General features: G+C 65.4%; 54 protein-coding genes (1 of these 54 cut by a window edge). 19 read left to right on the top strand and 35 right to left on the bottom strand.

The features are described from left to right. The 9 genes from ACWGRX_RS18480 to ACWGRX_RS18440 form a co-directional block, all read right to left on the bottom strand. A protein-coding gene (locus ACWGRX_RS18480) for an aldehyde dehydrogenase family protein (protein ID WP_452118732.1) crosses the window boundary here: on the bottom strand, positions 1 to 843 show its 5' portion. Its footprint begins 600 nt before the window's first position; only the first 843 of its 1,443 coding nucleotides appear in the window; it begins with the start codon at positions 841 to 843; its stop codon lies off the left edge, out of view. A gap of 165 nt (positions 844 to 1,008) precedes the next feature. Beyond that, on the bottom strand, positions 1,009 to 2,067 hold the full coding sequence (locus ACWGRX_RS18475) for a glycerol dehydrogenase (RefSeq protein ID WP_452118731.1): 1,059 nt from the start codon (positions 2,065 to 2,067) through the stop codon (positions 1,009 to 1,011). A gap of 17 nt (positions 2,068 to 2,084) precedes the next feature. After that, the gene (locus tag ACWGRX_RS18470; RefSeq protein ID WP_452118730.1) at positions 2,085 to 2,912 is read right to left on the bottom strand and encodes a carbohydrate ABC transporter permease; all 828 of its coding nucleotides are present in this window, start codon (positions 2,910 to 2,912) and stop codon (positions 2,085 to 2,087) included. Beyond that, on the bottom strand, positions 2,912 to 3,781 hold the full coding sequence (locus tag ACWGRX_RS18465; protein ID WP_291638174.1) for a carbohydrate ABC transporter permease: 870 nt from the start codon (positions 3,779 to 3,781) through the stop codon (positions 2,912 to 2,914). Before ACWGRX_RS18465 ends, ACWGRX_RS18470 begins: the two co-directional genes overlap by 1 nt. Before the next feature lie 53 nt (positions 3,782 to 3,834). Further along, positions 3,835 to 5,157 (bottom strand): ABC transporter substrate-binding protein, encoded by a 1,323-nt coding sequence (locus ACWGRX_RS18460; RefSeq protein WP_452118729.1) that lies wholly within the window; start codon positions 5,155 to 5,157, stop codon positions 3,835 to 3,837. A gap of 49 nt (positions 5,158 to 5,206) precedes the next feature. Further along, positions 5,207 to 6,262, bottom strand: coding sequence for an ABC transporter ATP-binding protein (locus ACWGRX_RS18455; RefSeq protein WP_452118728.1), 1,056 nt, complete (start codon positions 6,260 to 6,262; stop codon positions 5,207 to 5,209). Between the two features lie 2 nt (positions 6,263 to 6,264). Further along, positions 6,265 to 7,785 carry a xylulokinase gene (locus tag ACWGRX_RS18450; protein WP_452118727.1) on the bottom strand — a complete coding sequence of 507 codons (1,521 nt, stop codon included), beginning with the start codon at positions 7,783 to 7,785 and terminating at the stop codon, positions 6,265 to 6,267. A gap of 29 nt (positions 7,786 to 7,814) precedes the next feature. Further along, positions 7,815 to 9,278: an FAD-binding oxidoreductase gene (locus ACWGRX_RS18445; RefSeq protein ID WP_452118726.1), complete on the bottom strand. Its 1,464-nt coding sequence runs from the start codon at positions 9,276 to 9,278 to the stop codon at positions 7,815 to 7,817. Between the two features lie 93 nt (positions 9,279 to 9,371). Then, positions 9,372 to 10,403 carry a LacI family DNA-binding transcriptional regulator gene (locus ACWGRX_RS18440; RefSeq protein ID WP_452118725.1) on the bottom strand — a complete coding sequence of 344 codons (1,032 nt, stop codon included), beginning with the start codon at positions 10,401 to 10,403 and terminating at the stop codon, positions 9,372 to 9,374. Positions 10,404 to 11,222: 819 nt separating this feature from the next. On the opposite strand from ACWGRX_RS18440, the gene ACWGRX_RS18435 reads away from it, so the two are divergent. The 3 genes from ACWGRX_RS18435 to ACWGRX_RS18425 all read left to right on the top strand — a co-directional run bounded on the left by ACWGRX_RS18435 (position 11,223) and on the right by ACWGRX_RS18425 (position 13,981). Next, a complete protein-coding gene (locus tag ACWGRX_RS18435; RefSeq protein ID WP_452118724.1) occupies positions 11,223 to 12,086 on the top strand; it encodes a mechanosensitive ion channel family protein in 864 nt (287 codons plus the stop codon). A 230-nt stretch (positions 12,087 to 12,316) separates the two neighbouring features. After that, on the top strand, positions 12,317 to 13,360 hold the full coding sequence (locus tag ACWGRX_RS18430) for a transporter substrate-binding domain-containing protein (RefSeq protein WP_291647570.1): 1,044 nt from the start codon (positions 12,317 to 12,319) through the stop codon (positions 13,358 to 13,360). A 102-nt stretch (positions 13,361 to 13,462) separates the two neighbouring features. After that, on the top strand, positions 13,463 to 13,981 hold the full coding sequence (locus tag ACWGRX_RS18425) for a protein-tyrosine phosphatase family protein (protein ID WP_452118723.1): 519 nt from the start codon (positions 13,463 to 13,465) through the stop codon (positions 13,979 to 13,981). Here the strand turns inward: ACWGRX_RS18425 and ACWGRX_RS18420 are convergent. From ACWGRX_RS18420 to ACWGRX_RS18410, 3 genes are read right to left on the bottom strand one after another with little or no spacing between them, the layout of a single operon-like run. After that, positions 13,957 to 14,640 carry a GntR family transcriptional regulator gene (locus ACWGRX_RS18420; protein WP_452118722.1) on the bottom strand — a complete coding sequence of 228 codons (684 nt, stop codon included), beginning with the start codon at positions 14,638 to 14,640 and terminating at the stop codon, positions 13,957 to 13,959. The two genes, ACWGRX_RS18425 and ACWGRX_RS18420, sit on opposite strands and share 25 nt — an antisense overlap. A 28-nt stretch (positions 14,641 to 14,668) precedes the next feature. Beyond that, the gene (locus ACWGRX_RS18415) at positions 14,669 to 15,769 is read right to left on the bottom strand and encodes an amino acid ABC transporter permease (RefSeq protein ID WP_452118721.1); all 1,101 of its coding nucleotides are present in this window, start codon (positions 15,767 to 15,769) and stop codon (positions 14,669 to 14,671) included. A 2-nt stretch (positions 15,770 to 15,771) separates the two neighbouring features. Beyond that, the gene (locus tag ACWGRX_RS18410) at positions 15,772 to 16,869 is read right to left on the bottom strand and encodes an amino acid ABC transporter permease (RefSeq protein WP_452118720.1); all 1,098 of its coding nucleotides are present in this window, start codon (positions 16,867 to 16,869) and stop codon (positions 15,772 to 15,774) included. Between the two features lie 222 nt (positions 16,870 to 17,091). Here ACWGRX_RS18410 and ACWGRX_RS18405 point away from each other — a divergent pair, with 222 nt between their 5' ends. Then, entirely contained in the window at positions 17,092 to 17,634 is a 543-nt protein-coding gene (locus tag ACWGRX_RS18405; protein ID WP_452118719.1) for a phosphatase domain-containing putative toxin, read from the top strand. A gap of 152 nt (positions 17,635 to 17,786) precedes the next feature. Here ACWGRX_RS18405 and ACWGRX_RS18400 read toward each other — a convergent pair whose 3' ends face one another. The 16 genes from ACWGRX_RS18400 to ACWGRX_RS18325 form a co-directional block, all read right to left on the bottom strand. Beyond that, positions 17,787 to 18,899, bottom strand: a complete 1,113-nt coding sequence (locus ACWGRX_RS18400; RefSeq protein WP_452118718.1) for a Gfo/Idh/MocA family protein — start codon at positions 18,897 to 18,899, stop codon at positions 17,787 to 17,789. A gap of 275 nt (positions 18,900 to 19,174) precedes the next feature. Then, positions 19,175 to 19,999, bottom strand: coding sequence for a sugar phosphate isomerase/epimerase family protein (locus tag ACWGRX_RS18395; protein ID WP_452118717.1), 825 nt, complete (start codon positions 19,997 to 19,999; stop codon positions 19,175 to 19,177). Positions 20,000 to 20,112: 113 nt separating this feature from the next. Beyond that, entirely contained in the window at positions 20,113 to 20,904 is a 792-nt protein-coding gene (locus tag ACWGRX_RS18390; protein ID WP_452118716.1) for an SDR family oxidoreductase, read from the bottom strand. Positions 20,905 to 20,979: 75 nt separating this feature from the next. Then, complete coding sequence (locus ACWGRX_RS18385) at positions 20,980 to 21,849, bottom strand: NAD(P)-dependent oxidoreductase (RefSeq protein ID WP_452118715.1); 870 nt, start codon at positions 21,847 to 21,849, stop codon at positions 20,980 to 20,982. Continuing rightward, positions 21,846 to 22,697, bottom strand: coding sequence for a sugar phosphate isomerase/epimerase family protein (locus tag ACWGRX_RS18380; protein WP_452118714.1), 852 nt, complete (start codon positions 22,695 to 22,697; stop codon positions 21,846 to 21,848). Before ACWGRX_RS18380 ends, ACWGRX_RS18385 begins: the two co-directional genes overlap by 4 nt. A gap of 51 nt (positions 22,698 to 22,748) precedes the next feature. After that, a complete protein-coding gene (locus ACWGRX_RS18375; protein WP_291638929.1) occupies positions 22,749 to 23,048 on the bottom strand; it encodes a putative quinol monooxygenase in 300 nt (99 codons plus the stop codon). An 8-nt stretch (positions 23,049 to 23,056) separates the two neighbouring features. Beyond that, positions 23,057 to 24,493 (bottom strand): aldehyde dehydrogenase family protein, encoded by a 1,437-nt coding sequence (locus tag ACWGRX_RS18370; RefSeq protein ID WP_452118713.1) that lies wholly within the window; start codon positions 24,491 to 24,493, stop codon positions 23,057 to 23,059. Between the two features lie 14 nt (positions 24,494 to 24,507). Continuing rightward, positions 24,508 to 25,584 (bottom strand): SDR family oxidoreductase, encoded by a 1,077-nt coding sequence (locus ACWGRX_RS18365; RefSeq protein ID WP_452118712.1) that lies wholly within the window; start codon positions 25,582 to 25,584, stop codon positions 24,508 to 24,510. Beyond that, positions 25,581 to 26,408, bottom strand: a complete 828-nt coding sequence (locus tag ACWGRX_RS18360) for a sugar phosphate isomerase/epimerase family protein (protein ID WP_452118711.1) — start codon at positions 26,406 to 26,408, stop codon at positions 25,581 to 25,583. The genes ACWGRX_RS18365 and ACWGRX_RS18360 overlap by 4 nt, the downstream gene beginning before the upstream one ends. Before the next feature lie 33 nt (positions 26,409 to 26,441). After that, positions 26,442 to 27,296 carry an NAD-dependent epimerase/dehydratase family protein gene (locus ACWGRX_RS18355; protein ID WP_452118710.1) on the bottom strand — a complete coding sequence of 285 codons (855 nt, stop codon included), beginning with the start codon at positions 27,294 to 27,296 and terminating at the stop codon, positions 26,442 to 26,444. Positions 27,297 to 27,318: 22 nt separating this feature from the next. Next, positions 27,319 to 28,341, bottom strand: coding sequence for a Gfo/Idh/MocA family protein (locus ACWGRX_RS18350; protein ID WP_452118709.1), 1,023 nt, complete (start codon positions 28,339 to 28,341; stop codon positions 27,319 to 27,321). 42 nt (positions 28,342 to 28,383) lie between these two features. Further along, positions 28,384 to 29,040, bottom strand: coding sequence for a hypothetical protein (locus ACWGRX_RS18345; RefSeq protein ID WP_452118708.1), 657 nt, complete (start codon positions 29,038 to 29,040; stop codon positions 28,384 to 28,386). A 77-nt stretch (positions 29,041 to 29,117) separates the two neighbouring features. Further along, the gene (locus ACWGRX_RS18340) at positions 29,118 to 29,939 is read right to left on the bottom strand and encodes an IclR family transcriptional regulator (protein WP_452118707.1); all 822 of its coding nucleotides are present in this window, start codon (positions 29,937 to 29,939) and stop codon (positions 29,118 to 29,120) included. Positions 29,940 to 30,113: 174 nt separating this feature from the next. After that, complete coding sequence (locus ACWGRX_RS18335) at positions 30,114 to 31,031, bottom strand: NAD-dependent epimerase/dehydratase family protein (protein ID WP_291638937.1); 918 nt, start codon at positions 31,029 to 31,031, stop codon at positions 30,114 to 30,116. Beyond that, on the bottom strand, positions 31,028 to 32,014 hold the full coding sequence (locus ACWGRX_RS18330) for an NAD-dependent epimerase/dehydratase family protein (RefSeq protein ID WP_452118706.1): 987 nt from the start codon (positions 32,012 to 32,014) through the stop codon (positions 31,028 to 31,030). The genes ACWGRX_RS18335 and ACWGRX_RS18330 overlap by 4 nt, the downstream gene beginning before the upstream one ends. A gap of 3 nt (positions 32,015 to 32,017) precedes the next feature. Further along, positions 32,018 to 32,383, bottom strand: a complete 366-nt coding sequence (locus ACWGRX_RS18325) for a cupin domain-containing protein (protein ID WP_291647538.1) — start codon at positions 32,381 to 32,383, stop codon at positions 32,018 to 32,020. Positions 32,384 to 32,504: 121 nt separating this feature from the next. Here ACWGRX_RS18325 and ACWGRX_RS18320 point away from each other — a divergent pair, with 121 nt between their 5' ends. Continuing rightward, entirely contained in the window at positions 32,505 to 32,972 is a 468-nt protein-coding gene (locus ACWGRX_RS18320; RefSeq protein ID WP_452118705.1) for a type II 3-dehydroquinate dehydratase, read from the top strand. Between the two features lie 4 nt (positions 32,973 to 32,976). On the opposite strand, the gene ACWGRX_RS18315 is transcribed toward ACWGRX_RS18320, so the two are convergent. The 6 genes from ACWGRX_RS18315 to ACWGRX_RS18290 form a co-directional block, all read right to left on the bottom strand. After that, on the bottom strand, positions 32,977 to 34,653 hold the full coding sequence (locus ACWGRX_RS18315; RefSeq protein WP_452118704.1) for an FAD-dependent oxidoreductase: 1,677 nt from the start codon (positions 34,651 to 34,653) through the stop codon (positions 32,977 to 32,979). Between the two features lies 1 nt (position 34,654). After that, positions 34,655 to 35,593: an NAD-dependent epimerase/dehydratase family protein gene (locus ACWGRX_RS18310; RefSeq protein WP_291638942.1), complete on the bottom strand. Its 939-nt coding sequence runs from the start codon at positions 35,591 to 35,593 to the stop codon at positions 34,655 to 34,657. Between the two features lie 16 nt (positions 35,594 to 35,609). Next, on the bottom strand, positions 35,610 to 37,397 hold the full coding sequence (locus ACWGRX_RS18305; protein ID WP_452118703.1) for a thiamine pyrophosphate-binding protein: 1,788 nt from the start codon (positions 37,395 to 37,397) through the stop codon (positions 35,610 to 35,612). 138 nt (positions 37,398 to 37,535) lie between these two features. Beyond that, positions 37,536 to 39,059: a tripartite tricarboxylate transporter permease gene (locus ACWGRX_RS18300; RefSeq protein WP_291638944.1), complete on the bottom strand. Its 1,524-nt coding sequence runs from the start codon at positions 39,057 to 39,059 to the stop codon at positions 37,536 to 37,538. A gap of 10 nt (positions 39,060 to 39,069) precedes the next feature. Then, a complete protein-coding gene (locus tag ACWGRX_RS18295; RefSeq protein ID WP_452118702.1) occupies positions 39,070 to 39,609 on the bottom strand; it encodes a tripartite tricarboxylate transporter TctB family protein in 540 nt (179 codons plus the stop codon). Positions 39,610 to 39,664: 55 nt separating this feature from the next. Then, entirely contained in the window at positions 39,665 to 40,672 is a 1,008-nt protein-coding gene (locus tag ACWGRX_RS18290) for a Bug family tripartite tricarboxylate transporter substrate binding protein (protein ID WP_452118701.1), read from the bottom strand. Between the two features lie 411 nt (positions 40,673 to 41,083). On the opposite strand from ACWGRX_RS18290, the gene ACWGRX_RS18285 reads away from it, so the two are divergent. Beyond that, positions 41,084 to 41,941: an oxidoreductase gene (locus ACWGRX_RS18285; protein WP_452118700.1), complete on the top strand. Its 858-nt coding sequence runs from the start codon at positions 41,084 to 41,086 to the stop codon at positions 41,939 to 41,941. An 11-nt stretch (positions 41,942 to 41,952) separates the two neighbouring features. Here ACWGRX_RS18285 and ACWGRX_RS18280 read toward each other — a convergent pair whose 3' ends face one another. Then, a complete protein-coding gene (locus ACWGRX_RS18280) occupies positions 41,953 to 42,624 on the bottom strand; it encodes a GntR family transcriptional regulator (RefSeq protein WP_452118699.1) in 672 nt (223 codons plus the stop codon). 183 nt (positions 42,625 to 42,807) lie between these two features. Here ACWGRX_RS18280 and tcuA point away from each other — a divergent pair, with 183 nt between their 5' ends. From tcuA to arsH, 13 genes are all read left to right on the top strand, one after another. Next, positions 42,808 to 44,199 (top strand): FAD-dependent tricarballylate dehydrogenase TcuA, encoded by a 1,392-nt coding sequence (gene tcuA, locus ACWGRX_RS18275; RefSeq protein WP_452118698.1) that lies wholly within the window; start codon positions 42,808 to 42,810, stop codon positions 44,197 to 44,199. A 23-nt stretch (positions 44,200 to 44,222) separates the two neighbouring features. Continuing rightward, positions 44,223 to 45,380: a tricarballylate utilization 4Fe-4S protein TcuB gene (gene tcuB / locus ACWGRX_RS18270; RefSeq protein WP_452118821.1), complete on the top strand. Its 1,158-nt coding sequence runs from the start codon at positions 44,223 to 44,225 to the stop codon at positions 45,378 to 45,380. Between the two features lie 418 nt (positions 45,381 to 45,798). After that, the gene (locus ACWGRX_RS18265; RefSeq protein ID WP_452118697.1) at positions 45,799 to 47,007 is read left to right on the top strand and encodes a tyrosine-type recombinase/integrase; all 1,209 of its coding nucleotides are present in this window, start codon (positions 45,799 to 45,801) and stop codon (positions 47,005 to 47,007) included. Further along, complete coding sequence (locus tag ACWGRX_RS18260) at positions 46,988 to 47,725, top strand: hypothetical protein (protein ID WP_452118696.1); 738 nt, start codon at positions 46,988 to 46,990, stop codon at positions 47,723 to 47,725. Before ACWGRX_RS18265 ends, ACWGRX_RS18260 begins: the two co-directional genes overlap by 20 nt. A 53-nt stretch (positions 47,726 to 47,778) precedes the next feature. Continuing rightward, complete coding sequence (locus ACWGRX_RS18255; protein ID WP_452118695.1) at positions 47,779 to 48,012, top strand: helix-turn-helix domain-containing protein; 234 nt, start codon at positions 47,779 to 47,781, stop codon at positions 48,010 to 48,012. A gap of 121 nt (positions 48,013 to 48,133) precedes the next feature. Further along, entirely contained in the window at positions 48,134 to 48,826 is a 693-nt protein-coding gene (locus ACWGRX_RS18250) for a hypothetical protein (protein WP_452118694.1), read from the top strand. Between the two features lie 139 nt (positions 48,827 to 48,965). Next, a complete protein-coding gene (locus tag ACWGRX_RS18245) occupies positions 48,966 to 50,942 on the top strand; it encodes a DUF927 domain-containing protein (RefSeq protein WP_452118693.1) in 1,977 nt (658 codons plus the stop codon). Positions 50,943 to 51,124: 182 nt separating this feature from the next. Further along, the gene (locus ACWGRX_RS18240) at positions 51,125 to 51,481 is read left to right on the top strand and encodes an ArsR/SmtB family transcription factor (RefSeq protein ID WP_452118692.1); all 357 of its coding nucleotides are present in this window, start codon (positions 51,125 to 51,127) and stop codon (positions 51,479 to 51,481) included. After that, positions 51,474 to 52,001: an arsenate reductase ArsC gene (locus tag ACWGRX_RS18235; RefSeq protein ID WP_452118691.1), complete on the top strand. Its 528-nt coding sequence runs from the start codon at positions 51,474 to 51,476 to the stop codon at positions 51,999 to 52,001. The genes ACWGRX_RS18240 and ACWGRX_RS18235 overlap by 8 nt, the downstream gene beginning before the upstream one ends. Then, entirely contained in the window at positions 52,001 to 52,825 is an 825-nt protein-coding gene (arsC, locus tag ACWGRX_RS18230; protein ID WP_452118690.1) for an arsenate reductase (glutaredoxin), read from the top strand. Before ACWGRX_RS18235 ends, arsC begins: the two co-directional genes overlap by 1 nt. A 1-nt stretch (position 52,826) precedes the next feature. After that, entirely contained in the window at positions 52,827 to 53,870 is a 1,044-nt protein-coding gene (gene arsB, locus ACWGRX_RS18225) for an ACR3 family arsenite efflux transporter (protein ID WP_452118689.1), read from the top strand. Next, a complete protein-coding gene (locus tag ACWGRX_RS18220) occupies positions 53,863 to 55,044 on the top strand; it encodes an MFS transporter (RefSeq protein WP_452118688.1) in 1,182 nt (393 codons plus the stop codon). Before arsB ends, ACWGRX_RS18220 begins: the two co-directional genes overlap by 8 nt. After that, positions 55,041 to 55,736, top strand: a complete 696-nt coding sequence (arsH, locus tag ACWGRX_RS18215; protein WP_452118687.1) for an arsenical resistance protein ArsH — start codon at positions 55,041 to 55,043, stop codon at positions 55,734 to 55,736. The genes ACWGRX_RS18220 and arsH overlap by 4 nt, the downstream gene beginning before the upstream one ends. Positions 55,737 to 55,873 lie beyond the last annotated feature (137 nt).

The following is a 55,873-nucleotide window of genomic DNA, read 5'->3' as shown; positions in this document are numbered from 1 at the left end:
GCTCTGCCCGGTATTGTTGAAGCAGTGCAGCACGCCGCGCTTGACCGCGCTCGGATCGGCATCGGCGAAGACGATGTTGGCGCCCTTGCCGCCGAGCTCGAGCACAACGCGCTTCAGGCTTTCGGCCGCGACCATGGAGATCGCGACGCCGGCCCGGGTCGAGCCGGTGAAGCTGATCATCTCGATATCGGGATGCGACGACAAATGCGTGCCGACGCCGGCGCCATCGCCATTGACGAGGTTGAACACGCCCTTGGGGAAGCCGGCCTCGTCGATGTACTCGGCGAACAGCATCGAGGAGAGCGGGGCGACCTCGGAGGGCTTGAGCACCATGGTGCAGCCGGCCAGCAAAGCGGGCACGACCTTCAGCGTCACCTGATTCATCGGCCAGTTCCACGGCGTGATCAGGCCGACGACGCCGATCGCGTCCATCTGGATCCGATCATTCGGCGCGTGCGGGCCGAGCGGCCGCAAGAACTGGAAATCCTTGAAGGCCGTGATGAAATTGGCGATGTGGTAGGCGCCGGCGCCGACCTGGCTGGCGAGCGCCATGTCGATCGGAGCCCCCATCTCCTGGCTGATCGCCTTGGCCATCTCCGGAGTCCGGCGCTTGTAGATCTCCAGCAGGCGCTCGACATATTCCAGCCGCGAAGCCGGCTCGGTCCTCGACCAGGCCGGAAAGGCCCGCTTCGCCGCAGCGACCGCAGCATTCGCATCCGCCTCGTCGCCGAGCAGGATCACGGCGCAAGCCTCCTCGGTCGAGGGGTCGATCACCGCAAGCTCTTGCCCGCCAGATGGCGTGACCCATTCACCGTCAATGTAGAAGCGCTTCTTCTCGAGCATGCCGTTCCTCCGGGAGTTCGATCGTTCTCACTCCCCAGACTATCAGCTCGATCGGCAAGCGGGCCTGCAGCTTCCGACCCCGGCGCATGAGCCGGGCGCATCGCTGGTCTCGATTCAGTTCTCGGCTTGATCGAGCGCCCTTCTTCTGCGGACAGGATGCTACGCTTAGCTTCGACCCGCCTCGACCTGGCGCATGGCCTCGACCAGGGACTGAACTGTCGCGGGACGGGCCAGATGCTTCATGTGCGGCGCCGCCAAGGTCGGGCCGGCAATGGTGCGGTAGTCGTCGTCGCCGGGGTTCTCGATGCCGAGATCCTTGAGACTGACGGGCAGGCCGCAATCACGCGCGAAACCGGCGACGTCTTCGCAGAACTCCGCGCCACGGCCCTCATAGACGATCTGCAACATGGTGCCGTAGGCGACGAGTTCGCCATGCAAGGCGCCGGCGAGCGCCGGATGGGCCGTCAGCCCACGCGTCAGCGAATGGGCGAGCGACAGGCCACCGGATTCAAAGCCCAGGCCGGACATCAGGACGCAGGCCTCGACCACGTCCTCCAGGGCCGCGTCCGGCACCTGGCGATCGACGGCCGCAAGGGCCGCCTCGCCATGGCGCCTTATCGTGGCGTAGCAGGCATCGGCGAGCGCGAGCGCCGCGCGCGGCGGGGTGGCGCCGTAGAAGTTCCGGCCCTGCGCCGCGAAACAGGCATTGGCCTCGAAGGTCTTCGAGAGTGCATCACCGATCCCGGCTGCGAGCAGGCGGCGCGGCGCGCGCGCGATGATCGCGGTATCGACGACGACGATGTCGGGATTGGACGGCAGGAATTGGACTTCGGCGATGGCGTGCTTTTCGTCATAGATGACGATCAATCGGCTCGTCGGGGCGTCGTTCGAGGCCACCGTCGGCACGACAGCGAGGGGCACGCCAAGGCGCCGCGCCACGCCCTTGCCGGTGTCGATCGCCTTGCCGCCGCCCATGGCGACAATCACATCGGCACCCGCGTGGCGTGCGGCATCCGCCTGCCGCTCGATTTCGGCATGGGTGATCTCGCCGCCGAAGACGAGCGCCGGCGCGCCCGGCAGAGGCGAGCCCTCGCGCTCGAGCGCGATCGGGTCCGCGAGGAGAACTGGCCGTTGCCCGAGCGGGCCGACATGCTCGCCAAGAGAGGCGGCCACGCCGGGGCCCTGGATGTAGCGGCGCGGCGCGCCGAGGATGCGTAAGCTCATCTTCGCCTCGGTTCGGGTTAGCCCTTGGTCGCGCCGGCCGCCAGGCCCTGGATGAAGTAGCGCGAGAGCAGGGTGAACATCAGGAACAGGGGAAGCGCGATCAAGGTCGCGCCGGCCATCACCTCGCCCCAGCGCAACTCGAACGAGCCGACCATCGAGGCCAGACCGACAGGCAGCGTCTTCTGCGTATCCGACGAGATCATCACCAGCGCATAGGTGTAGTCGGTCCAGGAGAGCAGGAAGGCGAAGATCGCGACGGTGACGATGCCCGGCAGCGAGAGCGGCAGCACGACCCGCACGAAGCTGCCGAGCCTCGTGCAGCCATCGACCATGGCCGCCTCCTCGAGCTCGAAGGGCATGGATTTGAAGAAGCCCCAGAGCAGCCAGACGCCGAGCGGCAAGGTCAGCGTGCAATGCGCAATGACCAGAGCGAAAAGGCTGTCGGCGATGCCGAGCGAGACGAAGATGCCGTAGAGCGGGATCGCGAGCAGCATCGGCGGGAACATGTAGGCGTAGAGCATCGAGCCGACGATCATCAGCTTGAAGGGCACGCGGAAGCGCGTCACCGCATAGGCGATGATGATCGAGGCGACGAGCGTGATCGCCACCACGGCGAGTGCGACGACGATCGAATTGCGGAATTGCTGCGGATAGTCCGTGACCTCCAGCAGCTGCTGGTAGCTCTCAAGGGAGAACGAGCTCGGCAGCAGGGTCGGCCGGGTGAACAGCTCCTGCTGCGAGCGCAGGCTGGAGACGATCATCCAGTAGATCGGGAAGAACGACCAGGCGGAAATGGCGAAGGCCGCGAAGCCGATACCGATCCGGGCAGAGGCGGAGCGACGCATCAGCGCTTCTCCTCGAGCGGGAAGAGCCTGAGATAGATCGTGACGACGATCGACAGCATCAGGAAGGAGAGCGTCGCCACGGCGGCGCCGCCGCCGACGTCGAACAGCGAGAAGGCGCGCTTATAGGCCATGATCGGCAGATGCTCGGTGGCGCCGAGGGGACCGCCCTTGGTGAGCAGCCAGATGATGTCGAACTTGTTGAACATCCAGATCCCACGCAGCAGGACCACGACGGTCAGGACCGGTTTGAGCTGCGGCAGCGTGACATGCCAGAACAGCGCGACCGGCCCGGCTCCGTCGACACGCGCCGCTTCGTACAATGCCGGCGGGATCGTCTGCAGCCCGGCGAGCACGCAGATCGTGACGAAGGGCGTCCAGAGCCAGACGGAGGCGAGGACCACCGACATGCGGGCGGTCCAGGGCTGCTCGAACCAGGGAATGGTGCCGAAACCGAGATCGCGCATCAACACCGTGACGAGCCCGACCGAGCCATCCGACAGCCACTGGAAGGTCAGTGCCACGACGACGGTCGGCAGGAGATAGGGCAATGTCGCCAGTCCGCGCACGAGCCGCTGCGCCGGGAAGGTCTGGTTCAGCACGAGCGCGAAGGCGATGCCGAGCACGACCTGCAGCCCGATCGAGGTCAGCGCATAGAACAGCCCGTTGCCCATAGCCCGCCAGAACTCCGGGTCGACGACGACGCGCCCGTAATTGGCGAGGCCGACGAAGCGGGGCTCGGCGATGAAGGATGAGGCCTGGTGCAGGGACAGCCAGAGCGCGTCGAGCACGGGGCCGCCGACGAACAGCGCCGTCAGCGCGAGCCCGCTCCAGAAGACGGTCCAGATCACCCAGTCATAGCGTGAAGGCATGGGCGGTGGCAGGCCCCGAAGGGCCCGCCCTCCTTTGCGTTGTGGTGCGCGGCTCAGCCGGCGATGACGCGGTTCATCTTCTCGACGGCCTGCGAGACGCAGTCCTGCGAGGACAGGTTCTTCAGCACCTTGTTCTGGAGCATCTCCGGGAACACCCAGGATTCGAAGATCTTGGCAGGACGCAGATCCGGCGCCGGTCCCTCGGTGTCGACCGAACGGATGACGATGTTGGGGTCATCGAGGAAGCCCTGCATCGTCTTCACGGCACCGGCATGCTTCTCGATCAACGGATGCGCCCGCCAGCGGGCATCGTCGTAGATGTCGAGGCGCGGCGGCTGGAAATGCAGCGGCGCCGAGTGCAGGAAGTTGATGTAATGCGCGTCCGAGAACCATTCGAGGAAGCGCACCGCCTCCTCGGCCATCGGCGTCTTGCCGACGACCCAGCCGTCATAGCCATGGTTGACCGCTGCCTGTTTGCCGGCGCTGTCGGGGTACGGCATCATGCCGTACTTGTCCGCGAGCTGGGGCGCGCGCTGTTCGAGGATTTCGATCAGGCGCCCGGCATAGGGTGCGTGCGCTGCCTGTCCCGAGGAATACGCGGCGGTGATGGTGCCGAAGCCGGCCTGCGTCATGCCGGGCGGCATCGTCTTGTACATCTCGCCGAAGAAATCGAGATAGGCGGCCGCGCGCTTGCGGTTCTCCTCGCTGGCGAAGGTATTCGTCCATTTGTCGTCGAACAGCGAGATGCCGTCGGCCCACATATAGGCCAGGCTCATCCAGTTGGTCGCGTCGTTGTTGCCGATCGGCGTCGCCATGCCGAAGCGCTGGCTGCCGCCCTCGGTGCCGGAGGTCTTGCGGCAATTCTCGAGCAGCTGCGCCCAGGTCTTGGGCGGTTCGAGCTTGGCGGAGTCGTAGAGGTCCTTGCGGTAGAACAGCCAGCACAGATTGTAGTCGTACATGTACCAGTAGTGCTGACCGTTCACCGGGAACAGGATCCGTTTGCCCCATTTGTGTCGGTTCACGAGCTCGGTGATCGGGGTGAGCTGGCCTTCATTGGCCAGCGTCAGTACGTGGGCGACGAAGATCAGCGTCGAGATGTCATAGGGCCGGCCGCCTTTGATGGCGGCGACGGTGCGGGTGTAGGCGTCGCCGGAGGGCACGGTGTCGATCGTGACCTTGATCCGGCGCTCCTTCTCGTACTGCGCGGCTGCGACGCGCAGGGCGCGCACCGAGTCGACGGCGGGCTCGCCGTTGAGAAAGCGCAGCTCATGCACCTGCGAGTGCACGGCCGGCATGTAGATCGTGGCTGCGGCAGCCCCGGCGCCCGCAGTCAGCAGCGAGCGGCGGGAGAGCCCGCCGGTCTTCCTGGTCGTCATCGCGTCTCCTCCTCGTTTCGTTGTCGGTTGAACCGGTCTTGCGCCGGTTTCAGCTCCGCAGGGTCTTTCCTTCCTTGTCGAACAGGTGCAGTCGGCGCGGCGGTGCCGAAAAGCGCAGCGTATCGCCCTCGGCGACGGCGTCGTCGCGATCGATCAGGACGCGCAGCGCCACACCGGCATCGAGCGTCAGCACGCTTTCGTCGCCCATGCGCTCGATGTGGATGACTTGGGCGGCGAAGCCCGCGGGATCGCGCTCGAGATGCTCCGGCCTGATGCCGAGCGTGACCTTGCCGGCACCGGCCACCGCCGGATCGAGCGGCAATGTGAAGTCTCCGGCCGCGAAGACGGGACGCCCCTCGCGCTGCTCGATCGCACCTTCGACGAAGTTCATCTCGGGCGAGCCGATGAAGCCGGCGACAAAGCGGTTGGCGGGACGGTCATAGACCTCGAGCGGGCGGCCGACCTGCTGCACGACACCGTCGCGCATCACGCAGATCCGGTCGCCGAGCGTCATCGCCTCGACCTGATCGTGGGTGACATAGATCATCGCTGTGCCGACGGCCCGGTGCAGGCGGGCGATCTCGTCGCGCATATGGACGCGCATCTTGGCGTCGAGGTTGGAGAGTGGCTCGTCGAACAGGAAGACGTCGGGCTCGCGCACCAGCGCCCGGCCGAGGGCGACGCGCTGCATCTGGCCGCCGGAGAGCTGGCGCGGCTTGCGCGCCAGCAGATTCTCGATCTTCAGCATCTGCGCGGCGCGGGTGACGCGCTGTTCGATTTCGGCCTTGCCGGTACCGCGCATCTTCAGGCCGAAGGCGAGGTTCTCGCGTACGCTCTTGTGCGGGTAGAGCGCATAGTTCTGGAAGACCATGGCGATGTTCCGTTCGCGTGGCTCCAGCCGCGTCACGTCGCGCCCCCCGATGCGGATGGTGCCGCCGGTGCTCTCCTCGAGCCCCGCGATCATGCGCAGCGTCGTCGACTTGCCGCAGCCCGAGGGGCCGACGAGCACCATGAACTCGCCCTCGTCGATCGACAGGTCGACCGCATCGACGACCGCCATGCTGCCGAACGACTTGCTGACGCCTTGGAGCGTGACGGAGGCCATGATCAGCTCGCTCCGTACTGGGCGCGGATGCGGTGATTGAGCGGGGCGAGCGCCGCCTGGATGTCCCGGTAGAGCGCAAATCCGTGCTCATAGAGCTCGACCCGGCTCGGATCGGGCTCGTGGGTGGCGACGACGCGGATCGCCTGTTCGGCGGCTGTCGCACTGGAATAGGCCCCGATCCCGACGCCTGCCAGCAGCGCCGCGCCGAAGCTGGCATCGGCGACGGCCGGCAACTCCACTTTGACGGCCAGCACATCGGCGAGGATCTGGCGCCAGAGCGGGCTGCGTGCCCCGCCGCCGGTCAGGCGCGCGGTCTCGAAGCCGAGCCCGTTCGCGCGCAGCACTTCGAGGCAGTCGCGCAGCGAGTAGGAAATACCTTCGTAGAGCGCGCGCACGAAATGCCCCGGCCCATGGTTGAAGCCGATGCCGACGAAATCGGCGCGCAACATCGGGTCCCAATAGGGGCTGCGTTCGCCGTTCAGATAGGGATGGAAGAACAACCCTTCGCTGCCGGCGCCGACGCTGTTGGCGGCACGCTCCATCGCATCGAACGCAGCCTGCCCGTCTTCGCCTTCGCGACGGAAGAAGGTGTCGCGCAGCCATTTGTGAGCGGAGGCGCAGGAGTTCGTCGCGGTGATGACATACCAGTGGTCGGGTATGACATGCGGATAGTTGATCAGCTCCTTGTGCGGCACGGCGTGCGGGGATAGCACGCTGACCGTCGCGGCCGTGGCAAGCTTGGCCACGCCGAGGCCCGGGCGCATCATTCCGGCGCCGTAAGTCTCGACCGCCGTATCTGAAGTGCCGCAGATCACGGGCGTGCCAGCGAGGAGCCCCGTCTGGCGCGCGGCTTCCGCGGTCACGCTGCCGCAGCGGCTGGTCGCGGCGACGATTGGTGGCAGGGTTGCCATGTTCCAGCCGATCAGGTCGCAGAGCTCCCGCGACCACTGCAGCGTGCGCGCATCGGCCATCAGGGCGCCGACGGCGTCGATCGTGTCGGTCTCGAAGCCGCCGGTGAAGCGGCTGCGCAGCCAGTCCTTGGCGAGATAGAGCCGGTGCACGCGCTGGAAGGCTTCCGGCTCATGCTCCTTCAGCCAGAGCATCTGCGGCAGCGTCCAGGTCGGGTTCGCCCGGTTGAAACCGAGCTCCAGGATGCGGTCGTCGGCGCGCTCGCGCAGGGCCCGGGTCTGCGGGCCCGAGCGCTGGTCGTTCCAGAGGATCGCCGGGCGGATGATGCGCCCATCGCGATCTTCGAGCACCTGCGTATGGGCTCCGGCCGAGAAGGAGAGCGCAGCGATGCTGGCCGGGCTGCGGCCGGTCTTCGCCAGTGCGGCCGGCACAGCCGCACAGACCGCGCGCCACCACTCGGCCGGCTCCTGCTCGCTCCAGCCCGGTTGCGGGGCAAGCGTCGAGACCGGGTGGCTGGCCTCTCCCTCGAGCGACCCGTCCAGGCGGATGAGGCTCGCCTTCAGCGAGCCGGCACCGAGGTCGATGCCGAGCAACAGCGTATCGGCCGCGCTCATGTCAGGCTCCACCGCATCAGGGGCATCCCTCAGCCATGGCCGACGGCAACGGCGCCGGGCGCCGGACGCAGGCCGAGCTTGCCGGGGTTGAGGCGGTTGTCCGGGTCGAGCGCGTCCTTGATCGCCTGGAGCACGTCGAGGCCGGCTCCCAGTTCATCGCGCATCCAGGGATTGCGGAAGACGCCGGCGCCGTGATGGTGCGCGATGCTGCCGCCGCAGGCGAGCGTGACCGACTGGATTGCGTCCCAGAGCTTGCCATGCAGGACGAGCCCTTCGGCGTCGGGCATCGGTGGCAGGCGGATGGTCATGTACTGGCAGGCACCCTCGGCATAGACATGGGACCAGTGCGCGCCGAAATGCATGTCGGCCCGGACGGCGAGCGCGGCAGCGCGGGCCTTCTCGTAGAGGTCGGACAGGGTACTCCACGGACAGCACACCTCGATCGTGTCCATGAAATAGCCGGCGGCCTGCCATTTGGCCGAGTAGGATTCGTAGCGGACCTCGCGCCAGTGCCGCAGGGGGGCGTCATCGGCGACGCTACCGCCTTCCTCTTCGGCGATGGCGAGCGCATCGCGCTCTTCGGCCTGCGCGGTGTTCCTGCTGCCGCTGAAGACGAGTATCGCGAGGATCGGCTTCTCGCTGAACAGGGCGATGCCCTTGGTGCGATCGCGGCTTTCGATCTCGTCATAGATGCGCACGACCTGTGGGCGCAGTTCCGCCTGCATGACCCTTCGCGCCATGCTCAGGGCTGCCTCGACCGTCGGGAAGGCGAGCACGACACCCTGCTCGACCTCGGGCTTGCGGAAAATCCGCAGCGTCAGCTCGGTGATCACGCCGAGCGTGCCTTCCGAGCCGACGAAGAGGTCGATGAGGGACGGGCCGACCGAGCGGCGTGCGACCGGGCGCACTGCGAGCTTGCGCCCGTCGGGCAGCACGGCCTTGAGGCCGACGACGATGTCCTCGATCTTGCCATAGCGGGAGCTGGCCTGGCCGCCGCCGCGGCAGGCGGCCCAGCCGCCGACGGTCGAGATCTTGATCGACTGGGGCAGGTGCCCGCTGGTCCATCCCGCTGCATTGAGCGCGGTTTCGAAGTCCCAGCCGTTCATGCCGGCCTGGACGGTGGCGAGGCCGTTGACCTCGTCGATCGAGACGAGCTTGTCGAGGCGCGTCAGGTCGAGCATCACCTCGCCGCCGAGCGGGATCGTGCCGCCGAGCACGCCCGAGCCCAGGCCGAAGGGAATGACCCGGAAACCTTCGGCCGCGGAGGCTTCGAGCAATGCGGCGACTTCATCTTCGCTGGCGGGGCGCGCGACGGCGACAGGCGTGGTTCCCGGCAGGCTGCCGGACCGGTGCTTGAAGATGCCGAAAGGAAGCCGGTCGCGCGCATACTGGCGCAGGGTTGCTTCGTCGATCAGGAGATTCTGCGCGCCGACGATGTCGGCGATACGGGACAGCGGCTTCGCGGCCCCCTGCGATGCTGGCACGGAACTCATGCGGACGGGCTCCGCGGGGTGAGAGCGGCACACAGCATCGAAAAACCCTCCCAATCGATCTGAACAATCGTTTGCGCAAGTAGAATGTCGAATTTACGCGCTGTCAAGTGGGGGAGGGGCGGTGGATTTGCGGATGGAGAGACCGCTGGGCGGCAGAAGGCGTACGGCCTCGGGCGTCCCGCCCTCGATGAGGTCGATCAGGAGTTCGGCGGCCGATGCGCCCATCGCCTCCAATGGGGTCCGGACGGTCGTGAGCGCGGGGTAGACCATGGCCGCGATCGGGGCGTCGTGGATTGCGATCACCGAGATTTGCCGCGGTACGCTGATCCCCGCTTCATGCAATGCCGCGATCGCTCCCGTCGCCGAAACGAGGGTGGCCGCCAGCACCGCGGTTGGCAGGGGCGCGCATCGGGTGAGAAGGCGACGCATGGCCTCCGCGCCGCCTTCGACGCTGTAGCCGGCCGGCTCGACGAGCGAGGGATCGGCCGGCAAGCCTGCCGCCTGCAGAGCCCCGTAATAGCCCGCCAACCTGGCCTGGCCGTTGAAGCCCTCGAGGCGTCCGGCGATATGCGCGACGCGCCGATGCCCGAGGGCGAGCAGGTGCTCGACGCCGATGCGTGCTGCGCTCTCGGTATCGAGCGCGACCGATGGTGAGGTGCCGACGCTCCGGTTCATCAGCACGAACGGAATTTGTGCGGCTTTGAGATCTTCGATCAGGTTGCGGTCGTCGTCGAGGCTGGCTGCAAGCAGACCGTCGACGCGATGGGCTCCGGCAAGACGTTCATAGGTGCCGGCATCGATGTGGTCGGGGTCGCGATGGGCGATCAGGATCGAATATCCTCGCCGCGCGGCAGCGGCCTCGGCTCCCCGGATCGCGAGTGAGAACACCGGGTTGTCGAACTGCGGCACGACCAGGCCGAGCGTGAATGTCCGTGCGGTCCGCAGAGCCCTTGCCAGTGCATTCGGCTGATATTGCAAGGTCTTGGCCGCTTCCAGGATTCTGGCGCGCGCTTCTTCGGAGATGCGCTGTCCGGGTTTGCCGCCTAGGATGCGCGATGCCGTCGAGACGTCGACGCCTGCCAGCTTGGCGACATCCTTGAGACTCACCCGATGATCGCGCGACACTCTGCGTCTCCCAATAGGCGCGCCACCTATCCCCGTTATGAAGGCTGCAAGAGCAAGATGCCGAGAGGCGCGCTGTCGCGGTTTAGCACGTCACCGGGAGCCGGTTCGGGAATTCTTGGCAGACGGACAGGTTTCCGGGGCGCCGGTCGGCCATATCCCGGGCGAATGCAGGGGGGCCGAAAAACCAAGACGGGAGCAGCTCGAAATCCGCACCGAGTTTGGCCAGCTTCAACGAGCTGCAAGGTGCAGCCTTCGGCGCGGTGATGACTACGCTGTAGATGAGCGAGGGCGATTTGCGCTTTCGTGGGGTCCTGTATTTCCGAAGAATAAGTTCGCCTATAGCTAAATCGGCCAAAATATATTTGGCTATCGAGCGGTTGAAATAATATTATAATAGTATATATGTTATATATGCTCAAAAAAATTCAGAAATTGAAAGTGGATTCGATCCCGAAGACACATGTCGTTACCCGGAGCGGCTTCGCGGCGACCTGACGCTGCCGCCATCGCCCTCCGGGCCCCCGACCGAGAGCAGATCGAGGGTTTTCGCGCCGCCTTGCCGGCGCGCAGGGGAGTTGGATCGATGACTATTCGTTTCAGGCTGGTCTGCGCACGCTGCACTCGCAGTGTCCCGCGGACCGCGATGCGTTGCCCGTGGTGTTCAAGTCGCCTCGAGCAGGGCGGCTTTGCCGAGGCGCGCCCCTCCGGCGAAACCGGTGGCTTGCGACCGTCCGCCGCGGCGTCGGGCAGAGGGCGGCCAGAACGCTCATGAGTCGGCACGAGATCGTTCGTCACCGCTTGTTCTGGCCTGCTGCGGCCATGTTGACGAGCATCGGCATCTACCTCGCGCATCAGTCGATCCTGGACGCGACCAGGCCCGATATCGAAGCTCATGCCATCCGGATGCTTTCGGGTGCGCTGAGCTATTTCACGGCAGCCTGGCTCGGTGGCCGCCTGATCGGTATCGCACTGGAGCGCGTCGGCCCGAACCGTCGGCGCGTGCCCAGGCTGCTGCAGGAGCTCGTCTCGGTCGCGCTGTTCATCGCTGCGGCCATCGCAACCATCATCCTGGTCTTCGGGCAGTCGGTCAGCGGCGCCCTTGCCGGCTCGGGGCTCGTTCTGGCGATCCTCGGCTTCGCCGTTCGCAACGCGCTCGCCGATGTGCTCTCCGGAATTGCGCTGGGATTGGAGGCTCCCTACCGCATCGGCGACTGGGTCGAGATCGACAGCACGGTCCGTGGCCGGATCGTCGAGATTGGATGGCGCACGACCCGGCTTCTGACGCGCGACGACACTTACACGATCCTGCCCAACAGCCAGATCGCACGCCAGCGGCTCACGAACTACAGCGCGCCGCGGCGGCGCTACCGGACCAAGATCCAGATTCTGCTCGGTCACGATGTGCCGGTCGCGGTGGCCAAGGGGCTGCTGGCGCAAGCCTCGGCCGAGCCGACGATCATTCTGGCGAAGCCTGCTCCGGACGTAAGGGTCATATCCTATGAGCGCGACGGCATCCGCTATGCCGTTCGCTTCTGGGTCCCAAGCTTCGCGGAGGAGATCGATTGTCGTGACGCTGTGTTCTCGGCAATCGACGTCGCGATCAGGGCGCGAGGCCTCCGGCCGCCGGGCAGCAGGCCTTGTCTGGCGAAGGACCCTGCGGCGCATGCGGTGGCCGAGGGCTGATTTGCACCATCGGGCGGGACGGTGCCGGGCGATAGCAGGCGCCGTGTCGCCGCAGAGATCTTTGCGCGATGGATGAAATGGCGGCGATCGCAAATCGTCACGGGGCTCGACGACGCGGCCCTGATTGATGCCGCGCTCCGCAAGGTCGGCTCAGGATGTTTGACGTGTACAAAGCATGGCTGTATACAGCTTCACAGCTATAAGCCAATCATAAGCTCGAGGGGATCTAGATGGCTTTTCCGGTGCTCCGCGCGACTCTGGCCGCTGCAACGCTGTTCGTTCTCGCACCGGCGGCCCAGGCCGGGCCGGTGCTCGACAAGATCAAGCAGGACGGCAAGATCATCTGCTTGGTGAACCCGAACTCGCCGGGCTTCTCCGTCCCCGACAGCCAGGGCACGTTCCGCGGCTTCAATGTCGAGTTCTGCCGCATGGCCTCCGCCGCGATCTTCGGCGACGCCGCCAAGGCCGAGCTGCGCGGCATCGGCTTTTCCGACAGCCTGAAGGCGATCATCAGCGGCAGCGCCCATATCGCCTCGCGCGGCATCACCGCGACCGGCACCCGCGATGCCGATCCCGGCGTGTCCTTCGTCACGACCACCTTCTTTGACGGCCAGGGCTTCATGGTGCCCAAGAGCCTGGGCATGACCAAGCTCGCGGACCTTTCGGGGGCGACCGTCTGTGCCGAGGAAGGCTCGACCACGCTGCTCTACCTCGCCGACTGGTTCGGCGCCGCCAAGCTGCCCTACAAGGTCGAGAACATCGCCGACAAGACGGCGCGCCTGCAGGCCTTCTTTTCCGGCAAATGCGATGCGGTCGCGAGCTCGATCTCGGCATTGGCTGCCGACCGACTGCTTGCGCCGAAGCCGGACGATTATGTGATCGTCCCGCAGCGCTCCGCCACCGAGCCGCTCGCCCTCGTCTCGCGGCCCGATACGGAGCTCGAGAAGACCCTGTTCTGGGGCGTCCAGGTGATGATCGCCGCCGAGGAATTCGGCGTCACCTCGGCCAATATCGACGCCAAGATGGCGACGCTCAAGGACCTGCCCATCGATGAGCAGCGCCTGATCTCGCCGACCGGCCCGACTGCCGACATGGCCAAGAAGCTCGGGCTGCATCCGGAGTGGAGCTCGCGCCTGATCAAGCAGGTCGGCAATTACGGCGAGGTCTTCGAGAAGCACATCGGCAAGGGTTCGCCGCTCGCCATGGATCGCGCCGCCTCGCTCAATCGGCTGACCAGGGATGGCGGCCTGATGTTCAGCTTCCCGATCCGCTAGGGCCGATCGGACGCTCGACAGCCGGGGGGCTGCTCCGCTCTAATGGGTGCAAAGGCGCACGCGACCGGAAGGCCGCGTGCGCCGCGCCATAGAGAGGAAGGCATGGACGACGATATCGCGTGGATCTCCCCGCGCGGATTCAGCGGCGCCGTCGGCATGCTGCCCTTTCCAGGGCTCGTCATCCTGCGTCGCGGCGAACGAAGCATCGACGATGATCGCCAGGAGCGCGTCCTCGACAGGCTGGCCGAAAAGGGCGTGACGCTGCTGGTCAGCCTGCTCGACACCGGCGAATGCGAGCCCGGAGATATCGAGCACCTGCAGGGTGCGGCGGGCAGGCGCGGCATCGAGGTCACGCTTGCGCCGATCGCCGATTTCTGTGCCCCCGATAGGAGCTCCTACTGGCCGGAGCTGGCCGGCAGGGTGCTGCCGGAGCTCGATCTCGGTGCCAGCGTCGGGTTCTGCTGCCTCGCCGGCGCCGGCCGCAGCGGCATGATGGCGGCCCGCGTCCTGATCGCGGCGGGAAGCCAGCCTCAAGCGGCGATCGATGCGGTGCGCGCGGCCCGTCCAGATGCGATCGAAAGCAACGACCAGGTCGCCTATCTGCTGGCGTCCGCGCCGTAGCGCGCCAGCAGGAGCTCCAGATGCGTCGCATGCAGGCGAAACAGCTCTGGAGCCGACAGGCTGCCAGCCTTCTCTGCCGTCGCGACGATCTCCGCGGTCAGCAATTCACGCATCAGGCGCGGATCGCGCTTCAGCCAGGCGACCCAGCTGCGCGCGATGCGGAAGAAGATCATGTCATCCATCTGGCGCAGCGCCTCGTCGCCGATCAAGGCGTTGCGCTCCTCGTGATGGGAGCGCCAGACGGTCCAGACCTCCTTGATCGCGGAGTTGTCGTGCAGTTGCTCGGCCAGCGAGAGCAGGCGCGCATAATCCGATCTGAGGCCGGCCGGCATTTGCAGCGGCACGAGATCGGCGATCAGACCGGTCAGGCCAATGCGGAAGCGCAGCATGTCGACGGCATGGTGGTCGACATAGGAGACGATGGTACCGACGCCGTTGCGCGTTTCCGCGAGCTGCTCATAGACGAGGCGCTGCAAGACCTGCCTGATCGGCGTCCGGCTGACCCGGAACTCGGTCGCCAGCGCGGCCTCGTGGATGACGTGGCCTTCGTCATATTCGCGCAGGCAGATGCGGTCGCGCACGATCTCGAAGATCACATCATTGCGCGATCGGACCAACTGGCGCAGCTGCTGCGCCTCCGGCATCGTGGTCTCGGTCATCCTTGCCCCCTCCGGTCTTCCAAGGCCGTCACGAGCCGGCCTTTCCGGTGCCGTGCCCGAGTCGCCGGCCGCGCTCGGAGATCATCCAGCAACAGAGGAAATAGAACAGCCCGATCGCTACATTGGCCTCAAGTGCATAGGCCTGCCAAAGCGGATCGGCATATGCCATGCGCGAGGTCGAGAGCAAATCATGCATGCCGACTATGGCGACCAGCGACGTATCCTTGAAGCTGCCGATGATCGAGTTCGTCAGGCCGGGCACCGCCGTCCGCAGGGCTTGCGGCAGGACGATCAGATGCATGCGCTGAAAGCCCGACAATCCCAGGCTGGCGCCGGCCTCGACCTGGCCCTTCGGTAGCGCCTGCAGGCCGCCGCGGACGTCCTCGGCGAAATAGGCGGCGTAGAACAGCGTCAGTACGATCAGGATGGCGACCACGGGCTCGATCGTGGCGCCGCGCGTCAGCAGCAGCGGCAGCACGAAGATGCCGGCGAACAGCACCGCGACCATCGGGATGGCGCGCACCGTCTCGATATACCCGACGGCTGCGAGATTGAGGGCCCGATGCCGCGACCAGCGTGCCAGCGCGAGCAGGACGCCCAGGGGAAAGGCCACCGCCATGGTGAAGGTGGAGAGGAACAGGACCAGAGGCAGGCCGTTCCAGCGATGGGATTCGACCAGCGGCAGGCCGGCGATCCCGCCGCGCAGCAGCAGATAGGAGGCGGCCGCCGCCAGGCTGGTCATGCCGACGCGCATATAGAGCCCGATCGGGACCAGCGCGAAGACGAGGATCGTCGCGATGATCAGCGCGCTCGCGAGATAGGCGCGCCAGCGCTCGGCCGCCGGATAGGTGCCGGTCAGCATGAGATCGGCCTTTTCGCTGAGGAACGCCCAGCACGCGCCCGCCGCCTTCAGGCAATCGGCCCGGCTGCCCGATAATGGCACCGCATCGAGCACCGCCCAGCTCAGCACCGCCGTCGCGAAGCGATAGAGCAATATCAGCGTCACGATGGTCAGCAGCGAGTTCCACCAGCCCGAAAACAGGTTTGCGCGCAGCCAGGCCAACAGCGCCTTGGGCCGGCGCGCACGCGGCGCGCCCGCGAGCGGTAGCGGAACGGAGACCATGGCCATGATCAGCGTCCCTTCAGGCGGTAGGTGTGGCTGAACCAGTTCACCAGCGCCGAGATCAGCATGTTGACCACCAGGAAGAAGCCCGCGACGAGGAGCATCAGCTCGATCGGCCGGAAGGTCTGGTTCACCGAGGTGCTGACCACGCTGAGCAGATCGGAATAGCCGACGGCCAGGGCGATCGAGGTGTTCTTGAGCAGGTTCGAATACTGGTTGCCGAGCGGCGGCGTGATCACGCGCAGCGCCTGCGGCAGCACGATCAGTCGCATGGTCTTGAACCAATCGAGCCCGAGCGCCTGCGCCGCCTCGCGCTGCCCGGACGAGGTCGCGATGATGCCGCCGCGGACGATCGCGCCGATCTGGCCACCGTGATAGACGCCCAGCGCCACGACGAGCGCGGTGAACTGCAGCGAAAGGCTCATGCCGCCGGCGACGTTGAAGCCCTTCAGCTCTGGTACAGACCAGCCGATCCGGACCGCGCCGAGCAGGGCGAGCGCGGCCAGGAGCAGCACTCCGGCCGCGATGACCGGCAGCGCAACGGGATGGCGCTGGCCGGTGCGATCCTGCCTGCGCCTGGCAAGTCGCGCCCACAGAACCCAGCCCGCCAGCCAGAGCCCGCTCGCCAGGGCCAGCAGCCTGCCGCCATGCTCGATGACCGGCCAGGGCAGGAACAGCCCGCGATTGCTGAGCATGGCACCGAACGGTCCGGTCCAGGCCAGGCGGACATGGGGCAGATAGCGCACCATCATCACATAGAGCGCGATCAGGATCAGCAGCTTCGGCAGGTTGCGCAGTAGCTCGACATAGCCGTGGGCCAAGGTTCGGACGAGCCAGTTCGAGCTCGTCATCGCGACTCCGACGACCAGTCCGAGGCTGCTCGCCAGGACGAGCACGACGGCTGCGGCCAGGAGCGTGTTCAGAATCCCGACGAGCAGCACGCGCGCATAGGTGTCGCGCGGCGAATAGGCGATCAGGCTCTCGCTGACGTCGAAGCCCGCCTCCAGCCAGAGGAAAGAGAAGTCGATCTCCATTCCCGAGGCCGCAAGATTGGCGGAGACATTGCGTGCGGCCAGAGCGACGAGCAGCCCAAGGCCCAGCAGCATCACGGCCGGCCAGACGCAGGCGGAAAGACGATCCCGCCAGTCCGGTGTCGGTGGCGGCGACGAACTCGTCTCTGCGGGGCGCGGAGAGCTGGACATCATGATTGGATAGCTGTACACAGCTATGTCATAGTGTCAATTGCCGAACGCGACCGATCATCGGTGTCCGGCGCGACATCGTCCCGAGCCGCAGTATCCTGCGCACAGCATTTTGGGCCTCGCATCTTGCGCAGCTTGACCGCCCCCCCTGTCTCGACCATCGCGCTGCCCGGTATCGCCGGCCGGCTTCTGCTCTCCCCGTGCCCCGGCCGCTGGGCGGCGTCCGCGGCTTCGGACTGGGAGGCGAGCGCGGCCGTCATCGACGATCTCGCGCATATCGCGCTGCTCGGCGCCGACGGCGTGCTCAGTCTCGTCGAAGCGCAGGAGCTGCCCGGCGGGCCTGCGCATTTCGCAGCGGCCGTCGAGAGGGCCGGGCTGCGCTGGGCTCATCTTCCCATTCGCGATTTCGGCGTTCCCGACGACGGCTTCGCGCTCTCCTGGCAACAGCTGGACCTGCTCGCCCGCCTCCGGGCCGGAGAGAGCTGGGCCATCCATTGCCGCGCCGGCCTGGGACGCACCGGCACGATCGCGGCGCAGCTATTGGTCGAAGCGGGTCAGTCCCCCGCCGACGCGATCGCGACGATTCGCCGGCAGCACGCCGCCGCAGCGGTCGAAACCGCGGCGCAGACCGATTATCTGATGAAACTCCCGCTGAAACTGGCGCGCTGACCGGGCACCCGACTTCGTCGAAGGACCTCCCGCCTTCACCGGCACCGAGAGCCGGCGCCTCGAGGGCGCTTTGCAGGCGCCGACCGCATGGCGGGTCCGGCACGTCGACCGCCATCACGACCGATGACAGCCGAACAATGGGTGCCGAGACGTCAGAGCGTGACCCAGCGTGCTTCGTCGAAGCTGCGCGCGGCCGCTTCGACGATGCGCTCGATGCGCAGCCCGGCTGCGAAATCAACCAGATGAGCCGGCTCGCCAGCGATGGCGCGCAGGAGTTCTCGGCATTCGATGATCTTGAGCTCGTTGAAGCCGAGTCCGTGGCCAGGTGCCGGGATGAAGCGGTCGTAAGGCGGGTGCGTGGGGCCGCTCAAAATGCGTCGGAACCCCTGACGATCCGTTGGTCCTTCGGCGAGATAGAGCTCGATCTCGTTCAGGCGCTCCTGATCGAAGCTGATCGTGCCGCGCGCTCCGAAGACCTGCAGCGCGATGCGGCCCTTGCGACCCCAGGCCGAGCGGTTGAGCGCGACCAGACCGGAAGCCTCTGAGGCGAAGCGCAGCAGCAGGCTCGCCACGTCATGGGTTTCGACGGCACGCGTGCCTCCTTCGGCCAACGGTCTCTCATGGTAGGGCTTCGCCATGTCGGCCATGACGGCTCGGGTCTCGCCGAGCAGCAGCGTCAGCAGCGAGAAGGCGTGAACGCCGAAATCGTCCAGCGCACCATGGCCGGAGGCCGCTTGGCTCTTCCAGGAGAACGGTGCGGCCGGGTCGGCCATGAAATCCTCGTCCATCTCGATGCCGGCATGGCTGATCCGGCCTATCGTCCCTTCGGCAATGAGCTTCGCAGCGAGCCTGATCGCCGGGTTCTGGATGTAGTTGTAGCCAAGCGCCGCGACCGATCGCGCCGTTGCGGCAGCCCTGGCCATTGCTTGCGCGTCGGCGAGCGAGGTCGCCATCGGCTTTTCGCACCAGACATGCTTGCCGGCCTCCAAGGCCGCCAGGGCCATCTCGGCATGGAAGGCGTTGGGCGTCGTGATCGAGACGACATCGATTTCGGGATCGGCGACGAGAGCCCGCCAGTCCGCGGTCGCCCGCGCGAAGCCGAGCTCGCCGGCGCGTCGCGTCGCCAGCGCGGGGTCGACCTCGCAGAGCATGGCGAGCCGCGGGCGTGGCACGTCGCCGAATACCGGCGCGACCGCGTTCCAGGCCAAGGCATGACATTTGCCCATATAGCCGGTGCCGATCAGGCCAACGCCGAGTGCGCGCATCAGGGAGCTCGTTCGAAGCAGGAGTGGATCGAGGCAAGCGCGGCGTCAGGTCGGGCCCGCGGGCTCGTCCGAAAGCGCCTGCAACCTCTTGCCGTGATCGAACACCGGAAGAACGGAATCAGCAACGCTGACTTTGATATGGCGCGCCCTTGTTCATGCTCGTCGCCGTGACCGCCGCCTTCGCAGGCCGCGCCTCGATCCGGCCCCTGTATTCGGCGGCGGCGTCGTATCGCCGTGTGATTGCGGGGCTTCGACGGGGCGCGCCCTCTGCCCCGTCAGTGCTGGTCTCTTGGCCGCCAGCCCCAGCCTGCGAGCATGTCATGGCTCTTGCGGATATCGTCGTCGGGCTCCGGCGAGATGATCTCGAGCGAGGTCGGCCCGGTGAAGCCGATCCGGTCGAGCGCTGCGCCGATGTCCTGAACCGGCACGACGCCGGTGCCGATCGTCGCATGCGCCCAGGTCTTGGTACCGGTGTCGGAGAGGTGGACGAAGCGTAGCCGGGAGGCGACCTCTTCGAGCCCTTGCGAGGGATCCTCCCCGAAGAAGACGGCGTTCGCGACGTCATAGGTGATGCCGATCCGGTCGCTGCCGATCCGGGCGAGCCGGGACATCAGGTCCTCCGCGCGCGGCAGGAATGAGTTCGGGACGTTCTCGAGCGTGATCTCGACGCCCTCCGCGGCGGCGCAGCGTTCGAGTTCGACCAGGGCGTCGTCGAACCAGCGGTCCCGATAATGGTCCGGCAGCGGCAGCAGCGGGTGGGTCTTGCCGGGAACGACCACGACCCAGGGCACGTTCCACTCCCCGGCGAGGCGGATGACGTCGATATAGTGGTCGATCGTGTATCGGCGCATTTCCGGCGCCGGACTGACCAGGTTGAGGTCCAGCATCGGCGGCGCCAGGGAGATGATCCGTGCGCCGTTTCGTTCGAGAGCTTGCCGGGTTCGGCGCCGAGCCTGCGGCCCCAGCGCGGACGGCCATAGATGCGGCCAGTTGACCATGAATTCGAGCTCGCGATAGCCGAGCCCGGCCAGATGGTCGATGGCCTCGTCCGCGGCCATCTTCCAGATGTAGGAATAGCAGTTGATCGCGACTTCGCGCATCGTGTCCTCCGGCGTCTCTCGAGCTTTCCCGCGCTCCTGCGCAGCGCGGGCGTCTCTGGATGGCTGGCTTCGCCCCGTCCGGGCCATGTTGTCCGGTGCTGCCAAAAGCTGCTTCAGCGCATCATTTCGACGCCGCCGCAGACACTGATCGCCTGACCGGTGATCGAGGCGGCATAGGGCGAGGCCAGGAATATCTGCGTATTGGCGATGTCCTCGGCACTGACCGTTCGACCCAGCGCGGTCCGGTCGAACAGTTCCTTGAACACCGCTTCGGGCTCGAGCCCGGCCTCTCGCGCGCGCTGGGTCCAGATGTTGCGGAAGCGGTCGCCCTCGACATGGCCCGGAAGCACGGCGTTGACGCGGATATTGTCGCGTCCCACCTCCATGGCGAGGCTCTTGGTGAAGCCGATCACGCCCCATTTGGCCGCGGCATAGGGCGTGCGGTTGGGGAAGGCGAGGCGGCCGGCGACAGAACTCATATTGATGATCGCGCCGCCGCCATTGGCGCGCATCGCCTTGACGGCCTCGGCGCTGCAATGGAACTGCGACTTGACGTTGACGGCGAGCGTCTTCTCGATCTGCTCGGGCGTGATCTGTTCGATGCCCGATGTCGGGCCGCCGACGCCGGCATTGTTGATGAGGACGTCGAGGCCGCCGAGCCTGTCGAGCGCTTCTGCGAACATCCGGCGCACCGGCTCGGGCTCGGCCACGTCGGCGACGCTGCCGTCGAGGCCCGCGGTGCTGGCGATGGTCGACAGCAAGGGTTCGGGCTGGATGTCGCTGACATAGACGCGGGCACCGCAGGCGAGAAAGGCCTCGGCGGAAACCTTGCCGATCCCGCTGCCGGCCGCCGTGATCAGGACCCGATAGCCGCTGAGGTCCATGGGAAGGATTTGATCTGCCATTCGGGCCTCCCGTGCCAATCGGCTACTCCCCGCGGATGCGGGGTGTTCTGGATAGAAAGCTGCTTAGGAGCGGCGCTACGATGCGTAGAGCTTGAACAGGCTCGAAACGTCGTCCTGTCCATGGCCGTCCTGAATGCGTTTGCGGATCATCTCCGCGACGAGTGCGTTGAGCGGCATCGGTGCCGCCCGCTCCTGCGCGATCCCCCGGACCATGCCGAGATCCTTCATCAGCGTGTCGAGCGTTCCCGTGACGGTGAAGTCGCGGGCCAGCATCTTCGGCCAGATCTGCTGGAGCAGATTGGAATCGCCATGTCCGCCGCGGAGTGCTTCCGGAACTGCGGCGGCATCGACACCTATGCGCTCGGCGAAGTTCAGGACTTCCGCGACCATCAGATAGGTGGTCGATACCAGCGTTTGATTGAGCATCTTCACATACTGACCGGCTCCGCTGTCTCCGACCCGCGTCACGGCGCGCGCAAGGTGCGCCAGCATCGGCCGGACCTTGTCGATCGCCTCGGCCGGACCGCCTGCCATCACCGCCAGGGTCCCGTTGACGGCTCCGACCTGGCCGCCGGAGACTGGCGCGTCGATCCAGATCATGCCGGTCTCTGCATGGAGCCTGCTGGCCATCTCGATGGTCTGCTGGGGCGAGATGGTCGACATGTCGACCAGTATCTTCGGCGAAGCGGCGCCCTCGGCCAGGCCGTCCCGACCGAAGACGACCGAGCGCATGGCCTGCGTATCGGAAACGCAGGTGATGACGACATCGGCCTGTCGGCACAGTTCGGCCGGGCTGGCAGCCAGTTTGGCACCTGCCTCGACAAGATCACGGATCTTTTCGGGTGTGCGGGCCCACAGCCGCACATCTGTTCCCGCCGCCAGGAGACGGCGCACCATCGGTGCCCCCATCAGTCCAGCACCGATATAGCCACAGGCAAGTGTCATGATGGCCTCAGTTCGTTCATGTCAGTGCGGATGGGGCGTAGCGCGTCGAGCCGGAAGGCGCTCTCGGCGAAGCGGGCCGCGAGCCCTTCGCCCGAACCGACGATTTCCAGAACGAGCGGATCGCTCCAGCCGATCGCGGCGAGCTCGGACAGCACCGCGGCGAAGTCGATCTCGCCGAGGCCGACGGGGTCATGGCGATAGGAGAGCCGGCCTGTGTCGGACAGATGCACCAGAGCAAGCCGCTCGCCGCAGCGCAGCAGGGCGCCCTTGAGATCCTCTCCGATGAAGAAGCCGTTGGCGACATCATAGACGATGCCGATATCGGGACCGCCATGGCTCTCGACCGCCTGCAACAGGCCGTTCGCATCGCAAAACAGGCCGAAGGGCATGTTCTCGACGACCAGCCGCGTTCCGGCGCGGCTGGCTATGGGCAGGAGCCTGTCGAGCGCGCGGTGGAAATGGCCGGTCGCCTGCTCTTTGGGCATTGGCACAAGGCCATTGAGCTTGCCCGGCCCGATCAGCACGAAAGGCGCCTCGACCTCGCCGGCGAACTCAATCGTGCGCGTTAGCGAGGCGAGCGAGTATTCGCGCATTTCGCTGGTCGCGGCCGCGATGTTCAGGTCGAGATTCGGCTGGTTGACCGTGCGGACCGCGAGCGAGCGCTCGCTCAGGAAGCGTTTGAACCTGGCACGGGCGCCTGCGTCCATCTCCGCCGCCCAGGCATGGCCGGGATACATCAGCAGTTCGAACAGGCGAAATCCCTGCTCGGCCAGCAGGCTCATGGCATCCTCCGCCGAATGGTCGATGCTGTGTGAGTAGGTCGTGATGACGTAGTCGCAGACAGCCATGTCTTCGCTCCTCGTCGTGATTGCGATGCGGGCGATACGCGCCGGGCGGGCTCAACCAGCCTCCGCCGGCTCCTCCCAGAACCACCACTGCCGATCGACCACCCAGTCCTGCACATCGGCGCGGAAGGCGAGATAATGCTCACTCTCCCGGTGGATCTGCAGAGCCTCGTCGTCCTCATAGATCTCGATGAGCAGGAACAGCGCCGGATCGCGGCGCTCCTGCCGGATGTCGAAGCGGTGGCAGCCTTCCTCGCGCTCGAGGCTCGTGGCGGCATGCCGGAGCAGGCGGGCCCGGAAGGGCTCGATTGCCTCCTCCCGGACTCGCAGATGGGCGGTGTGGAGCAGGGCCATCGCCGGCTTCACAGATTGAGCAGCATGAGCCGCTCTTCGGTCATGTCGCGAATGGCGTAGCGCGGGCCCTCGCGGCCGATGCCGCTATCCTTGACGCCGCCATAGGCGAGCTGGTCGGTGCGCCAGGTCGAGCTGCCATTGATGATCACGCCGCCGGTGCGGATGCTGCGCACCGCCTGGATCGCGAGATGGATCGATTTGGTGAAGACGCCGCATTGCAGGCCGAAGCGGCTGTCGCTCACTGTTGCGCAGGCCGCGCCGAAATCATCATAGGGCAGCACGCTGACGACCGGGCCGAAGACCTCGTCGCAGACGACCTTCATCGAGGGCGTGACGTCGACCAGTACGGTCGGCTCGAGCTGTGCACCCTTGCGCTTGCCACCCGTCAGGATGCGGGCGCCGCCGGCTTCCGCCTCCCGGACCCAGCTTTCGATGCGCTGTGCCGTGCGCTCGTCGATCAGCGTGCCGACATCGGTCTGGGGATCGGCGGGGTCGCCGAGCTTGAGCGTGCGGACTTCGGCGACGAGCTTCTCGACGAAGGCGTCGTAGACCGCGCGGTGGACATAGACGGTCTGTACCGAGATGCAGCTCTGGCCGGCGAGCCGCATCGAATTGCGGGCGCAGGTCGTGGCCGCCTCGCCGATATCGGCGTCGTCATGGACGATGGTCTGGCCGGCGCCGCCGAGTTCGAGCGCGACGCGGCGCAGGCCGGTCGCCGCCTTGATCTCGGCGCCGACGCGGGTCGAGCCGGTGAAGGTGACGAAATCGACCCTGGGGTCGCGCACCAGCTCCGGGCCGACATCGGGGCCGTAGAGCGTGTTGAGCACGCCGGGCGGCGTGCCGGCATCGACGAAGAGCCTGGTCAACTCGTGCACGACACCCGGCGCCTGCGGCGGCCCTTTGAGGACGACCGCATTGCCCGAGGCGATCGCCGGGGCGACCTTGTGGGCGGCGAGGTTGAAGGGCGCGTTGAACGGCGTGATTCCGGCGATGACGCCGACGGGGAAGCGCAGCATGAGCGCGATCTTGCCGGCGCCCATCGCACTGCCGTCGAGCGGGATATGCTCGCCCTCGATGCGGATCGCCTCCTCGGCCGAGAGGTTGATCGTGTCCTGCGAGCGGACGACCTCGCCACGCGCATCCTTGATCGCCTTGCCGGTCTCGCGCGACATCACCTCGGCGATCATGTCGGCGCGCTCGAGCAGCAGCGCGCTGACGCGGCGCAGCAGCGCGGCGCGCTCGAAGCCCGGCATCGCCGCGATCACGGATTTGGCGGCGACGGCAGCGTTCAGCGCCGCATCGAGATCGGCCCGGGTCGAGCGCGGCTGATAGGAGACGATCTCGTTGCGATAGGGATCGTTGACCGGGTCCATGGTGGCGCCCTCGCGCCATTCGCCGCCGATCAGCATCGGAATCCGCTTGATGGCCTGGTTGGAGCTGTCCATCTGCCTGTTCCCTTTCAAGCGTCTCGCACCGTCGGCATCAGCCGTGCGGCGCGGTACTGGGTGAATTGCCGCGCGAACATCTCGGCGGAATCGATCGATCCGGCGAAGCCGGTGCGGCGCAGCCGCGTCAGGTTGGAAAGCACGTCCCAGTCCTGCCGGAAGACGAAGTCGCCGAAGGCCCAGAGCGCGGTGGCTTCGAGCGGCTGAGGCACCAGCCCTTCGCGGCTGACGATCCGCTCCCAGACCGGGCCCTTGTCCTTCATCCAGTCGGCCAGCCGGATGTCGCGCGGCTCGCCGCAGGTGAGACCGAGCATCGTCGCCAGGCGCGGCCACATGTGCCGCCAGCGAAAGGCATCGCCATTGGTGATGTTGAAGGCCTGATTGGTGCCGCTCTCGCGGGTCGAAAGCCAGAGGATCGCGTCGGCGAGATGGCCGGCATCAGTCACCTCGTTCAGGCTTTCATAGCCGGCCCGGGTGCCGGGAAAGTCGAGCGGTGTGCCGAATTCGCGGCAGATCGCGGCATAGGCGGCGAGAATGGCGGTCAGATTGCGCGCGCGCGAGGGGTCGAATTCGCAGACCACGGTGGGCCGGCAGGCCGACCAGCTCCAGCACTGGCCGCGGGCGAGCGCGATCAGCGCGTCTTCCTGATCGTAGTAGAAATTCGGTGGCAGATGGCGCGGGTCGTCCTCGCTCGATGGCGTGCGATGCGGGCCGAGATGGACGCCATACCATTTCGTGCCTTCGACGAGATGGACATGGCGCAGCTCCGAGGACCGCGCCGCGGCCGCTTCGACGACATTGGCGAGCATCGCGACATTGCTTGCCACATCCTCGATGCCGCCCTCGCCATGGGCGGCGCGGGCGGCGTAGAAGAGATGCGTGATCGGTTCGGCGCCTGCGAGCGCCGCCGCGACGCTGTCGCGGTCCATCAGATCCGCGGCGAGATGATCGAACTGCGCCCCGGAAGGCGGCGCCCCCCGGGACAAGCCATAGACGGTCCATCCGCCGGCCCGCCGCATCGCTGCGACGAGCGCCTTGCCGATGGCGCCCGTCGGGCCGACGACCAGAGCACGGCGGACGGTGTTGCTCATGCCCGGCCGTATCCGACCGCGGCGAGACGCGTCGCGCTGTCGAGCGTGTCGGCATCGGCATTGCGCGAGATCACTTCGAGCACCGGCAGCTCGGCATAGCCGATTTCCTTCAGCACCGGCGGGAAAGCGGCGAAGGGCACGTCGCCCAGGCCGATCGTGTCGTGGCGGTAGACCTTGCGACCGGTATCGGAGAAATGGACGAGCCCGAGGCGCTTCGACACCTTGCGCAGTCCCTCGCACGGGTCCTCGCCGATGAAATGGCCATTCGCGACGTCGTAGATGATGCCGACATCGGGATTGCCGTAGTCGTCCAGCGCCTTCATCAGCGAGTCCGCGTCCGGCAGGAAGGCGAAGGGCATGTTCTCGACCAGCAGGCGCACGCCAGCCTGCTTGGCGATCGGGGCGAGCGTGTCGAGCGCCTTGTGGAAATGGCCGAGCAGCAGCGCGTGCCCCGGCGAGAACAGCGGATTGGCCTTGCCGGGGCCGATCACGATCGCCGGCACTTCGAGCTCACCGGCGAGCCGGATGAAGTTGGAGAGCAGGCCGAGCGAATAGGCGCGCACCTCCGGCGAGGCGCCGGCGATGTTGAGGTCGATATTCGGCATGTTGAAGGAAACGAGCCGCGTGCCGGTGCTCGAAACGGCGCTGCGGATATCGCGCTTCGCGGCTTCGTCGACCTCGCCCGGCCAGAAGTGGCCGGTATACATCATCAGCTCGAAGCCGGGATAACCCTGGCCGCCGAGATGGCGGATGGTTTCGGCGGCGCTGTAGTCGAGGGTGTAGGAATAGGTATTGATGGCGAAAATGGTCTTGGGATCGGTCATCGAGCCGGGTTCCTGAAATGTGCTTGAGGAGGATCAGCGGGCGCCGAAATCGCGCCAGGTGAATTGCGGCTCGTAACCCAGCACCTCGCGCGCATGGCCGATGCCGAAGACACCGGCATTCGGGTTGCGCTCGAAGACATCGCCGCGGACTTCCGGAAGATAGCCCAGACGCTCCTTCATGATTTCGAGGGTCGGACGCTCATTGAGGCCGTCGGCGGCACCGAGGAAGAAGCAGTCATAGCGACCGTCCGGGTGCTCGAGGGCGAGCTGGATACCCTGCGCCACGTCCTGCGGGGCGACATAGCCCCAGAGGTGATAATTGTTGACGTCGGAGCCGCGCGTGCCGAGTTCCGGATATTCCGGGGCGAAGACGATGTGGCCGGGGCGGATGACGAGAACCTCGACCTTGCCGCGCACCGAATAGCAGCGCGCGATCGACTCGGTGACTTCCTTGGAGAGCGAATAGACTTCGCTCGGCCGGATCGGGTGCTTCTCGTCGACGGGCAGGTATTGCGGCGCCCAGTCCTTGGGATTGTAGTGCAGGCCGGTGGCTGAATCGCTCGAAATGACGATGACGCGCTTCACCCCGGCATCCTCGGCGGCCTGGAGCGCCACCCAGGTGCCTTGGGTGTTGACGCGGAAGCACTTCTCCGGCGAGCTGGTGCGCGGATTGGGTACTGCCGCCAGATGGACGACCGCATCGACACCCTTGAAGGCCGCGGTCAGCGCTTCGAGATCGGTGACGTCGACATCCGCGCTCTGCACGCCCGGCACGTCGGACGGATGGATGTCGATGACGGAGACGTCGTAACGCTGTTTCAGGCGCTCGACCACGAACCGTCCCAGGCGACCGGCGCCACCGGTCACCACGATCTTGTTGTAAGCCATCATTTTCCTCCCGGACGATCTCTTATTGATTCAGGTCGATCCAGCGCCGCGTCTCATGCGACCGGTAGATCGCCTCCTCGACACGCAGCGCCTCGAGATACTCGCTGGCGGTATTCTCGATCGGCATGCCATCGCGCAGATGGTCGACGACATGGCTCTGGAGGGCGTGCACGGAATCGCCGGCATAGCCCCGCTTTTCCCAGCGATAGGCGTGCTCGACTTCCGTGGCCCCGCGGGCGCGGCGCCAGATTCGGCCGTAGCCGTCGACGCGCAGCGCGCCTTCCGAGCCTTCCACCAGGAGTTCGCCCATGGTTAGGCGGGTGTTTTCGGCCTGGAAATCTGCGAGGCGGTTGCCGTCGAAAATGCCGGCGGCACCGGATGCGAAGGCGAAGGTGACGTATCCGGCATCCTCTCCGGCGATGACCGGGTTGATCCGGCGCAGATGGGCGAACACCCCGGTGATCCGGCCCATCAGGAAGCGCAGCACGTCGATGGTGTGAATGCCGGTCTCATGGATGAGGAAGCGCGGCATCTGCTGGAAATAGGGCTGGCGGTCGAGATAGGCGCCCGGCCCCTGGCCGTCGCCTGGCCGCATGCGGAAGGTGACGTTGTAGGGCTCGCCGATGGCCCCGTCGCGCAGCAGCCGGCCGATCTCGCGGTTCCACGGGCGGAAGCGCCAGTTCTCATGTGCGACGATCAGCGTGCCGGAGCGCGTGCCGAGATCGGCGATGGCCTGCGCCTCGGTGAAGCTGGGCGCCAGCGGCTTCTGGCAGATCACCGGGATGCCGCGCGCCACGGCGAGGCCGACGAGGTCGGAATGGCTTTCCGGCGTGGTGATGACGTCGACGAGATCGGGCTTCGCCTCATCCAGCATCTGCGCCGGATCGGTGTAGACGCGGCTGGCGCCGTAGCGCGCTGCGAACTCCTCGCCGCGCGCGACATTGGAATTCACGCAGATGCCGGCCAGCTCGATCCCCGGAATCCGGGACCAGCTGTCGTAATGATAGGTGCTGAAAAAGCCCGTGCCAAAGGCCGCGACGCGCATGGTCGTCTCCATCAGTGCTCAGATTTTCTATTATATGAAATGCTATTTTACAATAGCAAAATTGCTCGCCGAAAATGCCAGCCGATAGGTGCCGGTCAGGGTGGTGCCCTGTGGCTCCATGGCTAGTGCCGGGTTCATGATCGCGAGGCAGGCCGCGGCTTCTTCGGTACCGCGTGTGTGCAGGACCAGTATCGTCGCGGCATAGCGGTCCTCGCCTCCGCGCAATTGCTTTTCGCGTGTCGGAATGGTCGAGCGCTGCAGGTCCGCGGCCCAGCGTTCCCAGCCGAGTGCGCCCGGCAATTCGCAGGCGCGGCCGATGGCCTGCCGCAATTCGGCGGACATCGGCCCGGCCAGTCTGATCGTGACGGCGCAGCCGCCCTCGGCGCCGCCATGGCTCTCGATTCGCTCGCAGACCGTGCGGGAATTGCCGCGAAACTGCGGCTGGCAACGCAGGGTCCAGGGGGTCGGCTGGTTCAGGCGCTCGAGATAGGCTGGCGCCGAGAGCGTGGCGGTACTCTCCGTTTCATAGCGGATGAAGAGCTGGGGCGAGGTTCCCGGTTCGGCCTGATAGCGGCGGACGCTGCGAAAGCCGGGAACGGCGAGCCGCTCGAAATGGTGCTCCCTGTCGTACCAGGACAGCACGTCCGTCTGATGCTCCGGCACGATGTCGTGCCAGATCGCCAATATGCCGCAACCCATCGCGTTTCATCCATGTTTTTCTCAATGCAGAATATCATCTTGCATTGAGAAAAACAACGACGTGATAGGCCTAATCGTCAGGCCGGGCTGTAGCCGAGTTCCTGCGAGAGTTCGGCCGCGATCTCGCGGACCCGCTGCGTGACCTGCTCCATGCGCTGCAGGTTCATCCGCCAGATCGGGCCGGACAAGCCGATCGCGCCGGCGACCTGGCCGGTGTGATCATAGACGGGCGCGGCGACGCAACGGACCTCCTCGTCGAACTCGGCGTCGTCGAAGGCGACCTTGGCCGAGCGGACCCGTTCGATCTCGGTGCGCAGCATGGCCTTGTCGGTGATCGATTTCGAGGTCGAGGGTGTGAGCTCGATACGGCCGAGGAAGGCCTCGAACTGGGCGTCCGGCAGCGCGGCGAACAGGATCTTTCCGAGAGCCGTGCAATGCGGCGGCCTGAAGGCGCCGACGCGCTCGACGAGCTGGAACGCGCCGGAGCCGGCGACGCGCGCCGCGAGCACGACCTTGTCGCCGGAACGCAGCCCGAAATGCGAGCTTTCTCCGGTTTCCTGCGCCAGTCTCTCGATGAAGGGTGTCGCCGTCGCGACGAGATCGACTTCGCGGGAGGAGCTCGCGGCGAGACCGAAGATCATCCTTCCGAGATGGTAGCGCTTGGTCGCGCGATCCTGTCTGACGGCGCCGAGATCGGTCATCGTTCTGACGATATGAAAGGTCGTGCTGGTGTGGAGGCCTACGCTTTTCGAGAGATCGGCGAGGCTGATCCCGTCCGGATTCTGGGCGATCTGGGTGAGGATGGAGAATGCACGCTCGATCGACTGGACGCCGCTGCGTTCGCGTGTCTGATCCGTGCCGTTCTTGTCCGTATCCTCAGCCTGGGCGAGCTGGGCCATATTGAGACTCCGCATTTAGCCTTGCCGCGCCCTGAGCGGGCGCGGCGTCGTTGCGCGCTAGCAAGTATCGGTAGCGGGCAGTCTATCTACTATCCTCATGGTGGAAATCCCATATCGCTGAAGCTGATTTCGCAGGACAGCGCCTCCGCCTGCAAAACCCGTTTGCGGCTTTGGTCACGCCGCCTCTCCGTCCTGGAGCAGCGAGACGGCGCGGGCGTCGAACTCGGCGTCGAAGCCCAGGATCTCGCGGCTGCGGCTGAGATCATAGAGCGGTGCGAAGGGGTTTTGCGCGTAGATCTCGGGCTTCGCGAGGCGCGGCAGATAGCCGAGGACGCTTTCCAGGCGCTGGAGCGTCGGCTGGGGATGCAAGGTGACGTTGCCGCAGACGAAGAAGCGGTCGAAGCCCTGATAGCGCATCTCCAGCGCTAGCCTGAAGGCGCGCGCGGCGTCGCGCGGATCGACATGGTGCCAGCAGGGGCCGCCGCCGGCGGAAGAGGGGCCGCCGGCCGGCGTGCCCTTGTAGCTCTGCGGCGAACGGGAGCGGGCGCGGATCTCGCCGTACATTTCCGGATAGGCGACGAAGACCGGGCGCAGCGCGATGATCTCGAGCTTGCCGCGCAGCGTGAAGCTGCGGCACATCTCCTCGCCGAGCAGCTTGCTGAGGGCGTAGGGATCGGTCGGGTTCAGCGGGTGCGTGAGGTCGATCGGCAGCTGCTCCGGTGGCCGCAACGCGCCCTCATGCACGGTGAAGCCGACGACGGAATCGCTGGAGCAGAAGATCACCCGCTTCACGCCGGCTTCCTCCGCTGCGGAAAGCAGATTGTACAGGCCGACCAGATTGACCTGCATCAGCGCTTCGCCGCTGCCGGACCAGATGTTCGGGATCGCGCCGACCTGGAGAATCGCGTCCTGGCCCTTGACCGCATCGGCGACGGCGGCGGCATCGGTCAGCGTGCCGGTGCGCCAGTCGATGTCGCCGGCGCCGGCATGCAGATCGAAGCCGGTGAGCCGAGCCTTGCCGGCCATGTCGCGCAGGATCGCCTGGCCGAGCTTGCCGGCGGCGCCGGTCACAAGCACTCGTTCGTAGTTCATCTTGTCCTCCCTGTCGGCGCTCGCGCCCGGTCGTTCTGCTTGATCCATTGCGCGAAGGCGGCAACGCCGTCCTCGAGCGGCAGGCGCGGTACAAAGCCGGTATCGTCGGCGAGGCGACGGCCGGCCAGTGGCCCGCGCATGCGATTGAAGGTGGTCCAGGGCGCAGTGCCCGGGCCGATCTCGATCGTGGCGCCGGGAACGGCGGCCCTGACGGCCTCGGCGACCTCGAAAGTGTCCCAGTTCCGGCCATGGCCGAGATGGTAGACGTCGTGGTTCAGGCGCTCGGTGCGGTAGGCGGCCAGCAAGCCCTCGGCGACGTCGTCGACATGGGTGAAGCTCGCCCGGAAATCCCCTCCTGCCGGTTCGCGGATCGCGATGCCGCGCAGGGCCTCGCTCAGAAAGGCGACGACGGGGCCGCGCGGCAGGTCGCGCTCGGCGGGCACCAGCGGCGGCCCGTAGACGAAGGAGATGCGGACCGTGGCGGCGGAGAGCCCGTATTGCTTGCGATACATCCCGACGAAGAGCTCGCCCGCCGCCTTGGTGGAGCCATAGAGCGTCGCCGGCGAAAGCGGGGTGTCTTCGGTCAGGGACTGTACCAGGTCCATCTCCTTCTGGAAGACGGAGCCGGAGCTGACATAGATGAAACGGCGCCAGTTCTGGATGCGCGCCAGTTCGAGAAGGGCGGCGGTCGCGGTGGCGTTGGTCTGCACCGTTTCCCACGGAATCGCGGCGGCGACACGGTCGTTCGGCACGGCGGCGGTATGGATCGCGCCGTCGATACCGTATTCGGCCGCGAGCGCAGCCAGTGAGAAATGATCGTCGAGTGCTGCACGCACCCAGCGCACCCGGGGGCCGGCGCGGTCCTTCTGCGCCTGCGACACCGGCGAGCGGTGCTGCGCGACGACGTCGATCCCGGCACGGCCGGTGAGCGTCGCCAGCGTCAGCCCGACATGCCCCGTCGCGCCGGTGATCAACAGCGCCATGATCTACTCGTCCCGGATCGGCGAGGTGATGACCAGGAAGACGAGGTTTTCGAGACCGGTATTGTAGAAGGCGTGCTCGATCCCCGGAGGAATGAAGACGACGTCGTGGCTGCGTACGACGCGCTTCTCGTCGCCGTACTCGAACAGGCCCTCGCCGGAGAGGACGTGATAGATCTGCTCCTGCACCGCATGTTTGTGGCGGGCGACATAGGCCATCGGTTCATAGGACGAGATGCGGTGGTCGATCTGCCTGGCGCCCAGCCCTTCCTCATCGACGAGCGGCTTCGACAGCGCGCCGCCGAAGTGATTGGGGAATTGCTTCCACGGCACTTCCGCGATGTTCCGGATCACGGCTTTACGGCTGCTCAACTCATCCTCCTTGGGTTGTCGTGCATATTTCTCAATGTGAGATATTTTTTGTCAATGCGGAATATGCCATACTCTCTCCGTGAGGCGGCCCGAGACAGGAGCCGCGGATGGAGGAAGAGAATTGGCACCACGTCGCTGGAAGATCCTGCTGCTGCAGGGCGCGAACATGAATTATCTCGGCAAGCGGGAGCCAGCGCTCTACGGCACGACCACCGCTGCCGATCTCGACCGCATGATGCTGGATTACGCCGAGGAGCGCGGCGTCGATCTCGAGATTTTCTATACGAATATCGAGGGCGAGGCGCTCAACCGTATCTATGCCGCCGCTGACGAGGGCTTCGACGGTCTGCTGATGAACCCGGCCGGGCTGCAATATGCCGGCTTCGCATTGCGTGACTGCCTCGCTGCGGTGAAGCCGACGCTGCCCTATATCGAGGTCCACATCACCCATAAGACGATCGTGGGCGGCTTCCATTCCCTGACCGCCGAGCATTGCCAGGGCTTCGTGCTCGGCTTCGGGACCGATTCCTACTATCTCGGCTTCGACGGGCTGCTGCGCCTGCTCAACCGGCGGGCTCGCGTCGCCTAGAAGCTCAAAGGGCCGCGGCATCGCGACCTGCCAGATAGCCGAAGGTCAGGGCCGGCCCCAGCGTGATGCCGGGGCCGGGATAGAAGCCGGCCATGACCGAGTTCATGTCGTTGCCGCAGGCATAGAGGCCGGGCACGGGCGTGCCCGAGCCATCCAGCACGCGGCCCCTCGCATCGGTACGCAGGCCGGCTGCGGTGCCGAGATCGGCCGGCTGGACCGCGATCGCGTAGAAGGGCGCGCGTCGGATCGGGGCGATGCAGGGATTGGGGCGGTGCGCGCCGTCGCCGAGATGGCGTTGATAGGCGTCGCCGCCGCGCCCGAAGGCCGGATCGAGTCCTTGCTCGGCGCCGGCATTATAGCCCGCAACGGTCTCTTCCAGGGTGCCGATATCGAGGCCGAGGCGCCGCGCCAGTTCGCCGATCGTGGCGGCCTGGATGAGATAGCCGCTGCGGCGCTCGCTGCGCGTCGACAGGCGGAAGGGGCGCAGGCGCCCGAGCCCGTACTTCCAGAGGAAATCGGCATCGCAGATCAGATAGGCCGGCGTCCTCGTCGGCGCGTCCTCCAGCATCGCCATGACGAAGTGATGATAGGAGCGGGCTTCGTTGACGAAACGCCGTCCGGTCGCGTCGACCGCGATCAGCCCCGGCTTGCCGCGGTCGGTTACGGTATGGGGGAAGACCCCCGGCGTGCCGTCTGCGCGGGAGAAGGTCGAGCCAGGCACCCAGAAGGCCCGGTTCTCGTGCCCCGCCTCGATGCGCGCGCCGAATGGTTCGGCGAGGCGCGCGCCTGTCGGCCCGGGCGATGCGACGTTCGCCGTCACCTTCTGGGCCGCGCCGGGCAAATGAAGGCGCCGCAATTCGGCATCGTGCGAGAAGCCGCCGCTCGCCAGGATGACCGCCTTGCCCGCGACGGTCCTTGTCTTGGCGCTGCCTCCGGCGATCTCGACGCCGGCGACGCCGCCATTGCCGGGCAGCAGGGCGGAGACGATCGCGCCGGTCTCGATCGTGACGCCGAGGTCCAGCGCCGATTTGAGTAGGCGCCCGGCCAGTGCATTGCCGAGAAAGAGCGTGGTGCCGCGGGGATGCCTCAGGCGCTGGAACGCGTAGCGCGCGACCAGGCTCGCGACGCGGGCGGCCGAGCGCGGGCTGCGCAGGACGTTCTGGAAATGCGGCAGGTCGGCACGCCCGACCATCATGCCGCCCATCAGCATGAATTCCGGCAGCGGCGGCCGCAGCCGGGGGAACCAGGCTCCGAGTTCGGCCCCGTCGAAGGGCAGGGCGGCGAAGCAGCGCCCGCGCAATGTGCCGCCGGGCAGGTCCGGATCATAGTCGGGATAGCTCGGAACCGCGGCGAGCTTGGTGCTGGTGCGGGCATCGAGCCAGCGCCGCGCTACATCGGCATGATCGAGGAAGGCGTCGCGGGCCGGGCTCGGCGGGCAGGGGGCGGCGGCGTCGAGGTAGCGGCTTGCCGCTGCGCGGTCGTCGCCATGTTCGGCGGAGCCCGGCAGCCAGGCCATGCCGCCGGAGACGGCCGTGGTGCCGCCGATGAGGTCGGATCCCTCCAGCAGCAGGACGCGCGCGCCGCCATCGGCGGCGGCGCAGGCCGCGGTCAGCCCGGCGGCGCCGGAGCCGATGACGATGACGTCATAGCCTTGCGCTGAACGCTCCGCCGCAGGTGCCATTTCAGCCGCGCCTCAGCGCATCGACATAGGCAGCAAGCCCTTCCCGCAGGGGATAGCGTGGCCGATAGCCGAAGGCGTCCGCCGCGCGGCTGCAATCGAGCGCTCCCTTGCGGACGGCCGTCTCGCCGGCGACCTCGTAGGCGCCGTCGCCGATCGACAGCTGCGCGCCCGGAATGAGCTCGCGGATGATCTCGACCATCTCGGCGAGGCTGTGCGCTTCGCCGCTGGTGATGTGGTAGACGTCATGCTGGTGGCCGGGATGGTCGAGCGCCCCGAGAAGCCCGGCGACGAGGTCGTCGATATAGACCTGATCGACCCGGTAGCCGGCTCCGTTCGGAATATGGAAGGCGCGACCGGCCAGTCCCGCTTCGATCGGCGTTTTGGGGACGCGAGGCCGCGGCAGGCCGGGGCCATAGACCCAGCAGGTGCGGATATGGATCGCCTCCAGCCCGTTGGCCCGGGCAAAGTCGCGCGCGAGCTGCTCGACGGCGAATTTTGAGATGCCGTAGGGTTGGGTCGGGAAGCAGGCATGGGTTTCGTCGATGACCTCCCGTGTGAAGGGGCCGTAAACCTCCTCGGAAGACAGATTGATCAGCCGCTTCACCTCGAGAAGCCGCATTGCCGAGAGCACGTTGAGCGAGCCCTCGACATTGACGCGCATGGTATAGAGCGGGCTTGCCAGCGAGTTCACGATGCCGACGACCGCGGCGCAGTGAATCACCGCATCGGGGCGGGCCTGCTTCATCGCCTCGGCGAGCTGCGGCCATTCGGTCAGCTCGCCCGGCACGAAGGAGACATTGGCGGCGCGGGCCCGCAATGCCTTCAAGGCCGGACTCTCGCCGATGTCGAAGGCCGTCACCTCGTCCCCTCGCGCCGCGAGGGCAGAGGCGACGGCACATCCGATGAAGCCGCCGCCGCCGGTCAGAAAAATACGCGCCATGTCCAGTCCCGTTCGCTCAGGCGTCGATGCCCTGCAGGATGCGCTTGCCGAACACCGGCTCCTTGTAGGGAATGGGCGGCAGCTCCCACGCGCCGGTGGCCGGCGGGCGGATATCGGCATCGACATGCACGTCGAGCAGATAGGGCTTATTGGCCTTCACCGCATGCTCGAGTGCGGCCGCGAAATCCTCCGAACGGGTGACCGTGACGGCCTCGACGCCAGCGGCGCGCGCCCAGGCCGCGAAGTCGGGATTGTAGGGCTCGCCATTGGGACCGGCATAGAAGGCGGTGCCGATCTCGCGTCCGTCGAACAGCCCGTACTGGATGTCGCGGATCGCGCCCCAGGCGAAGTTGTTCCAGACCACCCAGACCACCGGGATGTTGTACTCGACCGCGGTGCAGAGCACATGCGGGACCATGGCGAAGCCGCCATCGCCGGCAATCGAGATCACCGGCCGATCCGGTGCGGCGAGCTTGGCGCCGAGCGCGCTCGACGGGCCGAAGCCCATTCCCGAAAAGCCCCAGCTGTTGAGCATGGTCTGCGGCTTGCGCGCCTTCCAGAACTGCATGAACCAATTGTGGTGGATGCCGGCGTCGAAGGTCAGGATCGCGTCGTCGTCGAGCACGGCGCGGCAATCGGCGACGATCCGTTCCGGGCGGATCGGCTTGGCATGGATCGAGAAGTTCGGCGAGATGAAAGTCTGCCATTCCTTCTGCCATTCCGCGATCATGGCGAGCCATTCGGCGCGGTGGGCGGTGATATCGGGCCGGCGCCGTTCCAGCTCCGCCAGGATCTGACGCAGGAAACTGCGCGCATCGGCCAGGATCGGCAGGTCGGGCGCGTAGTTGCGGCCGAGCTCGGCATGGTCGACATCGACATGGATCAGCTTGGTCGCCGGGAAATTCCAGGAATAGCCCGGCATCCAGGAGGAGGAGGAGCGATCGTCGAAGCGGGCGCCGATCGCCAGGACGAGATCGGCGAGCCGGCCGGCCTGGTTGGCCGGGTAGGCGCCGTTGCGGCCGATGAAGCCCAGCGAAAGCGGATCCTCCATGTCGAAGCAGCCCATGCCGTTGGGCGAGCTGATGACCGGGATCGAGAGGAGATGGGCGAGCGCGGTCAGCTCTTCCGAGGCTTCGGAAATGGTGACGCCATGGCCGATGAAGAGCGCCGGCCGGGCCGAGGCCAGGAGCATGTCGACCGTCTCGGAGACCTGTTCGGGCGAGGCGGCGCTGCGGCGCTCGTTGACGATGGCGCGCGCCCCGCTTTCGAGCCGGACATCGTCCTCCTCCTGGAAGAGGTTGAAGGGAACGTCGAGATTGACCGGGCCGGGACGCCCTGAGAGCATGGTTGACATCGACTGGCGCAGGGCCAGCGGCAGCATGTCGACCCGCGTCGGCTGGAAGCTGCGCTTCACGATCGGCCGCATGACATTGGCGAAGTCCGCCTGGTTGTGGCGGTTGATCTCCTGGAACGGCCCGCGGTTGAACTGCGAGGTCGGCACATTGGCGGTGATCGCCAGGAAGGCCGAGGAATCGGTCATCGCCAGCGCCGTGCCCATGACCATGTTGGCCGAGCCCGGTCCGCAGGAGGTCAGGGTCGCGACGGCCTCATGCTTGATGCGGAAATAGCCGTCCGCCATGTGCGCCGCGACCTGCTCATGCCGCGGCGAGATCAGCTTGATGTCGTCGCGCGCCGAGTAGAGCGCGTCGAGCATGCCGACATTGCCGTGTCCGCAGATGCCGAAGACGTAGGGGACCTTCTCCTTGACGAGGAACTCGGTGATCAGCTCGGCGCCCTTGGCCATGGTCTCGATCCTTATGCTTGTCCGCCCGATGGCGGGATTAATTTGCGATATTATAGCAATGCATCTCACATTGCGAAATTTCTTTTCTGAGCGCACTGCACCGCCCTCGGAAGAGGGCGGTGCAGTGGATCGTGGTGGTCAGGCTGCCTGGCGCTCGCGGCGGCCGAAGATCTTCGTCCAAAGCCTGGCGAAGCCGCGCTTGAATGCCTCGCTCTGCAGGCAGAGCGAGATGATGATCAGCGCGAGCAGGATCAGCGCGACGGGCCGCATCAGGAATGGCTCGAAGCTGCCATTGGAGCCGAGCAGCGCGCGGCGCAGGCTGACATCCGCCATCTGGCCGAGCAGCACGCCGATCACCAGCGGGGCGACGGGATAGCCCATCTCCTCAAGGAAATAGACGATCACGCCGAAGCCCAGCATCAGGTAGATGTTGAACATGTTGAGCCCGAGCGCCCAGGAGCCGAGTACGGCGAGGAAGGCGACGCAGGGCATCAGAATGGCGACCGGCAGGCGCAGTACCTGCAGCGAGATCTTTGCCATCGACAGGCCGATGACGAAGATGCCGATCGCGGCCCAGAACAGCATCGCGCCCATCTGCGCGATGAAGTTCGGGAATTCGAAGGTCAGCATCGGCCCCGGCCGGATGCCGTGCAGGTTGAGCGCGCCGAGCAGCATGGCCGCGGGCGGCGAGCCGGGCACGCCAAGGGTGAGCACGGGGATGATCGCGCCGCCGATGCAGGCATTGTTCGCCACTTCCGGCGCGATCACGCCGTTGACATTGCCATGGCCGAAGGTCTCGGGCTCCTTGTCCGCCTTCTTGGCCGCGTCATAGGCGGCCCAGGCGGCGATATCCTCGCCGACGCCCGGGATCACGCCGATGCCGACGCCGAGCGAGGCCGAGCGGGCAATGCCGAACTTGGCGCGCCAGAGCGTGCCCCAGCGTGGCCAGAGCTTGTTGACGCCGCTGACGCTGCCGCGGTGGCTGTCGAGATCGCGCAGGACACGGATGATCTGCGGAATGGCGAAGCCGCCGAGGATCACCGGGACCAAGTCGATCCCGCCCGCCAGTTCGGGAATGCCGAAGGTGAAGCGGGCATAGCCCTGGATCGTCTCCATGCCGACCGAGGCGATCAGCAGTCCCAGCAGACCGGCGACCCAGCCCTTGGCCGGCATGTCTTCGGAGGTCAGCGAACCGCAGATCAGCACGCCGAACAGCGCGAGCAGGAAGAACTCGGCCGAGGTGAACTGCAGGGCGAGTTTGACCAGGATCGGCGAGAGCGCGATCAGCGCGAACAGGCCGATCACCGTGCCGATGACCGATGCCGTGGTTGCCAGTGAAATCGCTTCGCCAGCGCGGCCCTGCAGGGCGAGCTTGTGACCATCGAGCGCTGTCGCGGCGCCGGCGGCGCTTCCGGGGATGCCGAGCAGGATCGAGGCATGGCTCGGGCCGTAGATCGCGCCGACATAGGCGCCGATCAACGCGACCATGGCGAGCTCGACCGGCAGGGTGAAGGTGACGGTGCTCAAGAGCGCGACCGCTAGCGTCGCGGTGAGCCCGGGAAGTGCGCCGAAGACGATGCCGAGCGTCACCGAACCGGCCATCACGGCCATGTTCAGCGGGGTGACGAGGGCGTAGATCTCGTAGAGAAAGGAACCGAGCATTATCGCCTCCTCAGCCGGCCGGTTGGGGCATCGGGACGTAGAGGAATGTGGTGAAAAGCGTCGACAGGAGCAGGGGAACGCCGATTGCGATCGCGGCTGTGATCAGCGCTGTACGCAGCAGCCCGCCCTCGGCATCGCGCCACCAGAACAGCGCGATCGCGACGAACAGGAAGATGCCGCTTGCCGCCAGGAACGGCACCCGGCCAATGCCGAGGAAGATGTAGGCCGCCATCAATCCCACGGCGAGCGCGGCTCTGTGCAGCCGGTGATTGCCGCCGATGCCGCGCAGCCAGGCGATTGTCGCGGGGACAAGCTCTTCGGTGCCGCCCTCCTTGATCGCGATAATGAGCACGCGCAGGCTGAAGGCGATCAGCAGGGCGCCGACCACGGCGGGGAACAGGCCTGGCGAGAGATACCATTGAGCCGAGCCGCCGGTCAGCGTGCTCTGCCAGGGCATGCCGGACGCGGCATAGATGACGCTCGCACCGAGCAGGATCATGCCGGTCGACATGGCGACATCGGCGCGACGGAGGGATTTTCGAGGCAGCATGGCGGGTTCCTGACGGGGCGGCGGGCGGGACGCCGGAGCGCCCCGCCTCGACGGCTTAGGGCTTGGCGATGCCGAGCTTGTCCGGCGAGGTCTTCGCCACACCCAGCTCGAACAGCTTCCAGCTCATCGCGTTTTCCATGGCCTGGAGGCTCTTCTCAGCCTCGTCTCCATACTCGCCGGAGAGGACGAACATGCGCTCCGAAGCGAGGGACTTGACCTTCGGGTCTTCCATCGCCTTGACGAAGGCCGCGTCGATCTTGGCGATGATCGGCTTGGGCGTGTCCTTGGGGATGGCCATGCCGAGCCACTGGCGGGCCGGAATCTTCTGGATGTCGGGATATTTGACGCCGGCGGCCGGGATCGTCCCGACCTTCGGGAACTCGAACGGCTTCATCTCGATCATCGCCAGCGGGCGCAGCTTGCCGGCGCGGATAAATTCGGTCTGCTCAGCGACGCCCGAGACGACGGCATCCGCCTCGCCGGTCAGGGCGGCGACATGGGCCGGGCTGGAGCCGTCATAGGGAATGTAGTTGAACTCGGTTTTCGAGGCCTGGCCGAGCGCGAGTGCCCGCATGTGCCAGACGCAGCCGATGGGGCAGTGGCCGACCTTGACGGATTTCGGCGATTTCTGCGCGGCGGCAATCAGATCGTCGAGGGTCTTGTAGGGGGATTCCGCCCGCACGGAGATCACGCCCGGCGCACCCGCGACCATGTACCAGCGCCAGTCGGCGGTTCCAGTCTTGTGGAACTCCATCACCTTGACGATCTGCATGGCTTCCGAGGCGCCGAGCCAGGTGTAGCCGTCACGGGGCTGGTTCCAGACATGGGTCATGGCTACGCCGCCGCCGCCGCCGGTCCGGTTGGAAACGTTGATCTTGCCGCCAAGCGCCTTCTCCATCGCCTGGGCGAGGAAGCGGTTGGTGGCGTCGGTGCCGCCGCCGGCTGCGGCCCAGACCGACAGATCGATCGGCTTCGTCGGGTAGTTCTGGGCGCTGGCGCCATTCGACACCGCCAACAGGCCGAGCGCCGCTACCGAACCACGCAGAAAATGCCACGTCCTCATCATATCCTCCCATGCGCTTCGCGGTTTGTCGGGGCTGAGCGCCCCTTTTTGTAAGCCGGCATGCATCTGCCACCGGGCCGCCTTCATTCGCCCATCCGAAATGGCCGCATCGTGTTGCGAGGGATCCCCCGCGGTTGCGGCCGCCTTTTCATCTCAGCAGGCAACGCCGCGACCGTAATTTTCTCAGGTTGGGATTGTCAACTCTCATCGTGAAAATTGATTTGGTCTGTTTTTTGCGGTGCCGGGCGTGGGTTTTATCGCCTGAATATGCGTGTAATATATTGATATATATAAGAATATATAATATTTTTAGAGGTTCTTATGTGGTCCCACGGCGCGTTGTCGCCGCATTGATGGTGTCATGTTTTTATATTATCGGATGATATCCGACATAGAAACAAGGAGGCGGCGATGCCGGTCGCGAGCAGTGGGAATGTCTGGTTGATCACGGGGTGCTCGACCGGAATCGGGCGCGCATTGGCGCGTGCCCTGCTGGCACGGGGTGAAGCGGTTGTCGCGACGGCGCGTGACCGGGCGACCCTGGCGGATCTCGATCCGGCCAACAGTGGGCGTCTGCTCGCGCTCGACCTCGATGTGACGCGGCCGGAGACGATCGAGCGGGCGCGGGACGCGGCACTCGGCTGGCGCGGCGGGGTCGATGTCCTCGTCAACAATGCCGGTTACGGGCTGGTCGGGGCTACCGAGGAGATCTCGGACGAGCAGGCGCTGGCGGCGTTCGAGACCAATGTCTTCGGCGTGCATCGCATGGTGCGCGCCTTCCTGCCCGCAATGCGCGAGCGCGGGCGCGGCCATATCGTCAACGTCTCGTCGATGCTCGGCCATGTCGGCGCGGCTGGCTTCAGCTTCTATGCCGCAGTCAAGTTCGCCGTGGAGGGATTTTCGGAATCGCTGGCTCCGGAGCTCGCGCCGTTCGGCATCGGGGTGACGCTGGTCGCGCCCGGTCCGTTTCGCACCGCTTTCCGCAGCAAGGGGTTGCAGATGGCGGCGCCGCAGCCGCCCTATGATCAAAGCCTGGCGGAGTTCAGGCGCAATCTCCTGGCCTCCGACGGCAAGCAGCCGGGCGATCCGGAGCGTGCGGCGGAACTGATCGTCGATGCCGTCACCGCCCCGGAGCCGCCGCTGCGGCTCGTGCTCGGCGAGGTCGCCATGGCCCAGGTCGAGACCAAGCTGGCGAAGGTGGCTGCCGATATCGCGCGCTGGCGCGAGCGTTCGGCGGCAACCGCCTTCGTGCAACTGGCCGCGGAGTAAGGCCCGGATCATCAGCTCTCGATGCCGAACATCATGCGCAGGCGCGTGGCGCCGGCCAGTTCGATGTGGCGCCGCGCCAGCGCCTCGGCCTCGTCCGGGGCGCGCCGCTCCAGGGCCCGCAAAATGGCGAGGTGCTCGTCATACGCTTCGCGGGCCCGGTTCGGCGCGGCGAAGGTGGTCCCGGGCAGCAGCGCCAGCGCGTCGGACATCTGGGCGAGCGCCTGGGCGAGATAGCGGTTATGGGCGGCTTCGTGGATGGCGCTGTGGAAGCGCGCATTCATGCGCATCATCTCCCCGGGCGCCTCCAGCGCCGCGACGCTGCGTTCCAGGATCTCGTGCATCAGCGCGATCTCGGCCGGGGAGGCGTGACGGGTGGCGAGCCCCGCGGCGGCGCCTTCCAGCACGGCGCGCAGGGCATAGAGCTCGCGCACCTGCTGCTTGTCGTATTCGGTGACCACGAGACCGCGGCCGGGAGAATTCTGGGCGAGCCCCTCCGAGCCGATCCGGCGCAGTGCTTCGCGCACCGGGGTACGGCTGACGCCGAGCTGCTCGGCAAGTTCGACCTCGCGCAGCCGTTGGCCGCCTCGCAGCTCGCCGGAGCGGATCATCGCCATGAGCCTCGTATAGGCAAATTCGGACCGGGACAGGTTTTCCGACCCGGTATCATCGTTCCTGATCGGCATCCGCTTCCTTCCGTCGCCGCCATTACGGCGCACACGCCTCCACGCATGGCGGCTGGCGCCAAGGCGCCTGCCACTGATAGCGCAGATCATAATTGCATTCCAATGTATACATAGATATGCAGATGGACGCGGCCCGCGGGAAACGGCCGTCAATGGCGTTCTCTCCAGGCCGTGACAAAGGCAATGACAGCAGCGAGCCAGCACGAAGAATATGACGTGATCGTCGTCGGCGGCGGCAATGCGGCGCTGTGCGCGGCCATTTCGGCGCGGCGCGAGGGCGCGCGAGTCCTGGTGCTCGAAGCGGCGGACGCCTTCTGGCGCGGCGGCAATACGCGCCATACCAGGAATATGCGCTGCGCCCATGACGCGGCCACTGCCAGCCTTTCCGGCCCCTATAGCGAGGAGGAATTCTTCGACGATCTCCTGCGGGTGACCAAGGGCAAGACCGACGAGCCGCTCGCCCGTTTCATGATCCGCGAATCGAAATCGATGCTGGGCTGGATCGAGGAGCAGGGGGTGCGCTGGCAGCCCTCGCTTGGCGGTACGCTCTCGCTCGGGCGCACCAATTCCTTCTTCCTGGGCGGCGGCCGGGCCATGTTGAATGCGCTGTATCGGACCGCCGAGGATCTTGGCGTCGAGATCCGCTACGAGGCCGAGGTCACCGATATCGAGATCGACGATTGCCGGTTCCGCTCGGTCACGGTCGCGGGCGAGCGATTGCCGGCGCGGGCGCTGGTCGCGGCGGCCGGCGGCTTCGAATCCAACATTGACTGGCTGAAGCGCTATTGGGGCGAGGCGGCCGAGAATTTTCTGATCCGAGGCACCCGCAACAACAAGGGCACGATCCTGCGCCTCCTGCTCGACAAGGGCGTGCAGGAGGTCGGCGATCCCACCCAGTGCCATGCCGTCGCCATCGACGCGCGCGCGCCGAAATATGACGGCGGCATCATCACCCGGCTCGATTGCGTCGTCTTCGGCATCGTCGTGAACCGGCGGGCCGAGCGCTTCTATGACGAGGGCGAGGATATCTGGCCGAAGCGCTACGCGATCTGGGGCAGGCTCGTCGCGGCCCAGCCCGACCAGATCGCCTACATCATCTTCGACGCTTCCTCGCTCGAGCTCTTCATGCCGTCGCTCTATCCGCCGATCAGCGCGCCGAGCATTCGCGAGCTCGCCGAAAGGCTCGAACTCGATCCGGATGCGCTCGTGCACACCGTGACGAGCTTCAATGCGGCAGTGCAGCCCGGAACCTTCGACGACCGCATCCTCGACGACTGCCGGACCGAGGGACTGGCGCCGCCGAAGACGCATTGGGCGAGGCGGATCGAGAAGGCGCCGTTCTACGCCTATCCGGTCCGGCCGGGCATCACCTTCACCTATCTCGGCGTTCGGGTGAACCAGGAGGCGCGCATGACGATGGCCGATGGCCGCGGCGCGCCCAACATGTTCGCCGCCGGCGAGATCATGGCCGGAAATGTCCTCGGCGAAGGCTATGCCGCTGGCATCGGCATGACCATTGGCGCCGTCTTCGGCCGCATTGCCGGGCGTGAAGCAGCCAGGAGCGCATTATCATGACGGATTTCGCCTTCCTGCGCGACATGGTCGGCGCGGGCCCGGCCGGCACCGCCGGCTCCACCCAGCACCATGCCACCGCGGCGCTGGCCGAGGCCGACCGGCTGATGACCGTCTGCAATTCCTGCCGCTATTGCGAAGGGCTGTGCGCGGTCTTCCCGGCGATGGAGATGCGGCGCTCCTTCTTGGATGGCGACCTGAACTACCTCGCCAATCTCTGCCATAATTGCGGCGCCTGCTATCATGACTGCCAGTTCTCGCCGCCGCATGAATATGCGGTGCATGTTCCGGCGACCCTGGCGCAGGTCCGGACCGAGTCTTACGCTCAATATGCTTGGCCGCGGGCGTTCGCCGGGCTGTTCGCGCGCAACGGCCTCGTCATCGCGATCGCGTTGGCGCTAGCTGTCACGATCTTCATCGCTTGCTTCGTCGCCTGGACCGATCCTTCCGTGCTTTTCGGTGTCCATGTCGGGCCGGGCGCCTTCTACCGGCTGATGCCGCACAACACCATGGTCGCGATCTTCGGCCTCGCCATGCTCTACGCTGTCTTCGCGATCGGCATGGGGGTGCGCGCCTTCTGGCGCGATATCGGCGAGCCTGAGGCGACGCTGCGCGATCCCGGTTCGCTCTGGCAGGCGTTGAAGGACGCAGGCAGCCTGCGCCATCTCGATGGCGGGGGCGCGGGCTGCATGAACGAAAACGAGCGGCCGAGCGACCGGCGCCGGCTCCATCACCATCTGACCTTCTATGGCTTCATGCTCTGCTTCGCCGCGACCTCGACGGCGACGCTCTACCATTATCTGCTGGGCATGCAGGCGCCCTATCCCTGGTACGACCTGCCGGTGCTGCTCGGCACGGCCGGCGGCATCGGGATGGTGATCGGCCCGATCGGGCTGCTGCGCGAGAAATGGCGCCGCGATCCCGGCCTGCGCCAGGGCACGCCGGTCGGCATGGACGTCGCCTTCCTGCTGATGCTGCTGCTGACCAGCCTGACCGGGCTCGCGCTGCTCGTGCTGCGCGCCACGCCTGCCATGGGGCTGCTGCTCGCCCTGCATCTCGGCGTCGTCTTCGCGCTCTTCGTCACCATGCCCTATGGCAAATTCGTGCACGGCATCTACCGCTTCCTCGCGCTGGTGCGGGCCGCCAAGGAAAGGCATCGCGAATTGGCCCCGGGCGACAGGTAGGGCTCGGCGGGGCTGGCCGCAGGTTGCCGCTTGCCTGCGAGAATGGCCTGCTGCCGGTTTCGTGGACACCGCGATTAGGTGTTTCATGAAACGGGAGCTGGGGTATGCGGCGACGGCTTGGGCGTGAGTTCAAGATCGAGGCGGTCGGCCTGATCAAGAATCGTGGCTACGGCTCCTCATGGGGGAAGAGTATCGTTGAAATCAGGCTCATCGCGTTTTGCGATCCTGATTTCCTTTAGAATCGATAATCTGCATGAGATTTGGCGGACAGGGCGGCCGCCTCCGCCATCTCCTGACATCTCAGCCTGGATCAGATCTTTAATATTTGCTGCGTTTCCCAGCGGATTTGTCTCGACATGTCTCACGACAGCGCGCTACATCTCATAATCATTTGTGGGTCATTTTGTGTGTCATCGCAATGTCCAGGCGCATTGGAATCCTAACATCGATTGGAATCAGGAATCTCAAGGAGCCCGGAGTCTATGGGGATGGCGGTGGGCTCTACTTGCAGATCGGCCCGACCGGGGCGAAGTCCTGGCTGTTTCGCTTTATGCGACAGGGAAAGGCCCGGGCAATGGGCTTGGGCGCCCTGCATACTATCAGCTTGGCCGAGGCGCGACAGGCGGCTCTTGCGTGTCGGAAGGAACTTCTGGCCGGCAAGGATCCGATCGAAGAGCGGAAAGCGGCACGGAATCCTGGGGCATCGTCCCAGCCGACATTTGCGGCCTGCAGCCGATCTTACATTGCAGCTCACGAGCACAGCTGGAAGAACCCAAAACATCGCGCGCAATGGACCAATACGCTCCAAACCTATGCGGAGCCGGTATTCGGAGACAAGCCGGTCGACTTGGTCGATGTCGGTCTCGTCATGCAGGTGCTGGAGCCACTCTGGCCGACCAAGACTGAAACGGCCAGCCGGCTTCGCGGACGCGTTGAAGCGATCCTCGATTGGGCAACCGTGCGCGGCTATCGCAGCGGCGAAAACCCCGCCCGTTGGCGCGGCCATCTGGAAGCGCTGCTGCCGGTGCGAACGAAAGTGCGCAAGGTCAGGCATCACCCGGCCTTGCCCTACGCTGAGTTGCCGTCATTCGTGAAGCGTCTACTGGCGTCGGATGCGACTGCGGCACGCGCGCTTCTCTTCATAATTCTCACCGCCGCCCGCACCGGCGAAGTGATTGGCGCTAGTTGGGGTGAGATCGATGCGTCCAAATCAACCTGGACAATACCTGCAGATCGCATGAAAGCCTCACGGGAGCACAGAGTCCCGCTTGGCCCGCAGGCTCTGGCACTTCTTGGCGAGCCGAAAGCGGGCCATATTCCGCTATTCAATTCCGGAAAATCTGATCGGGCGATGTCGAACATCGCGATGCTCGCGCTTCTCAAGCGCTGGAAGCGGACCGACATCACGCCGCATGGCTTCCGCTCGACGTTTCGCGACTGGGTCGCCGAGCAAACTGAGTTCCCTCAAGAGATGGCGGAAATGGCGCTGGCGCACACGATCTCGAACAAAGTCGAGGCTGCCTACCGCCGCGGCGACATGTTTGAACGCCGACGCGACATGATGGGTGCTTGGCAGGCCTACTGCTTCTCAGACCAGGAGGCACGAGATGGTGTTACAGGGATATGAATCACTCGCCCGCCTTGTTTCTTTGCTCAGCCCGGCGGGTTATCAGAATCTTCTATCTCGTATCAGCGACGGAAAGCCGCGCCTATACCTCAGTACTTATGGAAAATTTGGATTTCGATTTCGAGTAGACCCTCATTTTATCGCAGGAAAATACGCAAAATCGCGTAATAATCAGAGAACTCAGTTCACTTTAAAACTATCAGATATAGCTAGTAGTGACATTTCAGGTTTAAGATCGATTGAATTTAATCGACAATACACGCGAGAAGATATTCATTCTACATTTCCTAGTCTTGTAGATTTTTTCAGAATCCGCTATCCTAATCCACAATCTATTGTAATCGAAAAAGATCATATCTATGATCTTCTTTTGAATTATTCGGAATTCAATTCTCACTCATTCCCAGTCCAGGTAAAGAAGAAAGAGGCTCAATTTTTGCGCGCAACCATGCCCCTGCCCGCAAATCGTGCAAAAGCTGGCCGGCGGGCACGTGTTTTCGACGATAGATTCTACGATTTATTCTTAATTGCTATGCAGCCTAGCGCGTCTTCATTCGGCATCGAATCCATTGCGCGGAATATATCTGATTGGATAGAAGAAGATGATTTACGTAATGATCCAATAAAAGATCTAAAAAAAGGAGAAATCATAGAAAGAGTAAGAAGAATTTATCAAGAATGCGAACTGAAGAACGCCAAAATGCATCGGCGTAAATAATTTCCGGATCGAACATTGTGGCGTAACGTTCGCTCGGAGGGCATCTTGGGCGTATGTCCGCCGCAACCACAACGCCCTTGCCTCCCTCTTGCCAATTGGGCCCAACCCGGTTGGCTTATTCCATTTGTGAAGCTGCGAAGGCGTGTGGGCTTAGCCGCGCAACTATCTATCGGCTGATCCAGGCAGGCGAGATCGTGCCCCGCAAATGCGGGCATCGCACGTTGGTCCTGGCCGCCGATCTACAGCGCTTCTTGGACAAGTTGCCCGTCGGCCCGCGGGGGCTCTGACATGTCTCCGCGCAAACGAAATCTCCCCGATCAGGACGCACCGATGCCGCCTTCCCCGCGCGAGCGTCCGGAATTCCGATTGCGCTCGAGATCGGAGTGCCGCGAGCAGAACGAGGCCAACATGCAGCGTTGGCGTCGCTACGGAACGGCATACGAGCCCCACGTGGCTGCGGTGGCCGGGTGTAAGGCCGATAAAAAATGCCAGAGATGCTACTGTGCTGAGTGTACCGGCCGTTTCCGGGAGACCGTCTTACCTCAAGCCGTTGCGCTCCTTTCCAACTACCCTGATGAGGAGCGCAGGTTCGTCACTCTTTACCTCGCCCGTTTCCCGACAGGAGAGTTGGGCCATTGCGATCTCAAACGCGAGAGTCAGCGACTGAGAATGATGCTGGCGCGATCGGATATTGGATCCGCCATTGTCTTTGGCGGGATCGAGATCGCCTATCTCGCTGCCGATCGAGCATACGTCCTGCATGCTCATCTGGGTGTGGGCGGTGCTTCAGCGGCGCCGCGAAAGAAGCTTCGCAAAAAGCTGAGAAAAGCCAAAGTGCCCCGTGCCATGGACGACCGGAGACTGGGCAATCCGTTACATCAGCTTTCCTATTCCATCAAGTTCCCGCTCTACCATCGACCCGGGCAGTCCGGAGCCAACAAGGCTCGATCTTATCCGCTTCCCAGATCCGTCTTATTGGAGGTTCTGCAATGGTACGACAAACAAAAGCCTGAAGGTCTTCTGTTCCTCTACGGACTTCGCTGGGCCGGGGGTTCTTTGAAGCCTACTCCGAGAAAGCCCGTTGCGGCGGATATCAGCTGAGGCCGGCCGCCCGGTAGGGCACTGAGCAGTCCCCCCCTCGACGTCCACAACTGCCCACTCTCATAGCGACTGTCGTCGCCCTCAGGGCGAGCGCTCCGTCTCGACTAAAAAGTCTCCCCGCCAATCAGCCGAAATCCAGATGCGACAGGAAGACCGCAAAAGCTCGGAAACAACGCACTCAACGATCGACACAGGAAACACAATGCCAAAAGCAGGAGACTCAAATGTCCCACAAAAGCTCAATGCCGCCCCCAAGAACACAAGAAACACAAAATTATCAATGAGCAACATGCCTCAGAAGTACGGAACATCGACGCACCCGCGCGCCGAAAGTAGTGTTACATCAATCTTATTAAGAGGCCGTCGTCCATCGTCTTCAAAAATCGCTCCTGAAAAACAAAATCTCGATCACAAAAAGCTATCTCATTCTCCCTCCAACTCTAACAATTCCGATACTAAAGCCTTTCAGCCATATGCCTCTGGGCTCGACAATTCGGGCCGGCGCTATCTTGCCGTCTCCACAGGGGCCAAAGAACCTCTGGTGTTTGCGCTCGAGGATATTGCGACCCGCGGGATTCAGTCATTGAATCGCCTCGGGGCCGGTATGCTGACCCGCGCAAGCCAGAACAGCTTCATTGCGGGCTGTGAGGAGGTTTCGAAACAAAAGCCGACCTTTAAGGTGATCTCAGCTGCCGGGCTTGATGCTGGCGCCGAGCATTTTGTTTTTGGATCCGATATCGTAAAGAGGAAAGGCGCTGCCGCGGCATATGTCTCCTTAGACTCGCGCGTGCCCAGCCGGTTGACGCAGCAGTTCAAGGTCTTCGGCACGCTCGAGGGATGGCAGCAAATTGCCGAACGCGCTCGCGGCAATCAGATTTTTCTTTTCCTTTTGAGCCTTGGTTTTGTCGGTCCGGTCAACGCGCTTATGGGACACGTAAACTCGTCGTACATGCTCTATGGCCGCGCTGGCTCTGGAAAGACGGCTCTCAGCAGCATTGTGAGTTCGGCTTATGGCTGGAGCGATGCAACCAGCGGCGCCACGCGGCTCGGATTCGGCCTCTCCCTAAATCGTACTGTAAACGCTTTGGAGCACGCCCTTGCAAGCCGGAGGCACACATTTGCCTTCTTGGATGAAACCGCGCTGCAAGGCGGAAAGGATCTGCGGAACACGGCCGCCAGTATCAAAGCTATGATATACAAGTTCGAGGATGGCATCTCGAAACAGCGCCTCACTGAAGTTGATGGCCCTCTCAATTTCCAGGTTCCAGTTCTACTGACATCGAACCACTCAGTCCGGGAGCTTTCTGCCCATCTGCCGCAACCGTTCGAGCGGCAAGACTATGATCGCATGATCGATATCGGCGTTCCGGATCGTCCAAGCGGAGTCTTTGACACGCTCCATGGCTTTGAAAACTTGGGCGCGCTGATCTGCCATCTCTCCAATATCGCCGCGGAAAATCACGGTGTTGCCGGCCGCCGTTTCGTGAAATGGCTGCTCGACCGTCGTGCTGCGAATCATGAGGAACTTGCCCAAAAAGTCGAGACGTATGAGACGCAGTTCATCACCAATTTGCAGAAGGATAAGCGGCTGCGGGGGACCGAGGGGTTTGACCGCGTTATCCGCTCTTTCGCACGGGTCTTCACCGCCGGAACGTTGGCGCGGCACGCGGGCGTGCTGCCCCTAACACACTCCGAAATCGGTACCGCTGTGCTCTCCTGCTGTGTGAACTATCTTCAGCGCCAAGCGGAACCCTCCGCGGCGCTGCAACGACCGCATTCCCCGCTCCTGGCGCTAAAGCAGTTTATAGGCGAAGAAGCCAGCAAGCTGCCGATGCTAACGCCTGATCTGTCGCTCGCGGAGGTAACCAAGATCGGCGCATTCTCAGGGGCATCGGGCGAAGTTCTCCTAACGCTCACCAAGTTCGACGCTTTGGTCGGGGGTAGCAGGGAGGGCAAGCGCCTGCGGCGCGATCTTGAACGGGCTGGAGCGATCGGCTGCACGAGAAGCGGCAAGGGGGCGACCCGCAAATCCGTCCGCCACCTTGTTGGGGCACACAAGCAACCGATGGACCTGATTCAGGTTAAATGCGACCGGTTGAAAGCCCTGGCGGATTGACATTTCCGATCGGGGTTATGATGCCGTCATCTGACCGGAGCTGCCGTCGCTGCAGCCCCGCGCCATGAGACGACGTTGGCATATTCGCCGATAAGCGGACGTTCGCCTTGGGTTGCTGACAGCTTCTTCAGGTAGGCAGCCATTCGCTTGCATTAAGGCATTGCATCCGTTAACTTGGATATATGGATAATTCTAAAGTCATCTCCGCTATGGCCGCCCTAGCGCAGCCGACCCGGCTCGACACGTTCAAGCTGCTGGTCAACCGTGAACCGGAAGGCGTCCCCGCCGGCGAGCTCGCACGGCTGATCGAGGTGCCCCAGAACACGATGTCGGCCCATCTCGCGGTCTTGGCTAGAGCAGGCCTCATCACGGGCGAGCGCCGGAGCCGCTCGATCATCTACCGCGCCGACCTGGACGGCTTCCGAGCTGTCATTGCCTTCCTGCTGAAGGATTGCTGCGGCGGTCGCGCCGCCCTCTGCCAGCCCCTCATCGACGAACTCGTTCCCTACTGCCCACCGATGGTCACAACCGATGCCTGATCGCATCTACAACGTGCTATTCCTCTGCACCCACAATTCCGCTCGGTCGATCATGGCCGAGGCGTTGCTCAACCATCTAGGCCAAGGTCGTTTCCGCGCCTTCTCCGCCGGCAGCGAGGGCGGCGGGGGGCCGAAGCCGATGGCGATCAAGGTCCTCGAAGCCGAAGGCATCTCCACCGATGGCCTGTTGTCGAAGACCTGGGACGTCTTCGCGAAGCCAGACGCCCCGGTCATGGATCTCGTCATCACGGTCTGCGACCAGGCCGCCGGCGAGGCGTGCCCGCATTGGCCCGGGCAGCCAATCACGGCGCACTGGGGCATCGAGGACCCGTCCCATGTGCAGGGCAATGACATCGAGCGCGAACGCGCCTTCGTGACCGCGCTCCGCTACCTGAGGAACCGGATCGGCGTGCTCCTCTCCCTTCCGATGGCGAGCCTAGACCAGATGGCGCTTACGCATCGGGTCCGCGGCATCGGCGAGCTGGAAGGGACGACCGGTCGTGGTCCAGAGGTCGCGTGATGGACGTCGTCGTCTACCACAATCCCGCCTGCGGGACGTCCCGCAACGCGCTGGCCATGATCCGTAGGGCGGGGATCGACCCGATGGTCGTTCCCTATCTCGACGAGCCGCCGACCAAGGAGCGGCTCCGCGAGTTGTCCCACCAGTCGGGCCTGACGGTGCGCGAGATGATCCGCGAGAAGGGCACCCCGTTCGCGGAGCTGGGGCTCGACCGCCCGTCCGTCGACGACGAAGCCCTGCTCGACGCGATGGTGGCGAACCCGATCCTGATCAACCGCCCGATGGTCTTGACGCCGACGCGGGCCAAGCTCTGCCGGCCCAGCGAGACCGTGCTCGACCTGCTGGAGGACTGGCCGCGCGAGGACTTCGTCAAGGACGACGGCAAGCCCTTCCTGGAGAGCGTCCGCATCCCCGGCAGCTCGGACGACTTGCGCGACGCGCTCGCCGCCGCGAGCCTGCCGACCGGCGACCTTGAGGAGCCCGGCAAGACGTTCTTCCGGTTCCAGCTGCTGGGCGGCCTTGTCGTCGGCTACGGCGGCTACGAGGTCCAAGGCCGCGACGCCCTGCTGCGGTCCGTCTGCCGGACGGAGCGGTCGGCGAAGGGCGTCGGCCCGAACCTGGTGCAGCTGCTGATGTCGCGGGCCTTCGACGACGGGGCGCGCCACGCTTTCGTCCTGACCGAGGGCGCGGCCAAGTTCTTCCGCGGCATCGGCTTCGTCGATACCGACCGCGCGACTGCCCCGGAGGCGATCCGCTCGACGCGCCAGGCGCTGGAGCTCTGCCCGGCCTCGGCGTCCCTCCTGTCCCGCAGGATCGCCCTCTGAGATGTCCACCTTCGAACGCTACCTGACCCTTTGGGTCGCGCTGTGCATCGTCGCCGGCGTCGCAATGGGGCATCTGTTCCCGGCCGCCTTCCAACTCGTCGGCGCCATGGAGATCGCCAAGGTCAACCTGCCGATGGCGGTCCTGATCTGGCTGATGATCGTCCCGATGCTGCTCAAGATCGACTTCGCCGCGCTGCGCCATGTCGGCCGGCATTGGAGGGGTATCAGCGTCACGCTGTTCGTGAACTGGGCGATCAAACCGTTCTCCATGGCCCTGCTGGGCTGGCTCTTCATCGGCTGGCTGTTCCGGCCGAGCCTGCCCACCGACCAGATCGATTCCTACATCGCCGGACTGATCATCCTGGCTGCGGCGCCCTGCACGGCGATGGTCTTCGTCTGGTCGAACCTCATCAGGGGCGAGCCTCACTTCACGCTCAGCCAGGTCGCCCTGAACGACGCCATCATGGTAGTCGCCTTCGCGCCGATCGTCGGCCTTCTGCTCGGCCTGTCCGCCATCACGGTGCCCTGGGGCACGCTGACGCTGTCGGTCGCCCTCTACATCGTGGTGCCCGTGATCGCGTCGCAGCTCATTCGCAGGTCGCTCCTGGCCTCGGGAGGCGAGCCGGCCCTGAAGCGCCTACTCGACCGGCTGTCGCCGGTCTCACTCGTGGCGCTGCTTGCCACGCTCGTGATGCTCTTCGGCTTCCAGGGCGAGCAGATCGTCGCGCAGCCCTCGATCATCGCGATCCTGGCGGTCCCGATCCTGATCCAGGTCTACTTCAATTCCGGGCTGGCCTACTGGATGAACCGCGTCGCTGGCGAGCGGCATTGCGTTGCGGGCCCCTCGGCGCTGATCGGGGCCTCGAACTTCTTCGAGCTGGCCGTCGCCGCCGCGATCAGCCTGTTCGGCTTCAACTCCGGCGCCGCTCTGGCCACGGTCGTCGGCGTACTGATCGAGGTGCCGGTCATGCTCTCGGTGGTGTGGATCGTGAACCGCTCGAAGGGCTGGTATGAACGCGGGGCGCGGGTGCCGGCGGATGTCTGACCAGCGGCTCGTCGTCGGGGCGCTGGGGATCACGCAGATCCTGGCCTGGGGTTCGTCGACCTACCTGCCGGCGGTCCTGAACGCGCCGGTCGTCGCCGACACCGGATGGCCGCTCGCATGGGTGGCCGGCGGCCTATCCGCTGGCCAACTCATGGCCGCCGCGGTCTCGCCCAAGGTCGGGCGGGCCGTCGGCGACCTCGGCGGCCGCACCGTTCTGGCGATATCTGCGCTCCTGCTCGCCATCGGGTTGGCGACCATCGGGGCTGCACCTAATCTGGTGGTCTACGTCGTCGGTTGGGCCATCATCGGCGCGGGCATGGGCGCCGGTCTCTACGACGCCGCTTTCGCTACCCTCGGGACCATCTATGGCCAGTCCGCTCGGAGCGCGATCACGACCCTGACCCTCTACGGCGGCTTCGCGAGCACGGTCTGCTGGCCGCTATCAGCCGTCCTCGTTGAAAGATATGGATGGCGCTCGGCCTGTTTCGTCTACGCCGGGATCCAGCTGTTCGTGTCCTTGCCGCTCCTGCTGGCGACCCTGCCGCGCAGGCAGGTGGCCGACATCACCACGGCCCGGTCCGGTATCGCGCCCGCAGCGGTCGGCGGGCGCCGTCGTCTCCAGCTGGTCCTGCTGACCATCGCTTTGCCCCTAAGCGCCTTCGTCTCGTCGGTGGTGGCGGTCCAACTAATCACTTTGCTCCAAGCCGCGGGTGCGACGCTGGCCGTGGCGGTCGGCTACGGCATGCTGATCGGCCCGGCCCAGGTCGGCGGCCGCATCGTTGAGATGACGGTCGGCAAGCGGTTCGACGCACTGTGGACACTGCTGTCCGGCGCCTTCCTCATCGCACTCGGCCTGATCCTGATCTGGACTGGCCTGCCGATCCTGGCACTGGCAATCGTCGTCTACGGTGCCGGCAACGGTGTCTGGTCCATTGCCCGCGGGGCCGTGCCGCTCGCCCTGTTCGGACGCGACGATTACGCCGCCGTCATGGGCAGGCTCGCACGCCCGGCCCTGCTTGCTTCCGCGGCCGCCCCTTTCGCCGCCGGCGTCATGTTCGAGCGCGGCGGCGTGAACCTCAGCCAATCCATCCTCGCGATCCTCGCCACGCTCGACGTCGCCGTCGTCGCGGCGCTGGTCGCGGTCACGCTGCGCAGAAAGCCCGACCTCGCATGACCGATCTCCCCAACGTCGATCTCGATCGCCTCGTCGCACCGGATCTCGGCCGGCTGGAGCCAACGGAGCGTGCCTCGCACCCGCCGCGCATCCTCCTGCTCTACGGATCGCTTCGAGCGCGCTCCTACAGCCGGCTGCTGACGCTGGAGGCCGAACGCGTCCTCCAGCATCTCGGCGCCGAAACGCGGGTCTTCGATCCCGCCGGTCTGCCGATGCCGGACAGCGCGCCGGTGGATCATCCCAAAGTGAAGGAACTCCGGCAACTCGCCTTGTGGTCCGAGGGCCAGGTCTGGTGCAGCCCGGAGCGTCACGGCACGATCACCGGCGTCTTCAAGAGCCAGATCGACTGGATCCCGCTAGAGCTGGGCTCTGTCCGTCCGACGCAAGGGCGAACGCTGGCCCTCATGCAGGTCTCGGGCGGGTCGCAGTCGTTCAATGCCGTCAATGCGCTGCGCGTGCTGGGACGCTGGATGCGGATGCTGACGATCCCAAACCAGTCCTTAGTCGCCAAGGCCTATCAGGAGTTCGACGAGGCAGGGCGCATGAAGCCCTCAGCGTACTACGATCGGGTCGTCGACGTGATGGAGGAACTCGTCCGCTTCACGCTGCTGACCCGTGACCGCTCGGACTATCTGACGACGCGGTATAGTGAGCGGAAGACGACGGCCAAGGCGCCCGTGACGTCGCTGTAGTCCGAACAGATGCCGCATGGGAAACACGACGGCTGCGCCAGGGGACTAAGCCGCTCTCGCGGCAGGGCGCTGCGGCACGGTCATCGCTGAGATTTCGCCTGTGAGGCGCTGCATCCGAGGATTTCGGGGTCGTTTCC

It is taken from the genome of Allobosea sp. NPDC055594, assembly GCF_053618995.1.
Note: the sequence above shows the minus strand (reverse complement) of the source record. Positions and strands in the feature narration are given on the sequence as shown.

Bases quoted from the DNA above. Each gene is read 5' to 3' on its own strand.
- ACWGRX_RS18255 (WP_452118695.1), top strand. From the start codon at position 47,779: ATGTCCGCCGCAACCACAACGCCCTTGCCTCCCTCTTGCCAATTGGGC.
- ACWGRX_RS18300 (WP_291638944.1), bottom strand. From the start codon at position 39,059: ATGCTCGGTTCCTTTCTCTACGAGATCTACGCCCTCGTCACCCCGCTG.
- ACWGRX_RS18395 (WP_452118717.1), bottom strand. From the start codon at position 19,999: ATGCGCGAAGTCGCGATCAACTGCTATTCCTACATCTGGAAGATGGCC.
- ACWGRX_RS18250 (WP_452118694.1), top strand. From the start codon at position 48,134: ATGCAGCGTTGGCGTCGCTACGGAACGGCATACGAGCCCCACGTGGCT.
- ACWGRX_RS18460 (WP_452118729.1), bottom strand. From the start codon at position 5,157: ATGACGACCAGGAAGACCGGCGGGCTCTCCCGCCGCTCGCTGCTGACT.
- ACWGRX_RS18260 (WP_452118696.1), top strand. From the start codon at position 46,988: ATGGTGTTACAGGGATATGAATCACTCGCCCGCCTTGTTTCTTTGCTC.
- arsC (WP_452118690.1), top strand. From the start codon at position 52,001: ATGGACGTCGTCGTCTACCACAATCCCGCCTGCGGGACGTCCCGCAAC.
- ACWGRX_RS18375 (WP_291638929.1), bottom strand. From the start codon at position 23,048: ATGGCCCTGCTCCACACCGCCCATCTGCGAGTCCGGGAGGAGGCAATC.
- ACWGRX_RS18420 (WP_452118722.1), bottom strand. From the start codon at position 14,640: ATGACCGAGACCACGATGCCGGAGGCGCAGCAGCTGCGCCAGTTGGTC.
- ACWGRX_RS18365 (WP_452118712.1), bottom strand. From the start codon at position 25,584: ATGAGCAACACCGTCCGCCGTGCTCTGGTCGTCGGCCCGACGGGCGCC.
- ACWGRX_RS18410 (WP_452118720.1), bottom strand. From the start codon at position 16,869: ATGCTGCTGGGCCTTGGGCTGCTCGTCGCTCTGGCCGCACGCAATGTC.
- arsB (WP_452118689.1), top strand. From the start codon at position 52,827: ATGTCCACCTTCGAACGCTACCTGACCCTTTGGGTCGCGCTGTGCATC.
- ACWGRX_RS18470 (WP_452118730.1), bottom strand. From the start codon at position 2,912: ATGCGTCGCTCCGCCTCTGCCCGGATCGGTATCGGCTTCGCGGCCTTC.
- ACWGRX_RS18220 (WP_452118688.1), top strand. From the start codon at position 53,863: ATGTCTGACCAGCGGCTCGTCGTCGGGGCGCTGGGGATCACGCAGATC.
- ACWGRX_RS18315 (WP_452118704.1), bottom strand. From the start codon at position 34,653: ATGGCACCTGCGGCGGAGCGTTCAGCGCAAGGCTATGACGTCATCGTC.
- tcuB (WP_452118821.1), top strand. From the start codon at position 44,223: ATGGTCGGCGCGGGCCCGGCCGGCACCGCCGGCTCCACCCAGCACCAT.
- ACWGRX_RS18290 (WP_452118701.1), bottom strand. From the start codon at position 40,672: ATGAGGACGTGGCATTTTCTGCGTGGTTCGGTAGCGGCGCTCGGCCTG.
- ACWGRX_RS18435 (WP_452118724.1), top strand. From the start codon at position 11,223: ATGTTGACGAGCATCGGCATCTACCTCGCGCATCAGTCGATCCTGGAC.
- ACWGRX_RS18355 (WP_452118710.1), bottom strand. From the start codon at position 27,296: ATGGCTTACAACAAGATCGTGGTGACCGGTGGCGCCGGTCGCCTGGGA.
- arsH (WP_452118687.1), top strand. From the start codon at position 55,041: ATGACCGATCTCCCCAACGTCGATCTCGATCGCCTCGTCGCACCGGAT.
- ACWGRX_RS18335 (WP_291638937.1), bottom strand. From the start codon at position 31,031: ATGAACTACGAACGAGTGCTTGTGACCGGCGCCGCCGGCAAGCTCGGC.
- tcuA (WP_452118698.1), top strand. From the start codon at position 42,808: ATGACAGCAGCGAGCCAGCACGAAGAATATGACGTGATCGTCGTCGGC.
- ACWGRX_RS18415 (WP_452118721.1), bottom strand. From the start codon at position 15,769: ATGGCCATGGTCTCCGTTCCGCTACCGCTCGCGGGCGCGCCGCGTGCG.
- ACWGRX_RS18455 (WP_452118728.1), bottom strand. From the start codon at position 6,262: ATGGCCTCCGTCACGCTCCAAGGCGTCAGCAAGTCGTTCGGCAGCATG.
- ACWGRX_RS18370 (WP_452118713.1), bottom strand. From the start codon at position 24,493: ATGGACAGCTCCAACCAGGCCATCAAGCGGATTCCGATGCTGATCGGC.
- ACWGRX_RS18400 (WP_452118718.1), bottom strand. From the start codon at position 18,899: ATGCGCGCACTCGGCGTTGGCCTGATCGGCACCGGCTATATGGGCAAA.
- ACWGRX_RS18285 (WP_452118700.1), top strand. From the start codon at position 41,084: ATGCCGGTCGCGAGCAGTGGGAATGTCTGGTTGATCACGGGGTGCTCG.
- ACWGRX_RS18380 (WP_452118714.1), bottom strand. From the start codon at position 22,697: ATGGCTGTCTGCGACTACGTCATCACGACCTACTCACACAGCATCGAC.
- ACWGRX_RS18350 (WP_452118709.1), bottom strand. From the start codon at position 28,341: ATGCGCGTCGCGGCCTTTGGCACGGGCTTTTTCAGCACCTATCATTAC.
- ACWGRX_RS18430 (WP_291647570.1), top strand. From the start codon at position 12,317: ATGGCTTTTCCGGTGCTCCGCGCGACTCTGGCCGCTGCAACGCTGTTC.
- ACWGRX_RS18450 (WP_452118727.1), bottom strand. From the start codon at position 7,785: ATGAGCGCGGCCGATACGCTGTTGCTCGGCATCGACCTCGGTGCCGGC.
- ACWGRX_RS18340 (WP_452118707.1), bottom strand. From the start codon at position 29,939: ATGGCCCAGCTCGCCCAGGCTGAGGATACGGACAAGAACGGCACGGAT.
- ACWGRX_RS18235 (WP_452118691.1), top strand. From the start codon at position 51,474: ATGCCTGATCGCATCTACAACGTGCTATTCCTCTGCACCCACAATTCC.
- ACWGRX_RS18330 (WP_452118706.1), bottom strand. From the start codon at position 32,014: ATGGCGCTGTTGATCACCGGCGCGACGGGGCATGTCGGGCTGACGCTG.
- ACWGRX_RS18360 (WP_452118711.1), bottom strand. From the start codon at position 26,408: ATGACCGATCCCAAGACCATTTTCGCCATCAATACCTATTCCTACACC.
- ACWGRX_RS18280 (WP_452118699.1), bottom strand. From the start codon at position 42,624: ATGCCGATCAGGAACGATGATACCGGGTCGGAAAACCTGTCCCGGTCC.
- ACWGRX_RS18240 (WP_452118692.1), top strand. From the start codon at position 51,125: ATGGATAATTCTAAAGTCATCTCCGCTATGGCCGCCCTAGCGCAGCCG.
- ACWGRX_RS18425 (WP_452118723.1), top strand. From the start codon at position 13,463: ATGGACGACGATATCGCGTGGATCTCCCCGCGCGGATTCAGCGGCGCC.
- ACWGRX_RS18245 (WP_452118693.1), top strand. From the start codon at position 48,966: ATGCGACAGGAAGACCGCAAAAGCTCGGAAACAACGCACTCAACGATC.
- ACWGRX_RS18390 (WP_452118716.1), bottom strand. From the start codon at position 20,904: ATGGCAGATCAAATCCTTCCCATGGACCTCAGCGGCTATCGGGTCCTG.
- ACWGRX_RS18475 (WP_452118731.1), bottom strand. From the start codon at position 2,067: ATGAGCTTACGCATCCTCGGCGCGCCGCGCCGCTACATCCAGGGCCCC.
- ACWGRX_RS18445 (WP_452118726.1), bottom strand. From the start codon at position 9,278: ATGAGTTCCGTGCCAGCATCGCAGGGGGCCGCGAAGCCGCTGTCCCGT.
- ACWGRX_RS18465 (WP_291638174.1), bottom strand. From the start codon at position 3,781: ATGCCTTCACGCTATGACTGGGTGATCTGGACCGTCTTCTGGAGCGGG.
- ACWGRX_RS18265 (WP_452118697.1), top strand. From the start codon at position 45,799: ATGTCCAGGCGCATTGGAATCCTAACATCGATTGGAATCAGGAATCTC.
- ACWGRX_RS18310 (WP_291638942.1), bottom strand. From the start codon at position 35,593: ATGGCGCGTATTTTTCTGACCGGCGGCGGCGGCTTCATCGGATGTGCC.
- ACWGRX_RS18345 (WP_452118708.1), bottom strand. From the start codon at position 29,040: ATGGGTTGCGGCATATTGGCGATCTGGCACGACATCGTGCCGGAGCAT.
- ACWGRX_RS18295 (WP_452118702.1), bottom strand. From the start codon at position 39,609: ATGCTGCCTCGAAAATCCCTCCGTCGCGCCGATGTCGCCATGTCGACC.
- ACWGRX_RS18305 (WP_452118703.1), bottom strand. From the start codon at position 37,397: ATGGCCAAGGGCGCCGAGCTGATCACCGAGTTCCTCGTCAAGGAGAAG.
- ACWGRX_RS18385 (WP_452118715.1), bottom strand. From the start codon at position 21,849: ATGACACTTGCCTGTGGCTATATCGGTGCTGGACTGATGGGGGCACCG.